The organism is bacterium, assembly GCA_028821235.1.
Taxonomy (GTDB): Bacteria; Actinomycetota; Acidimicrobiia; order Spongiisociales; family Spongiisociaceae; genus Spongiisocius.
The window spans coordinates 1-57,671 of the sequence record JAPPGV010000081.1 but is presented as its reverse complement, the minus strand read 5'-3'; the positions used below and the strand labels follow the sequence as shown (position 1 = coordinate 57,671).

General features: G+C 66.2%; 47 protein-coding genes (1 of these 47 running past the window's edge). 20 read left to right on the top strand and 27 right to left on the bottom strand.

What is annotated here, in order from left to right; translation table 11 throughout:
- Both OXK16_09110 and OXK16_09105 read left to right on the top strand, forming a co-directional pair.
- Nucleotides 1–749, top strand: partial view of a dihydrolipoamide acetyltransferase family protein gene (locus tag OXK16_09110; protein ID MDE0376106.1) — the 3' portion only. Its footprint begins 409 nt before the window's first position; only the last 749 of its 1,158 coding nucleotides appear in the window; the start codon falls outside the window, past its left edge; it ends in the stop codon at nt 747–749.
- A gap of 23 nt (nt 750–772) precedes the next feature.
- Nucleotides 773–2,044, top strand: a complete 1,272-nt coding sequence (locus OXK16_09105) for a M24 family peptidase (GenBank protein ID MDE0376105.1) — start codon at nt 773–775, stop codon at nt 2,042–2,044.
- Here the strand turns inward: OXK16_09105 and OXK16_09100 are convergent.
- From OXK16_09100 to OXK16_09085, 4 genes are all read right to left on the bottom strand, one after another.
- Nucleotides 2,025–2,915: a CoA ester lyase gene (locus OXK16_09100; protein MDE0376104.1), complete on the bottom strand. Its 891-nt coding sequence runs from the start codon at nt 2,913–2,915 to the stop codon at nt 2,025–2,027. The two genes, OXK16_09105 and OXK16_09100, sit on opposite strands and share 20 nt — an antisense overlap.
- A gap of 103 nt (nt 2,916–3,018) precedes the next feature.
- Nucleotides 3,019–4,710, bottom strand: a complete 1,692-nt coding sequence (locus tag OXK16_09095; protein MDE0376103.1) for a PEP-utilizing enzyme — start codon at nt 4,708–4,710, stop codon at nt 3,019–3,021.
- A 2-nt stretch (nt 4,711–4,712) separates the two neighbouring features.
- Nucleotides 4,713–5,951 carry a Xaa-Pro peptidase family protein gene (locus OXK16_09090; protein ID MDE0376102.1) on the bottom strand — a complete coding sequence of 413 codons (1,239 nt, stop codon included), beginning with the start codon at nt 5,949–5,951 and terminating at the stop codon, nt 4,713–4,715.
- A 136-nt stretch (nt 5,952–6,087) separates the two neighbouring features.
- Nucleotides 6,088–7,089 (bottom strand): alcohol dehydrogenase catalytic domain-containing protein, encoded by a 1,002-nt coding sequence (locus OXK16_09085; GenBank protein ID MDE0376101.1) that lies wholly within the window; start codon nt 7,087–7,089, stop codon nt 6,088–6,090.
- A 570-nt stretch (nt 7,090–7,659) separates the two neighbouring features.
- Here OXK16_09085 and OXK16_09080 point away from each other — a divergent pair.
- Nucleotides 7,660–8,976, top strand: a complete 1,317-nt coding sequence (locus OXK16_09080) for a DEAD/DEAH box helicase (GenBank protein ID MDE0376100.1) — start codon at nt 7,660–7,662, stop codon at nt 8,974–8,976.
- Nucleotides 8,977–9,332: 356 nt separating this feature from the next.
- A complete protein-coding gene (locus OXK16_09075; protein MDE0376099.1) occupies nt 9,333–10,346 on the top strand; it encodes an LLM class flavin-dependent oxidoreductase in 1,014 nt (337 codons plus the stop codon).
- 8 nt (nt 10,347–10,354) lie between these two features.
- Here OXK16_09075 and OXK16_09070 read toward each other — a convergent pair whose 3' ends face one another.
- The 5 genes from OXK16_09070 to OXK16_09050 are packed head-to-tail and all read right to left on the bottom strand — an operon-like array spanning nt 10,355 to nt 15,904.
- A complete protein-coding gene (locus OXK16_09070; protein MDE0376098.1) occupies nt 10,355–11,743 on the bottom strand; it encodes a dihydroorotase family protein in 1,389 nt (462 codons plus the stop codon).
- Between the two features lie 39 nt (nt 11,744–11,782).
- On the bottom strand, nt 11,783–14,131 hold the full coding sequence (locus OXK16_09065) for a xanthine dehydrogenase family protein molybdopterin-binding subunit (GenBank protein MDE0376097.1): 2,349 nt from the start codon (nt 14,129–14,131) through the stop codon (nt 11,783–11,785).
- Complete coding sequence (locus OXK16_09060) at nt 14,128–14,613, bottom strand: (2Fe-2S)-binding protein (protein MDE0376096.1); 486 nt, start codon at nt 14,611–14,613, stop codon at nt 14,128–14,130. Before OXK16_09060 ends, OXK16_09065 begins: the two co-directional genes overlap by 4 nt.
- On the bottom strand, nt 14,610–15,482 hold the full coding sequence (locus tag OXK16_09055; GenBank protein ID MDE0376095.1) for a xanthine dehydrogenase family protein subunit M: 873 nt from the start codon (nt 15,480–15,482) through the stop codon (nt 14,610–14,612). Before OXK16_09055 ends, OXK16_09060 begins: the two co-directional genes overlap by 4 nt.
- Before the next feature lie 20 nt (nt 15,483–15,502).
- The gene (locus OXK16_09050) at nt 15,503–15,904 is read right to left on the bottom strand and encodes a Rid family hydrolase (protein MDE0376094.1); all 402 of its coding nucleotides are present in this window, start codon (nt 15,902–15,904) and stop codon (nt 15,503–15,505) included.
- A gap of 317 nt (nt 15,905–16,221) precedes the next feature.
- Between OXK16_09050 and OXK16_09045 the strand changes: the two genes are divergently transcribed.
- Nucleotides 16,222–17,307, top strand: a complete 1,086-nt coding sequence (locus OXK16_09045; GenBank protein ID MDE0376093.1) for an ABC transporter substrate-binding protein — start codon at nt 16,222–16,224, stop codon at nt 17,305–17,307.
- A gap of 107 nt (nt 17,308–17,414) precedes the next feature.
- Here OXK16_09045 and OXK16_09040 read toward each other — a convergent pair whose 3' ends face one another.
- The 3 genes from OXK16_09040 to OXK16_09030 form a co-directional block, all read right to left on the bottom strand.
- The gene (locus tag OXK16_09040) at nt 17,415–18,206 is read right to left on the bottom strand and encodes an ABC transporter permease (GenBank protein MDE0376092.1); all 792 of its coding nucleotides are present in this window, start codon (nt 18,204–18,206) and stop codon (nt 17,415–17,417) included.
- Complete coding sequence (locus tag OXK16_09035; GenBank protein ID MDE0376091.1) at nt 18,203–19,063, bottom strand: ABC transporter ATP-binding protein; 861 nt, start codon at nt 19,061–19,063, stop codon at nt 18,203–18,205. Before OXK16_09035 ends, OXK16_09040 begins: the two co-directional genes overlap by 4 nt.
- A 177-nt stretch (nt 19,064–19,240) precedes the next feature.
- The gene (locus OXK16_09030; protein MDE0376090.1) at nt 19,241–20,437 is read right to left on the bottom strand and encodes a M20 family metallopeptidase; all 1,197 of its coding nucleotides are present in this window, start codon (nt 20,435–20,437) and stop codon (nt 19,241–19,243) included.
- Between the two features lie 69 nt (nt 20,438–20,506).
- Here OXK16_09030 and OXK16_09025 point away from each other — a divergent pair, with 69 nt between their 5' ends.
- Nucleotides 20,507–21,319, top strand: coding sequence for an amidohydrolase family protein (locus tag OXK16_09025; GenBank protein MDE0376089.1), 813 nt, complete (start codon nt 20,507–20,509; stop codon nt 21,317–21,319).
- A 46-nt stretch (nt 21,320–21,365) separates the two neighbouring features.
- On the opposite strand, the gene OXK16_09020 is transcribed toward OXK16_09025, so the two are convergent.
- From OXK16_09020 to OXK16_08975, 10 genes are all read right to left on the bottom strand, one after another.
- The gene (locus OXK16_09020) at nt 21,366–22,133 is read right to left on the bottom strand and encodes a glucose 1-dehydrogenase (GenBank protein ID MDE0376088.1); all 768 of its coding nucleotides are present in this window, start codon (nt 22,131–22,133) and stop codon (nt 21,366–21,368) included.
- The gene (locus tag OXK16_09015; GenBank protein MDE0376087.1) at nt 22,130–22,930 is read right to left on the bottom strand and encodes an SDR family NAD(P)-dependent oxidoreductase; all 801 of its coding nucleotides are present in this window, start codon (nt 22,928–22,930) and stop codon (nt 22,130–22,132) included. The genes OXK16_09020 and OXK16_09015 overlap by 4 nt, the downstream gene beginning before the upstream one ends.
- Before the next feature lie 179 nt (nt 22,931–23,109).
- A complete protein-coding gene (locus tag OXK16_09010) occupies nt 23,110–24,924 on the bottom strand; it encodes an AAA family ATPase (GenBank protein MDE0376086.1) in 1,815 nt (604 codons plus the stop codon).
- 42 nt (nt 24,925–24,966) lie between these two features.
- Entirely contained in the window at nt 24,967–30,069 is a 5,103-nt protein-coding gene (locus tag OXK16_09005) for a RecQ family ATP-dependent DNA helicase (GenBank protein ID MDE0376085.1), read from the bottom strand.
- A gap of 126 nt (nt 30,070–30,195) precedes the next feature.
- Entirely contained in the window at nt 30,196–31,200 is a 1,005-nt protein-coding gene (locus OXK16_09000; GenBank protein MDE0376084.1) for an amidohydrolase family protein, read from the bottom strand.
- Complete coding sequence (locus OXK16_08995) at nt 31,197–31,988, bottom strand: nucleoside phosphorylase (GenBank protein ID MDE0376083.1); 792 nt, start codon at nt 31,986–31,988, stop codon at nt 31,197–31,199. Before OXK16_08995 ends, OXK16_09000 begins: the two co-directional genes overlap by 4 nt.
- Nucleotides 31,985–32,794: an ABC transporter ATP-binding protein gene (locus OXK16_08990; GenBank protein ID MDE0376082.1), complete on the bottom strand. Its 810-nt coding sequence runs from the start codon at nt 32,792–32,794 to the stop codon at nt 31,985–31,987. Before OXK16_08990 ends, OXK16_08995 begins: the two co-directional genes overlap by 4 nt.
- Nucleotides 32,791–33,699 (bottom strand): ABC transporter ATP-binding protein, encoded by a 909-nt coding sequence (locus OXK16_08985; GenBank protein MDE0376081.1) that lies wholly within the window; start codon nt 33,697–33,699, stop codon nt 32,791–32,793. Before OXK16_08985 ends, OXK16_08990 begins: the two co-directional genes overlap by 4 nt.
- The gene (locus tag OXK16_08980; protein ID MDE0376080.1) at nt 33,696–34,487 is read right to left on the bottom strand and encodes an energy-coupling factor transporter transmembrane component T; all 792 of its coding nucleotides are present in this window, start codon (nt 34,485–34,487) and stop codon (nt 33,696–33,698) included. Before OXK16_08980 ends, OXK16_08985 begins: the two co-directional genes overlap by 4 nt.
- Nucleotides 34,488–34,610: 123 nt before the next feature.
- Nucleotides 34,611–35,213, bottom strand: coding sequence for an ECF transporter S component (locus OXK16_08975; protein MDE0376079.1), 603 nt, complete (start codon nt 35,211–35,213; stop codon nt 34,611–34,613).
- Between the two features lie 1,525 nt (nt 35,214–36,738).
- On the opposite strand from OXK16_08975, the gene OXK16_08970 reads away from it, so the two are divergent.
- From OXK16_08970 to OXK16_08960, 3 genes are all read left to right on the top strand, one after another.
- Nucleotides 36,739–38,046, top strand: a complete 1,308-nt coding sequence (locus tag OXK16_08970; protein MDE0376078.1) for an ABC transporter substrate-binding protein — start codon at nt 36,739–36,741, stop codon at nt 38,044–38,046.
- Between the two features lie 301 nt (nt 38,047–38,347).
- Nucleotides 38,348–39,373 carry a hypothetical protein gene (locus tag OXK16_08965; GenBank protein MDE0376077.1) on the top strand — a complete coding sequence of 342 codons (1,026 nt, stop codon included), beginning with the start codon at nt 38,348–38,350 and terminating at the stop codon, nt 39,371–39,373.
- A 451-nt stretch (nt 39,374–39,824) separates the two neighbouring features.
- On the top strand, nt 39,825–40,181 hold the full coding sequence (locus tag OXK16_08960) for a hypothetical protein (protein ID MDE0376076.1): 357 nt from the start codon (nt 39,825–39,827) through the stop codon (nt 40,179–40,181).
- 13 nt (nt 40,182–40,194) lie between these two features.
- Here OXK16_08960 and OXK16_08955 read toward each other — a convergent pair whose 3' ends face one another.
- The 3 genes from OXK16_08955 to OXK16_08945 form a co-directional block, all read right to left on the bottom strand.
- On the bottom strand, nt 40,195–41,022 hold the full coding sequence (locus tag OXK16_08955; protein ID MDE0376075.1) for a cyclase family protein: 828 nt from the start codon (nt 41,020–41,022) through the stop codon (nt 40,195–40,197).
- 77 nt (nt 41,023–41,099) lie between these two features.
- Nucleotides 41,100–41,954 (bottom strand): hypothetical protein, encoded by an 855-nt coding sequence (locus OXK16_08950; GenBank protein ID MDE0376074.1) that lies wholly within the window; start codon nt 41,952–41,954, stop codon nt 41,100–41,102.
- A 4-nt stretch (nt 41,955–41,958) separates the two neighbouring features.
- A complete protein-coding gene (locus OXK16_08945) occupies nt 41,959–42,792 on the bottom strand; it encodes a cupin domain-containing protein (protein MDE0376073.1) in 834 nt (277 codons plus the stop codon).
- Nucleotides 42,793–42,912: 120 nt separating this feature from the next.
- Here OXK16_08945 and OXK16_08940 point away from each other — a divergent pair, with 120 nt between their 5' ends.
- Complete coding sequence (locus OXK16_08940; GenBank protein ID MDE0376072.1) at nt 42,913–43,443, top strand: carboxymuconolactone decarboxylase family protein; 531 nt, start codon at nt 42,913–42,915, stop codon at nt 43,441–43,443.
- A gap of 103 nt (nt 43,444–43,546) precedes the next feature.
- Here OXK16_08940 and OXK16_08935 read toward each other — a convergent pair whose 3' ends face one another.
- Nucleotides 43,547–44,422 (bottom strand): GIY-YIG nuclease family protein, encoded by an 876-nt coding sequence (locus tag OXK16_08935; protein ID MDE0376071.1) that lies wholly within the window; start codon nt 44,420–44,422, stop codon nt 43,547–43,549.
- A gap of 552 nt (nt 44,423–44,974) precedes the next feature.
- Between OXK16_08935 and OXK16_08930 the strand changes: the two genes are divergently transcribed.
- The 9 genes from OXK16_08930 to OXK16_08890 all read left to right on the top strand — a co-directional run bounded on the left by OXK16_08930 (nt 44,975) and on the right by OXK16_08890 (nt 55,708).
- Nucleotides 44,975–46,141, top strand: coding sequence for a M24 family metallopeptidase (locus OXK16_08930; GenBank protein ID MDE0376070.1), 1,167 nt, complete (start codon nt 44,975–44,977; stop codon nt 46,139–46,141).
- A 277-nt stretch (nt 46,142–46,418) separates the two neighbouring features.
- Nucleotides 46,419–47,351: an NAD(P)-dependent oxidoreductase gene (locus OXK16_08925; GenBank protein ID MDE0376069.1), complete on the top strand. Its 933-nt coding sequence runs from the start codon at nt 46,419–46,421 to the stop codon at nt 47,349–47,351.
- A gap of 53 nt (nt 47,352–47,404) precedes the next feature.
- On the top strand, nt 47,405–48,601 hold the full coding sequence (locus tag OXK16_08920) for a pyridoxal phosphate-dependent aminotransferase (GenBank protein ID MDE0376068.1): 1,197 nt from the start codon (nt 47,405–47,407) through the stop codon (nt 48,599–48,601).
- Nucleotides 48,598–49,575: a hypothetical protein gene (locus OXK16_08915; protein ID MDE0376067.1), complete on the top strand. Its 978-nt coding sequence runs from the start codon at nt 48,598–48,600 to the stop codon at nt 49,573–49,575. Before OXK16_08920 ends, OXK16_08915 begins: the two co-directional genes overlap by 4 nt.
- Complete coding sequence (locus OXK16_08910; GenBank protein MDE0376066.1) at nt 49,572–50,954, top strand: hypothetical protein; 1,383 nt, start codon at nt 49,572–49,574, stop codon at nt 50,952–50,954. Before OXK16_08915 ends, OXK16_08910 begins: the two co-directional genes overlap by 4 nt.
- A 25-nt stretch (nt 50,955–50,979) precedes the next feature.
- A complete protein-coding gene (locus OXK16_08905) occupies nt 50,980–52,224 on the top strand; it encodes an amidohydrolase family protein (GenBank protein ID MDE0376065.1) in 1,245 nt (414 codons plus the stop codon).
- A 28-nt stretch (nt 52,225–52,252) separates the two neighbouring features.
- Entirely contained in the window at nt 52,253–53,638 is a 1,386-nt protein-coding gene (locus OXK16_08900) for a dihydroorotase family protein (GenBank protein MDE0376064.1), read from the top strand.
- Nucleotides 53,639–53,710: 72 nt separating this feature from the next.
- Entirely contained in the window at nt 53,711–54,793 is a 1,083-nt protein-coding gene (locus OXK16_08895) for an adenosine deaminase (GenBank protein MDE0376063.1), read from the top strand.
- Nucleotides 54,794–54,958: 165 nt separating this feature from the next.
- Nucleotides 54,959–55,708 carry an aspartate/glutamate racemase family protein gene (locus OXK16_08890; protein ID MDE0376062.1) on the top strand — a complete coding sequence of 250 codons (750 nt, stop codon included), beginning with the start codon at nt 54,959–54,961 and terminating at the stop codon, nt 55,706–55,708.
- Nucleotides 55,709–55,793: 85 nt separating this feature from the next.
- Here OXK16_08890 and OXK16_08885 read toward each other — a convergent pair whose 3' ends face one another.
- Complete coding sequence (locus tag OXK16_08885) at nt 55,794–56,939, bottom strand: Xaa-Pro peptidase family protein (GenBank protein ID MDE0376061.1); 1,146 nt, start codon at nt 56,937–56,939, stop codon at nt 55,794–55,796.
- Nucleotides 56,940–57,023: 84 nt separating this feature from the next.
- On the opposite strand from OXK16_08885, the gene OXK16_08880 reads away from it, so the two are divergent.
- Nucleotides 57,024–57,620 carry a hypothetical protein gene (locus OXK16_08880; protein MDE0376060.1) on the top strand — a complete coding sequence of 199 codons (597 nt, stop codon included), beginning with the start codon at nt 57,024–57,026 and terminating at the stop codon, nt 57,618–57,620.
- The last annotated feature ends 51 nt before the right edge of the window (nt 57,621–57,671 follow it).

Here is a 57,671-nt window from a genome sequence, read left to right as displayed (position 1 = left end):
CCGCCGGTGTGGAAGGGACAGGACCCGGTGGGAGGGTCACCGAAGCCGATGTGATGAAGGCGCACGAGGCAGCGCAGGCTCAGGCCGGGGAGCCCGGTCCGCTGTCTGCAATGCGCCGGTCGATTGCCGCGCGTATGACCAGATCAGCGGCGATTCCGCAGTTCAGGCTCGTGCGCGAGGTTGTCATCGAGATGCCGGATCAGGCCGCCGGAAGGCCGAAGGCGACCTATACGGACCTATTGCTGTGGGCGACCGCCCAGGCCCTGACCGAGGTTCCATCCGTAAACGCCGGCTGGGTCGAGGCCGATCCACCCTCGGTCCGGGTTCACCCTGTCGTCAATCTCGGGTTAGCCGTCGCGGTCGATGACGGACTGCTGGTGCCTGTCATCGCGGACGCCGCCGCGTTGTCGCTGGAGCGGACAGCAGTCGAACGCCGCCGCGTCGAGCAGGCGGCCCGTCAGGGACGGCTGCGCCCCGGGGACCTCGAGGGGGGCACCTTCACGGTGTCGAATCTGGGCGCCGCCGGGATTGACGAGTTCGCGGCTCTCATCAACCCCCCGGAGGCCGGCATCCTGGCCGTGGGCGCCGTGAAGCCCAGACCGGTAGTGGTTGAGGGGATGCTGGTGGCGGCGCCGACGGTGCGGCTCACGCTGACCGGGGATCACCGGGTCTTCGACGGGATGGAGGGCGCCAAGTTCCTTGCCGCCCTCGTCGCGCACCTCGGGCCTCCGGACCGAACCGGAAACTGACCGACCTGCAAGGAGGGGACACGATGAGCCTGTACGAGCCGACATACATGGAAGGCACCCTCGGGACCATGGCGGTCGATTGGGAGGAGCGGATCAACATGGCCCGCATGCGCGATGAGCGCAAGGCACGGGCACAGCAGCATATCGCCGAGGCAGGGTTGGGTTCTGTGCTGCTGCTGGACGACCCCAACATCCGCTACGTGACAGGGTTGGCCATGCTGGGAGGTTCGGGGGCCGATCACTACAGCTTCCTGACCGCCGGCGGGGATGTGGTGCACTGGGACACCGCCGACCACGCCAGCAACGAGCGGGCCAACTGTCCATGGCTGCCGGACATCCGCTATGCCGCACCCGGTCTGGGCAACGTTCCGCGCGCCAGCGGGTCTCCCTCGGCTCGGGAGTTCCTGGCCGACACGATGGCGGACCTCATCGTCGAGGCGGCCCACGATTACGGCGTCCATCGGGATCCGGTCGGGATCGACTCCACCCAGCCGGGGTTGGCGGCCAAGCTGAGCGAGCGGGGGCTCGACATCCGCGCAGGCGCGGCGGACGCTCTCCATACCGCCCGCCAGACCAAGACCCGTGACGAGGTCGAGTGCCTTCGGGTGCTATCGGCGATCTGCGAGGCCGGGTTCATGGCCATCAAGAAGGCGGCCGAGCCCGGCGTTCCGGAGCAGGAGGTCTGGGGCGCAGCCGTGGAGGCCATCCTGCGGAGGGGCGGCACCGTGGAGGGCGGATACCTGACCAGTGGTCCCAACACCTGGCCCAAGCATCAGGCGAACACCACCGACCGGATCCTTCGCCCCGGCGACATCATGTACGCCGACTTCTACAGCGCCACCTTCCAGGGCTACCGGTCGTGCTACTACCGCACCTTCTCCATCGGGAAGCCGAAGCAGCGTTCCCATGATGCGTACCGGCGGGCGCGGGATTGGATGTATGACGTGATCGAGGCCATCCGCCCCGGCGTGACCACCGGTGAGGTGGCGATGCACTTCCCTGACCGTGAGGGCGAGCGCATGGACTGGTACGGGGCCGAGCACTATTGGCAGATGACCACGAACCAGTGGGCGCATGGTCTGGGGCTCCAACTCTACGAACGTCCCCTGATCTGGAGGGGGATCTCGGTGGATCACCCGATCGAGATCCTGGAGGGGATGACGATGGCCGTCGAGACCCAGGAGCCCGACGGCCGTTACGGGATGCGGGTGGAGGAGATGATCGTGGTCCGGGAGAAGGGCGCCGAAGTCCTCACCCGCTGGCCGGTGGACGATATCACGGTAATCGACTACTAGAGCGCGCCCGGGCTAGGACTGCTCGGGCTGTCCTGGCCACTGCGCGATCCACCATCCGGCCGTCGACGGCCACCGAGCCCGTCCCCTCTGCTTCGGCCCGGTCGAACGCCTCCAGGGCCGCACGATGGCGGGCTACCTCGTCGGGAGTGGGCGTGAAGACCTCGTTGATCACCTCCACCTGAGCGGGATGGATGGCGAGTTTGGCTACGTACCCCGAGCGGCGGGCCAGCCGACTCTCGGTGCGTAGCGCCTCCTGATCGCGGTAGTCCATGAACACGCCGTCTATCGGATGCGGGATGCCGGCTGCTCTCGCGGCGAGGAGCACGCGGGATCGGGCATAGGCCAGGCCCGTTCCCGCCGGTTCCCACTCCACTCCGAGATCGGCCACCAGGTCGCCCTGCTCGCCGCTACCGAACATGACCGCCTGGACGCGCCGGCAGCCATCCAGGATCTCGACCGCGTTCAGCACTCCCTGCGCGGTCTCGATCATCGGTATGAGGGTGATCGAGCCCTCAGGCCGTCCGGCTGCTGCCTCCAGCCCGCTCAGGGCGCCGCACGCCTTGAGCATGACCTCCCTGTTGGCGGCCTTTGGAATGATCACGCCTTCGGCTCCTGCCTCTACGGCGGCCACCAGGTCCTTCCACATCGCCTCCGAGCCGAAGCCGTTGATGCGAACGAAGTGGGGGAGGGCGCTGTCGGGCCCGGGCCAGGCGGCGAGGTTGGCGCGGGCGGCGTCCTTGGCGCCGGCGGCCACAGCATCCTCCAGGTCGACGATCACCGCGTCAGCGTCCGACCTCGCGGCCTTGATGATCAGATCCGGGCGGTCCCCAGGGGCGAAGAGCATGGAACGGACCGCATCGATAGCCGGCATCCTTCTCCCGTCGTCGGGTCGGTGTGGTGAGCTAGCCGGCGCGATTGCCGGCTCGGGTTTCCAGCCTACCGGTTGGTGGTCACGCTCGAACGGCGGCGTCTGCTCAAGAGGCCGGAAGTGCGTGCACGCGACCGCGGCTTCCGTCCACAGCCACGACCAGATCCTCTTCCCGACCCGAACATCGGGATCCAGCCTCGGCCCACGCTTCGATGTCCGCCCCGCACACGGCAGGGACCCCGAGCCACTCAGCGACTTCGAAGAGATGGGCGCCGGGACCGCCGTCGGAGGTGATGAGACCCGCCGCATTCCATAGCAGGGGCGCCAGATTGCCGATGGGTTGGCGTGCCGCGATCACGCTCCTTGGGCTGAGCCGGGCGGCATCGTCTGCGGTTCGGACGGATATGAGGCGCCCCGCGCCCCATCCCGATGCCGCAGGACGGCCGGAGATGCTGTTGCCCTGGGAAACGGCGACGCCGTAGATGAACGGGTCCCATCGGGAGAGACCGATCCGCCCGCTCAGTCCTTCCGGCCCGCGTTCCGGTTCGTCAAGGGTGCCGGGGTCCACATACCACATCCACCCCGGAGACGGGATCACTCCCGTGCCGGTGAGGGACACTGCCAGTTCCGCCAGCCTCCGGACCTGTGACGCCGCCTCGGCAGGATCGACCGGTCCGGAGCGCTGGATGAGGTCTAGGAGCGACGACGGATCACCCCGGCCGAGGGCTGACCAGGCTCGTTCCATGGGAGCGTCGCTCCCGATCCCACTCCAGCGTTGTGCTGTGAGTGCGGCCGCACCCCGGCGTAGGTCGGCGGCAATCTCCGCAGGGGCTCTGGACGCGCCCTCATCAGCGATGGGATCAGGGAGATCGATGCCGATCGCCCATGGCCAGACCCAGCGTTCGCCCACCGGGCCCGGATAGCGGACCATCATCCGGACCAGGCGGCGGAGGTACGGGTCTCCTCCTCCCAACGGTCGGGGCGCCGGCGGCGTAACGGCCCCCTCTCGGACGCGAGCCGCCGGCTGTGCCTGGAGCAGGTAGATGTCGCCGTTCCAGCCCTTCGCCCACTCGATGTGGCGACAACCCAGTCGCTCGCTCGCCTGCCGCGCCAGGAGGGCGACGCGGCCCAGGTCGGAGTTCCACCGGGAGCCGTCCCCGGCTTGGACCGTGCCGTCTCCGGCTACCACCGCCACCTCGCCCGGCTGCCGGCCGGCGCGGATGGCTCCCGGGTGTCCCGGCGTCACCACCACCGTGACCTTGCCCGTCTCTCCCGCCGTGGCGGTCCCGCCGCAGGCGGGCGCCAGTTCAGGCTGTACGAGGACCCCCATCCCGATGTCGCCCGGCTCCATGCCGGCGATCTCCGCCCTCCTCAAGGCCTCCGGGTTGAAGATGGATGCCCAGCACCCGATCACCCCGACGGCCACCTCGTCGGGTCGGAGGCCCACATAGGTTGCGAAGGCGCCAGCCCAGATCCCCTCGGCCTCGGCGCGGCTGGAGGATCGCACCACCAGGCTCTCTCCCACCTTCCCGGCGGCCGAGGCAAGTTCCGAGGCGAGGCTTGCGGCCCCGTGGCCGAAGACGGCGGTTCGGGCTGCTCCGGAGTTGCGCCGGGACCCGAGCACGGCAACCCCTTTTCCGACGGCGGCGGCGGACGCAGCCACCGGCACCACGAAACCGTCGAGAACCGGCAAGCCCTGCCTCCGAGCCTCTGCAAGCCGGGCTGCCTTGGCGCCGACCAGAGCGGCGTTCCTTGCCTCGGCGTCGTCGAGCCACACCAACCGGGCTGCCCGGGGCATGGTCAGTCCACGACGATGATCTCGTGAGACTTGTAGGTGGAGACCATCTCGATTCCGGTCTCCGTCACGTAGAGCATCTCCTCCAGACGAACGCCGAACTCGTGGAGCTTTCCGTGCTGGGTTTCCAGGGCGAAGGTCATGCCCGGTTGGATCTCGACGGGATGGTCCAGCGACCAGATGCGTGAGATCACCGGTGGGTCGTACTGGGCCAGGCCCAGCCCGTGCCCCCAGAGGTTGGCGGCAGCCTGGTCTTCCTCCTCGTATCCCCAGGCCTCCTGCGCGCTCGGCCACTTGGAGGCGACGTCTGCGGTGGTGACACCCGGTCCCGTGGCCTCGATGGAATCCCAGAGCCATCCGTGAGCCTCGTCGTAGACCCGCTGCATCTCGGCGGTCGGCCTGCCCCCCACGCAGTAGGTCCGGTACACGCAACTCTTGAACCCGTTCCAGGTGAGGGCGGCGAGGTCGACGATGACCAGTTCTCCGGGACGGATCATCCGGTCCGAGAAGTTCCGCCAGTTGGGCCAGGCATTGGGACCGGACGACACGATCACGTCTTCCACGTCCTCCATGCCCGGAATGGAGTACAGCTTCTCGAACCCGAATGCCGCCACCTGGTTCTCGGTCATTCCCGGCTTGATGAAGTTGGTGATCTCGTAGTGGATGTAGTCGCAGATCGAACCCACCATGGAGAACGCCTTGACCTCGTCGGGGCTCTTGATGGCGCGGGCCTCCATCATCGGGCTCATTCCGTCGGTCCATTCGATCCCGTGCCGCTCGAAGGCCTGTACCAGGTTGATGTCGATGAAGTCGACTCCCAGAGGCTCGTCCTTGACTCCGGCCGCCTCGAGATCGCTGATGAGGGACCGAGTGAACTTGTCGACCTGCTGGGTGGAGGCAGGGCCCACCGCGCCCTTTATCCAGGCGTAGGAGTACCGGATGTTCTCCTTGGGGATCCACGGACTGTGTACTTCCAGATGGAATCCGATGTCACCCTGCTCGTAGACGATCGGAGGCCGGTCCCTTATCAGCACCACGTAACGGAGTCCGGGCTTGAGGCGGTTCCACCCCGGGGTGAGCGTGGACGACACGTAGCGCATGTTCTCGTCGTAGAAGAGGAGCATGGCGCCCAGGCCGTGGCGCTTCATGGCCTCGTGGGCCCGCGCCAACCGCCACTTGCGGACCGCGTCCCAGTTGATGCCTTCCTTCCAGTCCGTGCTCAGGACCCCGAAAGCCTCCCGCATATCCTCTTCTCTGGTCGATTGGTCGGGATCATACCGATCACCTCCCGGCAGACCGCCTGGCAGGGGCGGGACAGCTTGACCCGCGGTGTCATGACATGGGAGTTCCTGGTCGACAAGCGGCCCGGCCGTGAGGGAGCTAGCGCGTCAGGAGGACCTTGAGGTGGTTCCCGCTCCTGGCTGCGGCGAAGGCGGCGGAGGCTTGCTCCAAGGGGAAGCGGGCGGTGATCAGCGGGGCGAGTTCCATCCGGCCCTGCTCCGCCATGCGGATGGAGGTGTTGTAGTCGGCAGGCCGGGCGGCTCTCGGGAAATGCAAGGTGAGCTCCTTGAGGTACAGCTGGTAGAACGGCAGCTTTCCCCCTCTACCGGTCACCGTGCCATAGACGACCACATGGCCGCCGTACCCGCATAGCTCGATCGCCTGGAGAACCGTGGCCTCGGTTCCCACAGCCTCCACCACCAGATCGGCGCCCCTGCCATCTGATATCTCGGTCACCGCCGCGACCGCCTCGTCCGGGGTGGCCACGGCATGAGCGCCCAGACTTCTGGCCAGATCCAGCTTCCGTCGCGACCGGGTGACTCCGATGACACGGCCCGCACCTCTTGCTCTCAGCAACTGGAGGTGCAGGAGACCGGACACTCCCAGGCCGACCACCACCGCCAGCGTCTCTGACGAGACCGGGACGCTCTCCTGGGAGTGGACGACCGTGCCCAGGACCTGCAGGAGTCCGGTGTCGTCCAGGGCGATTTCTTCGGGCACCGCATGGAGGAATCGTTCCGGGACCCCGATGGTCTCCGCGAACACACCGTCGAAATCCCGCCCCAGCAGCCCACCGCGGCGGCAGAGATGCGTCTGGCCGTTCTCGCACAGGTAGCAGGCGTCGCAGTTCACGCTCGGATTCACGAGCACCCTGGTTCCAGCAGAGAGCCGCGCTCCGGATGGGGTCCGCTCTACGGTTCCCACCACCTCATGGCCGAGGATCCGGGGATAGCGGGTGGGCATGGCGCCATCCAGGATCTTCAGGTCGGTCCCGCAAATCCCCGCCCGCTCGAGCCGGACCGCCACCGTATCCTTCTCGCTCCGGCAGGGAACATCCACTGTATCGAGCGTTCCGGGCCCCGTGGCAACGACCGCCCTCACGCCTTACCCCTCACGACCAAGCACTCGATGGTCTACCTACCGGCCGTAGGGCCATTCCAGCACCATCTGACGCGCCACGGCGAAGCCTTCGGCGCAGGTCGACCAGGTCCGGGTACAGGTGCTGGACGGCTGCTCGGAGGTCGCGCACGGTGCCGCATGCTACCCGCTGCGCGATCCGGGGGGCCGGAGCCGTAACATGGCGGGCAGGCCGGCGAGGAACGGATGGAGTTCACTCTCTCCCACGTTCGTCAGGCGTTGCGCAGGGCGCGCTGCCGAGGACCGGGCGAGGGTGACGTCGCCACAACATTCACTTCCGCCAATAGCGAGGCAACTCGATGCTCCCGCGTCCGGTGGTCATCGCGGTCGGGACGGCGCTCCCAGATGTGGTATCCTCGTCCGCGATCCGGCTACTAGGCCGGTTGGTGGGTTCGCAGACGGGTCTTGGTTCTTCCAGTCATCGTGAACCAATCCTGAGAAGACCGCTCTTCTTTACCGCCCCATCGAGGCATCGCCGCATCGAGGCGCCACCGAACCCATGAGAAGCCCGCGTCACGCGGGTCAAGGAGACCAATGCCCCCCACATTCGCCCAACTGGGCGTACCCAAACCCATAGGCCAGGCTCTTGCCCGGCGCGGTATCACCCGACCGTTCGAGATCCAGACAGCCACTCTGGCCGACGCAATTAGGGGCCGCGACGTGTGCGGTCGCGCTCCCACCGGCTCGGGCAAGACTCTGGCCTTCGGGATTCCCCTCGTGGCCAGAGTAGGCCGTGCCGAACCGCGCAGGCCCAAAGGGCTCGTGCTGGCCCCTACCCGCGAACTCGCCGATCAGATAGCAACCGAGCTTCGTTCCTTCTCTGGGAAGGTCCGCGTGGCAGTCGTCTATGGCGGCGTGGGTTACGGCCCCCAGGTCAGGGCCCTCCGCAGCGGCGTAGACATACTGGTGGCGTGCCCCGGGCGCCTCGAAGACCTGATCCATCAAGGTGTGGCCGAGCTCTCCGCGGTCGAGATCATCGTCATAGACGAGGCCGACCGCATGGCCGATATGGGGTTCATCCCCGCTGTCCGGCGCTTGCTCGACCAGACCGCGGCCAAGCGGCAGACGATGTTGTTCTCCGCCACGCTGGACCGCGAAGTCGCCTCACTAACCCGCGACTACCAGCACCGCCCTGTACGGCACGAAATAGGACAGGGGACGCCCGACGTCGTCGATGCGGACCATGTGTTCTGGCATGTGGACAGGACGAACCGTATCGAGGTCAGTGCCCGCACGATCGATGCCGCGGGACCCACGATCGTCTTCTGCCGAACCCGCCGCGGCTCTGATCGGGTAGCCCGTCAACTCAGTCGGACAGGCATCCTGACCGCGGCGATCCACGGCGGGCGGAACCAGAACCAGCGCACCAGAGCGCTGAAGGATTTCGCTTCCGGAAGGGTGCAGGCGCTGGTCGCTACCGATGTCGTCGCACGAGGCATCCATGTCGAGGATGTCAGCGCCATCATCCACTACGACCTTCCCGCCGATCACAAGGCCTACCTCCACAGGTCAGGCCGCACCGCCCGAGCCGGCAAGGACGGCATCGTGGTCTCGCTCGTCCCACCCGATCAGGTCGGAGATCTCCGACACATGCAACGCCGGCTGGGACTGCGGCAGCCGGTCACCGATGTGGACCTCACCGCCATCCAGCCGCTCGATGGGAGGGTCCGCCGTCGCAAACCCCGCAGGGCTCCCGTCGATCCGAGCCGGCAACCCGCGGCCCGCAGGAGGCAAAACGGAGGTCCGGGACGTCCGACCAGCAGGAGCCGGTCTCGTCACCCGCGCAGCAACCGCCAACGGCCGGCATCCAAGAATCGCAACAGGCGGGCACCGGCCCGGGCGAGAAGCTGACCTGAATCCCGCCGGCGCGCCTGACTCTCAGCGGGTCGCCTCGAGGCGGCGCCCGACCGCGCGTCCGGCGCGGGCGCCCATGGGTGGGGTGTTGACCTGTTCGTTCCTGTAACGGTTAACTCTGGACCGTCTCTCCGGTTGTCCGAGTCGGGGGTCCTGTTTGATCGAAGGCGGGCCGGCCCGCGTCGGGGTGTCACCGACTAACGGATCAGGACACCATGGCTAATCTCATGGTGAGGGTGGCCGGGCCGTGGCCGCCTCTCACGTCCACACCAGAGAATCGAGATCGGAGAACCATGGCGTCCAAGCAGCCGCATTTCGGTGTGCGAGTCACATGCGCAGGTCCCTTGTCAGGGGTGGACGCTCTCCACCGTTCGTCGGTGGAGGCCGACCGCCTCGGTTTCGAAACCCTCTGGGTCCATGACTATTACGTGTGGAACCAACTGCTCGACTCGGTGCATATCTCGTGCGGTTCCCGGGAGACCTTCTGGGAAGCCGCTGCTCGTGACGACTACCAGCCTCTGTTCATGGAGTCGTTGACCAACCTGGCCTACATCGCCGGGATCACGGAGAACATCCGCCTCGGCCTGGCGGTCCTGTGCCTGCCGTACCGGGAGGCGCTGGGAACGGCCAAGCAGATCGCCAACATCGATGTCCTGAGCAACGGCCGGCTCGAGTTGGGGATCGGCCAGGGGGCCCCGAAGAGCACCCACAACGTCGAGTTCGAGGTGATGGGCATCTGGCGGGGCAGCAAGGTTCGTCACACCCGAGAGGTATTCGAGGCCATGCGCGAGGTCTGGACGCAGGACAAGGCCACCTTCCGCGGCGAGTTCGCCAACTTCGAGGATGCCGAGGTTTATCCCAAGCCGGTTCAGAAGCCGTACCCGCCCATCTGGATCGGCGGATCGGCGGAGAAGTCGCTGGAGATGATCGCCGACTATGCCGACGGGTGGCTGTCATTCTGGATCACCCCGCCCCAGTTCCCGGCGGCCATCGCCGACATCCATCGGCGCATGGAGGCTCGAGGTCGTGATCCCGAGAAGTTCACCGCCGGCACCGAGATTCAGGTGTACCTGGCCGACACCATGGAGCAGGCCAGGGCCGAGGCGGAGCCCACCATGCTGGCCTTCGAAGAGGGCTACGCAGGAACCACCGGCCATCACCTGTCGCCGGAGGAGCGCACCGACACACTCGACGCCATCTGGGCGGCATCCCTGATCGGGTCACCTGATGACGTGAGTGAGGAGATCGGCCGCTACATCGAGTCGGGTTGCACCGCCTTCGAGATGAAGTTCATCTACCACACGCTGGATCATCTGATCGAGCAATGGACGCGGTTCCAGGAAGAGGTGGCCCCCAACTTCGCGTAGGCGGAGCCTCAGGACGCGACCGGACCTACGAACTGCCCGTATCCGGGTTTCCCGGTCACCACTCCGTCGCGGGCCACGATGGCGCCCCGCACGGTGGTCAGGATCGGAACTCCCTTGAGCGTCTGGCCTTCGTACCCGGAGTATCCGGCTTTCGAGAGCACCTCGTCCCGGGTGACCGTGTGCTCGGCGTGGTAGTCGATCACCACCAGGTCGGCGTCCGATCCCACCTCGATGGTGCCCTTGCGCGGGTACAGGCCGAAGCGTCGAGCCGGATTGTGCGAACCGATCCGCACCACGTTGTCGAGGGAGATGAGGCCCCGGTGCGAGGAGTCCAGCAGCTTCATCAGGTAGTGCTGGAGCTGCGGGGTGCCGGTGGGAGTGGCCCACATGTTGTCCCAGCCGGTGGATTTCTCCTCCAGGGTATGGGGGGCATGGTCGGTTCCGAGCACGTCGATGGTGCCGTCGGCGATCCCCTCCCATAGCGATGCCCGCCACTCCGGCTTGAGGCACCGCCCGATCGCCAGGGGACCCATGGGAGCGATCTCGTCCCAGTCGCTGTGGAACAGCCCGAATGCGTTGACCTCGGAGGTCACGTCCTGCCCGTCGGCCTTGGCTCGGCGGATGAGCTCCACGGTCCGATCCGACATCATGTGGAGCACGTGCAGCGGTCCACCCACCCCGCGGTTGAGCTCGATCAGCGTCGCCACCCCGCTGTTCCAGACCATCCCGTCATACATCCACTCGGCCTTGGAGTACGACTCGGGATCCATCTTGCCGGCCTCGAAGTGGGCGTGTTCGATGATCCCCAGCACGGCCTGGTCGTTGGGATGGACCATCAGTGGTCGGCCGGTCGCTCCCACCGCTTCCATGATGCGAACCAGATCGTCGTGCTTGTGAACGCCCAGGCCGGGCATGTGCGGGTAGCTGCGGGCGGCGTCGACCACCATGAAGACCTTGAAACCGAGCGCTCCCATCGCCGCCATCTCGGCCACCGCCTCCACGTTGGTGGGGGAGGGGTTGTGGTTGAAGTCGACCACGGCCCGCCGGGACTGGTCCTCGATCAGGGCCCCGTAGAGCTCCGGAGTGGTGGTGGGCGGGTTGACGTTGGGCATCCCGACCGTGGTGGTCACGCCGCCCGCCGCCGCTCCCCGGGTGGCGCTGGTGATGTCTTCCTTGTGGGTGAAGCCGGGATCCCGTTGGTGGGTGTGGGTGTCGATAAAGCCCGGTATCACCAGCCGGTCAGTAGCGTCTACGACCTCCGTCGCGTCTACCGGGGATGCCCCTGCCGGCCGTAGCTCGGCGATCTGCTCGCCCCGGACCAGGATGTCCGTCCGGTCGGTGAATCCCTGGGCGGTCCAAACGGAACCACCGACGATGGCAAGATCGAATGCGGGCATGCAGGGCTCCTTGACGGTCCGGCGGGATGTGCTCCCACCTTAATTTCCGGCCGGGCCGGCCACCTGCCCGGCCTCTGCTGCCCGGATCAGCTCCACCAGGCGCTGGGGGGTGATCGGTAGCTCGTTGATCTCGATCCGCACCGGTCGGAGTGCGTCCACGATCGCGTTGGCGATGGCGCCGGGTGCGGAGGCGGTCGAGCCCTCCCCGGCCCCCTTCACGCCCAGAATGTTGAGCGGGGTGGGATGGGGCCGGTGGATCACCTCGATGTCGGGGACGTCCGCGGCGGTGGGGAGCAGGTAGTCGATGAAGGTTCCCGACAGGAGTTGTCCATCCCCGTCGTACACCGCTTCCTCCAGGAGGGCGTTTCCGATCCCATGGGCCACCCCGCCGTGTTGCTGGCCGTCCACCACCATCGGGTTCAGCACGGTGCCGCAGTCGTCCACCACCACGTAACCGGTCAGGCTGACGACACCGGTCTCCCGGTCCACGGTCACCGATGCGACGTGGGTTCCCGATCCGAAGGTGACCGTGGGGGGCACGAACTCGTCACGCGCACTCAGCCTGGATCCGTCACCGTCGTTGCGGTCGCGGGCGGCGGCCAACTCGGGGAACCCCAGCGCGATGCCGGGCACGCCCCGGGGACTCACGAGGCCGTCCCGGATGTCGAGGTCGGCCGGGTCGCATTCGAGAAGTTCGCCCGCCAGCTCGAGGATCTGTCGCCGCAGCTCGATAGCCGCGCTGTGGACGACCGAGCCTGCCGTGACGGCGCTCCGGCTTCCGAACGTGCCGCCCCCTCGCTCCAGGAGCCCGGTGTCCCCGAAACGGGTCTCGATGCGGTCATAGGGAACACCGAGGGCGTCGCCTGCCACCTGGGCCAGGGTGGTGGCATGGCTCTGGCCGTGCGGGTTGGACCCGCAGGTGAGTACCACTCTGCCCGAGTCGTCGATCTCAAGGCGGGCGGTCTCGTGGGGACCCAGTCCGGTGGCCTCCACATGCGACGAGATACCGATGCCGCGGGCGCGGTTGCCCTCACCGGCTCCGCCGATCGACCTGCGCTTCTCCCAGTATCCGGAGGCTTCGAGCGCGGTGCGGAGCTGGTCCGGGAAGTCGCCCGAGTCGTACACCATGGGCGCTCCGTCCCGATACAGCATGCCCATGTCCCGCGGCATCTCACCGGCGGGGATCAGGTTGCGCCGCCGCAATTCCGCCGGGTCGACACCCAGGTCGTCGGCGGCCATGTCCACCAGCCGATCGAGCACGAAGGTGGCCTCCGGGCGCCCGGCGCCCCTTACCGGCGTGTTCCGGGTCTTGTTGGTGAGGACGCACAGCCCTTCCGCATCGAAGTGGTCGATGGCGAACTGGCCCCGGGCGTGGGAGGCGATGTTGAACGGCAGGGTCAGGCCGAAGAGGTTGGCCGAGCCGCAGTCCTGGACGATGCGCAGGCGGAGGGCCCGGAACCCCCCCGAGAGGTCGTAGGCCAGCCGGGCGTCGATGATCTGGTCGCGGGAGTGGCGGGCGTTGCCCAGGTTCTCGCGGCGGTCCTCCAGCCACCGGACCGGCCCCTCCAGCGCTCGGGCGGCGAACGCCACCAGTAGCTCCTCCGCATATATGCCCCCGCCGAAACTCCCGCCCATGGCGGGCGCCACCACCCGTAGATCCTCCTCGCCGCACCGGAGGAAGTCGGCCAGGTAGGAGCGGAGGAGATGGGGTATCTGGGTGGTGGACCAGACCGTCAGCGGCTCGGAACCGGTGGCCGGTACGCCCACCGCGCCCCGGTTCTCGATGGGTGATCCCACCGAGCGGCCGATCCGGAATCGGCCGCTCACCGTTCGATCGGCCGCTGCTGCGGCGCGACCGGGATCACCGGCCCTGATCCGGAACGACGCCTGGACGTTGCCGGGCACGTCGGACGCTACCGGATCGGCGCCGGGTGCCATGGCTTCGAGCGGGTCGACGATCGGGTCCATCGGCTCGTAGTCCACCTCCACCAGTTCTGCGGCGTCCTCGGCGGTCGCGCGATCGGTGGCTACGAGGAGGGCCACCGGCTCACCCACCCGTGACACCCGTCCGGAGGCGAGGATCGGCTCCCGGTATGGCCCCAGGAACACGTCGTGACGCTCCACGAAGGCGGGCGTTAGCGAGTAGAACTGGCGGGTCAGAGCAGGCTCGACGTCCACGAGATCCTCGGCGGTGAACACCGCAACCACGCCGTCGGCGGCGAGCGCGGCGGTCGGGTCGATCGACAGGATACGGGCCCTGGCGAACGGACTCCTGATGACGATCGCCTCGAGCAGGTCCCCGAACGCCAGGTCGGCCAGGTACCTGCTCTGCCCTCGGAGGAGCCGTTCGTCCTCGCGCCGGGCCAGTGGCTTCCCGACCTGCCTCATGGCGCGGCCTGGCGGCGGACGAGGTCCTTCACGGCGGCGACGATGTTGTGGTAGCCGGTACATCGGCACAGGTTCCCTGACAACCGTTGCCGGATGGCTTCGGAGTCGTTCGCGGGCGCCTCGTCGAGGTACTCGATCGTGGTCAGCAGGAAGCCCGGCGTGCAGAACCCGCACTGGAGCGCATGGTGCTCGGCGAAGGCCTGCTGGACGGGATGCAGACGCTCGCCCTCTGCGGCCAGACCTTCCACCGTGGTGACCGACCGGCCCTGAGCCTGGACCGCCAGCAACGTACATGAGCGGGCCGTCCGGCCGTCAAGGAGCACCGTGCACGCTCCGCACACTCCGTGCTCGCACCCGAGATTGGTCCCGGTGAGGCCCAACTGGTCCCGCAGTGCCCCGGCGAGAGTCTGGCGCGACTCCACCTGAACCGACACAGCGGCACCATTGACGGTCAGGCGGATCGTGTGCAGCTCGAAGGTCATGGCCGCTCCAGCGCCCGGCGATAGGCACGCTCCACGGCGCGGCGGGTCAACACCCGGGCCAGGTGCCGCTTGTAGTCCTCGCTCCCGTGCAGATCGGCTACCGGATCGGTATCGGAGGCGGCCGCCTCGCCGGCTGCTTCCAGGTCCTTGGCCGACGGGACGCTGCCGGCCAGGAGGGCTTCGGCCCGCGCGGTGCGGATAGGCGTGGACGCGGCGCCGGCCAGGGCAATCCGGACGCTCTCGATCGCCTCGTCCGCCACCGTGACCGCGGCCGCCGCGCCGACCACGGCGAAGTCTCCGTGGCGCCTGGCTACCTCCTCGAATGCGGAACCGGTGCCCGGTCCGGGCATGTCCAGGCGCACTTCGGTCAGTATCTCGTCGGGAGCCAGGCAGCTGGCCATCCATCCGGTGGCGAAGTTCTCCGCCGCCACGCTGCGAGTGCCGCGGGGTCCGGCGACCATTACTCGCGCTTCCAGTGCCAGCGCGACGGCGAGCCACTCCGCCGCGGGATCGGCGTGGGCAAGGCTCCCGCCGACCGTGCCGACGTTGCGGATGGCGGCGTGGCCCAAGACGTCGAGGGCCTCCGCCAGCATGTCACACCTGGATGTCAGCCGCTCGTCGAATTCGATGGCCCGATGGGTGACCATGGATCCGATTGTCAGCCGGTTGCCGTCAAGGCGGTAGCGGCCGAGTTCCGCGATGTTACGTAGATCGATCAGGACCGCCGGTCTGACCAGGCGGAACGCCATCAGCGGCAACAGGCTCTGACCACCGGCCAGTATCTTGGCCTCCTCCCCGTACCCGCGCAGGAGCGAGAGTGCCTCCTCCAGAGAGTCCGGGGCGAAGTATCTGAAAGGCGCCGGCCTCACCGGCTACTCCGGGGCACGGATCACGAACCCCCGATTCGGGCGATCGCCTCCATCTCGATCATCTGCCTGGGGTCGAACAGGCGCTCGATCTGCACCAGCGTGGAGGCCGGCCACACGTCGCCCCAGCGCTCGCGCCACACGGGCTCGATCACGCCCCATAGCGTGATGTCCGTGACGTAGGTCCGGATCTGGACCACGTCGTCCATGGTGGCGCCGGCGGAATCCAGTACGTTGGCCATGTTCACCAGCACCTGGCGCGCCTGGGCCGCCATGTCGTCGACGCCCACGATCGTTCCGTCAGCGGTCCGGGAGGTCAGCCCGCTCACGTACAGGGTCGAACTGTCCGGCTCCGCGGCGATGATCTGGGCGAAGCCGTCGATAGGAACGTGGTAATTAGGGCTGTTGATCGCCTTCCGGCCCACTTAGACCTCCTCTTTCGCATCCGGCCACCGTTCGGGGGGCGAGGATTCGCCGACCGGGCGGCGCCCGCGATCGAGGAGGGTACTGAAAAGTGTCCAGTTGGCCCGCAGGTCGGCGACGAACCCCCGGATCACAAGATCGCGGGCCAACCAATCCCCGTCTTTTTCAGCACCCTCCTAGCGGCGACCCTTCGCAGGTTAGCCCCGATCCTCATTCCCGAAGATCGTCCGGGTGGATCAAACCCGGGACGTCCCGTTCCGTTGAGCGGTGTACGCTTCGGGGACCGATACACCGATCGCCGACCCAGGGAGGGTGGTATATGACAAGGATTTCGAGACGGACGGGTCTGGTGGCAGCGCTTCTGAGCCTCGCACTCGTAGCGGCCGCCTGCCAAGGGGACGATGCCGAATCGTCCGGCGCCGGTTGCGCGGTCGACGGCGAGTTGCGTGAGACAACGTTCCTCCTTCCCTTCCCGTTCGCCGTACCCTTCTACTCGATCTTCGTAGCGGAGTCGCTCGGCTACTACGAGGAAGAGGGCATCTCGGTCAACATCGAGTTCGCCGACGGCAGCGCGTCGGTGGTTCAGCAGGTGGTGGCCAACAATGTGGAGTTCGGTCTGGCCGACCCCGGCCCGATCGTGGACGCCGTCGCTCTGGGCGAAGACCTCAAGGTGGTCTTCGTACTCCAGAACCGGCTCATCTACGCACTGGTGACGCCCGCAGGATCGTCCTTCACCACTATCGAGTCTTTCGCCGGTCAAACCCTCGGTGTGTCGGAGGCCACCGCCGGCGAGGTCCCGTTCTTCGAGAGCATGCTGGCGGCCGCCGGCATCGACCCGGAGGCGGATGTGGAGATCATCGAGACCGGGGCCGGCGGGACAACGGCCGCCGCCTTCGACAGCGACCGGATCGTGGCCTACTTCTCCGACTACTTCAACGTGATCGAGTTGGGCTTCGAAGTTGACCTGAACGAGTTCGATCTGGGCGAGTTCGGGTTGCTCAACGGCGCCAGCATCGTGGTCCAGCAAGAGCTCATCGATAGCGATCCCGGCCTTGTCGAGTGCTTGCTGCGGCCGATCGCCCGGGCGGCGGAGTACACCCACGCCGATCCGAGAGCCGGCCTGGACGCGATCGCCGCCTCCCGCCCCGATCAGGTGGGCGATCCCGAAGGGTTCGACAAGCTGGCCATCGAGGAGAGCATCAAGCGGCAGCTGCCGTACGAGGACTCCGGCAACCGGCTGGGTTGGAACCGTCCGGATTCGTGGACGGCCTACATCGACCTGCTGGCATCACGGGGCACCCTCGGCGATGGCTTCGATCCCACGTCGGTGTACACCAACGAGTTCATCGACACCATCAACGACTTCGACAAGCAGGCGGAGCGGGACGCCGCCACGTCGGCCTGATCGGCCGTCAAGCCGAAGCACACGGAAGGGCCGCCATCCGGCGGCCCTTCCGCTTACCCAGGTCGGAACCGTGGAGGAATTCGTGGACGGTTCGGCCGGCCGGACCGCTACTGGAGGCGCTGCATCCTGGTGGTCGCCGACCAGAAGATGACCTTGCGCTCCGTGTAGGCGATCAGCGAGTAGAGCAGGTAGGCGAGGACGGACACGACGAACAGGAAGGCGAACAGCCGGGCGGTCTCGAGCCGTGCCGCCGCGAACTCGATCTGGAACCCCAGCCCGTCCTGGGCGCCGGCGAACTCGCCGATGACCGCCCCGATCGCGGCGAAGGCCATGGCGGTGCGGAGCGAGGCGAACACGAACGGGGCGGAGCGGGGGAGCTTGAGCCGCAGGAACGTCTGCCAGCGGGAGGCCCGGATCGACGCCATCAACTCCAGTTCCTCCTCCTCGGTGGATTGCAGGCCGGTGACCGTGTTGACGAACACCGGGAAGAAGCAGATGACCGCCGCGATGAGGATCTTCGGCATCGCCCCGAATCCGAACCAGATCACGAACAGGGGGGCGATGGCGATCTTGGGCGTCGAGTTGAGGGCGATGGTGTAAGGGATCACGATCCGGCGCGCGGTGGCGAACTCGGCGACCAGAGAGCCGATCACGATGGCCGTTCCCGAACCCAGCAGGAACCCGAACACGATCTCGTACAGCGTGATCCAGGTGTCCTTCCAGTAGGCCAGGTTGCTGAACAGGTTGGTTATCACGAACCAGATGGCCGCCATGATCGAGGAGGGCGCCGGCACCACGATCGGGTTGACCCCGCCGCTCCGCGACACGTACTCCCAGACACCCAGGATCACCACCAGGGAGGCCAGGAACGTCAACGCCGACTTGGCCCGCTCGCTCACAGGGGGCGTCCCATGCTGTCCTTGGCCAGCTCGAGCAGGGAACGGGCTTCCCGGATGTACACGTTCAGCTCGTCAGAAGCCAGCAGGTCCTCCGAGCGGTCCTTGCCCAGCGGGACGGCCACCTCCCCGGCGATCTTGCCCGGGCGCGGTGTCATCACCACCACCCGGTCGCCGATGAATGCGGCCTCGAGCGGGTTGTGGGTGACCAGCAGGGCGCTCCGATTCTGCTGGATGATGATGCGCCTGAGCTCCAGGTCCATGTACTCGCGCGTCATCTCGTCCAGCGCCCCGAACGGCTCGTCGAGCAGGAGCACCTTCGGTTCGCCCATCAGCATCCGGCAGATCGCGACCCGCTGCTGCATGCCACCCGACAGTTCCCACGGATAGCGTTGCTCGAAGCCCTGGAGTCCTGCCAGGGCGATCAGGTCGTTGGCCCGGTCGAGGAACTCCGACCGCTTGGCGCCGTGGGTGCGCACGGGCAACAGCACGTTGTCGACCACCTTGAGCCACGGGAACAGGACGGGCTTCTGGAACATCATGCCGGTGAGTTCGCCCGGCTCGGTCACCGGAACACCGTCGACGAGGATCCGCCCGCCGGTGGCCGGGTAGAGGCCGCCGATCATCTTCAGCAGGGTGCTCTTGCCGCAACCGCTCGGCCCCAGGAGGGCCACCACCTCGCCTTGGTCGACGCGCATGCTGATGTCATCCAGCGCCAGGAGCGCCTGAGGCGTATCCTCGTTGTAGATCTTGGTGACGCCGTCTACGAGCACGGCCGGATGCCCTGCCCGACCGTCACCGGACGGGTCGGTGCCGTCCGTTGCGGGCTTCGGAGCTCTCTTCGGACGGAAGCGAACCATCAATCCCGTTCTCTACTGGTCGGCTTCAAGACTCTTTCCGACGTCCGGTAGCGCAATGTGTACGTGGGGCTGTTCACCCGCGAGAGTGTAGAGCCGGGAGGGAAACGTCCTGCCACTTGAAGCCGTCCCGACCGCGGCATGTACTGCTACGCCGCGCCGGTTCAGCGGCGTTGTCTCCTACTCCTCGCTCATCGCGCGCGAGAGGGCCACTGCGGCGTGCAGAGCCGTGCCGCTGATCATCGCCTCCTCGTCGAACACGGCCCGGTTGGAGTGGAGGCCGGCTGCCCGGCCCGGTTCCAGCTGGGGAGGGCACGCCCCGAGGAACGACATGGTCCCGGGTACCTCCTGCAGCACGAATCCCCAGTCCTCGGCGCCCATGAACGGCGAATCCATCCATACCACGTGGTCGTCGCCCAACGTGTTCCGGGCCACGGTGTCCACCCAGGTGGTGTGGTCGGGGTCGTTGACGGTTACGGGATATCCCAGGTCGATCTCGACCTCGGCCTCCACGCCGTGGGCCGCGGCGATGTTCGGGGCCACCCGTTCGATCAGGGCGTGAAGTTGGAGGCGGGTGCTGTCGGAGACGGCTCGGATCGTTCCGACCAGCAGGGCGGTCTCGGGGATCACGTTGTGGGTGGTCCCGGCGTCGACGGTGGCAAAGGTGATCACGCCCGGATCGAAGACGTTGATCCGGCGGGTGATGGCGGTCTGCGTGGCGAGGACGATCTCCGCGGCCACCGGAATCGGATCGTAGGAGAGGTGGGGGGCGGAGGCGTGGCCTCCCTTGCCCCGGATCGTGACCCGGACCTCGTCGTCCGAAGCGAGTTGCGGGCCCTTGCGGTGGAGCACCATGCCGGTGCGGGTCCAGGTGTTGACGTGGATGGCGAAGGCGCCCGAGGGCCGGTCTTCCGCCGTGTCGAGCAGACCCTCCTCGAGCATGAACCGCGCCCCGGCGAAGCCTTCCTCGCCGGGCTGGAACATGAACAGCACCGTGCCTGCCAGGTCGGACTTCATGGAGGACAGCACCCGGGCCGCCCCGACCAGCATGGCGGTGTGCAGATCGTGCCCGCAGGCGTGCATGAACCCGTCGTGGAGGCTGGCGAACTCCAGGCCGGTCTCTTCCGTCACCGGGAGGGCGTCCATGTCGGCCCGGAGCAGGGTGACCGGGCCGGGGTGGTCACCCTCCAGTACCGCCACGATCCCGCTGGTGGTCTGGTGCGCCACGATGTCGAGGGGTAGGCCTTCGAGTGCTTCGAGCACGATCCGGCGGGTCTCGGGGAGGTGGTTGCCTCGCTCGGGGAATCGGTGGAGCATTCGGCGCAGGTCGACCAGGTCCGGGTACAGGTGCTGGGCGGCTGCTCGGAGGTCGGGCACGGTGCCGCATGCTACCCGCTGAGCGATCCGCGGGGCCGGAGCCGTAACATGGCGCGCCGGAGGTGACGGTTGATCGTAGACGGACATGTGCATCTCAGTGACGATCCGGATCCGACCAGAGGCTGGCCTCCGTTCACAGCCGACGACCTGATCTCCATCATGGACGAGAAGCTCCCGATACCGGGTGGCTCCCGGGTGATCGACCGGGCGGCGGTCATGCCGATGTTGGGTCCCACCCAGCGGGCCGATCTCAGCTTCCGTGAGCAGCACAGGCCGGTGATCGAAGCGGTTCGCAAGTACCCCGACCGGCTCGTGGGGACATTCATGCTCAATCCTCATCTGGGTGTGGACGCCGGCCTGGCCGAACTGAGGCGGCTGGTGGCCGAGGACGGGTTTCGCATGGTGAAGCTGCACCCGACCGCTCACGCCTACTGGCCCAAGGCCCGCGAATTCACCGATCCGGTTCTGGAGGAGGCCGCTCTGCTGGACATTCCGGTCCTGATACACACGGGCGATCCACCGTTCGCGGTCCCGGCACTGATGGAGCCCTTGGCCGCCGACCATCCGGGCACGACGGTGATCCTGGCTCATCTCGGGACCCAGAAGATCGGGTACGCGGACGACGCCATCAATGTGGCTCGCCACTGCGACAACGTGTACCTGGAGACCGGGTGGGGCCATCAGCCGAGGGTTGCCGAAGCGGTCCTCGCGATCGGCGCCGGCCGCATGGTGTTCGGCAGCGACTGCCCGGTGCAGGATCCATACAGCCAGCTACGCATAATCGAGACCCTCACCAGGGACGGTCCGCTCGGGATCAACCTGAGCGAATCGGACATGGAAGCCATCATGGGGAACAATCTGGCCCGGCTCTTGCATCTCTGAGCATTCGACGGATGACTCCTCGGTCCCGGACGGACGGGAGGAGGCGTCAATGGAGGACGGATCCTCCGTTCACGGCGATCAACTGGCCGGTCACGAAGTCCGAGTCCGCAGACGCCAGGTAGAGCATCGTGCCGGTGAGGTCGTCAGGTGTCTCGGCCCTGGGAAGCGCCCGCCGGGCGATGCTCCGCACCGGCGCATCCCCACCGAGGCGGAGAGCTGATTCGGTCTCGGTGAAGCCGGGCGCCACCGCGTTCACCCTGATCCCGTCGGGTCCCAGCTCGTGCGCAAGGGTTCTGGTCAGCGCCCAGATCGCGCCCTTAGAACCCACGTAATGCGCCATTCCGGGCACTCCCGACAACACCAGATCGGAGGACATGTTGATGATCTTTCCGTATCCGGCCTCCCGCATACCCCCGGCCACGGCTCGGACCATCAGCCACAGGCCCTTTACGTTGACGGCCATCGTCCGATCCCACTCCGCTTCGGTGATCCTGTCGAATGGCTGCCGGCGAAGCCCTGCCATATCGGCGGCGTTGTTCACCAGGATGTCGACCGTGCCGACTGTCCTCCGGGTGCGTTCGGCCATGCGGGCCACGCTCTCCGCATCCGCCACGTCGGTCCGGATGGCCAGCGCCCTGCCTCCGTTACCGAGGATGGAGTCGGCCACCTCATGGGCCAGGTCACCCTGGATGTCGGCGATGACCACCCAGGCCCCTTCGTCGGCGAACCGCTCGGCCACCCTCCTGCCGATTCCCTGGGCCGCTCCGGTCACGATCGCCGTCCGGCCCTCCAGGGCGCCGCCTGCGGTCGTCATATGGCCGTCCAGCCGCCGTCGTGGGTCATGACCGCCCCGCTCACGAACCGGGAGGCGTCACTGGCCAGGTAGAGGACCAGGGGAGCGAGCTCCTCGGCGGTGGAGGCTCGCTGGAGCGGTATCCGCTCGTGGATGGTGCGCCGGAGGCTCGCCTCCTGTTCGGGGGTGGCGAAGTTACCGGCCCGCTTGCTCAGGTTGGTGCCGAGGTGCCAGCCGGGGGCTACGGCGTTGGCGCGCAGCCCGAACTCCCCGTAGTCGGCCGCGGTCTGGAGGGTGAGTCCGATCATGCCTGCCTTGGAGGCGGCGTATCCGGCCTGGGAGATGACGTCCGGATGGAAGCCCCGCATCCCGAGCACCGAGGCGATGTTCACGATGGACGGGCTCTCGGTGGCCAGCATCATCGGTATCAGCGCTCGGGTGCACAGGAACGCGCTCCGCAGGTTGACCGCGATCACGTCGTCCCACTCCTGGACGGGGATGTCGGCCACCCGCCTGGACGGAGGGGAGTTGCCGGCGTTGTTGATCAGCACGTCCAAGCCCGGGCCGGCCTCCGCCAGCCGTTCGGACATCGCCTCGACAGCGGTCGCATCCGCCACGTCACATTCGATCGCCCAGGCCCGGCCACCGCCCCCTGATACGAGCGAGGCGGTCTCCTCGGCGGCGGACCGATCAATGTCGACCGGGATGACCTCGGCGCCGGCCTCGGCCAGGATCCGGCAGAAGGCCCTACCGAACCCCCCACCGCCACCGGTCACCAATGCACGCCGCCCGGCCATCGAGAACCGCTCTTCAATCACGTCAGACGCCCTCCTGCCACAGCCGGCCCGACGATCCTAGGAGATGGGGCGTGATCTCCAAGATCGAATCGATTCGATCTACCAAATCCGATCACTCCGCACATCGGCGTCACACGAAACTGCAACCTACTTGACAGGATTGGCCGACGAGCTAACTGTTCCCGAGTGGCGAGTTCGTCCTACGTTCGCGCGGCGTTACGGAGGGCGGGCCCGATCTTGCCATGGCCCGAGTAGGTGATCACCAACTCGTCCATTGCCCTCGTCATGCCCACGTAGACGAGCCGCTTGGCGGCGTCCGTCTGCTCCCCCTCCGGTACATCATGGGCGTAGACCTGGTTGACGCCGCCGATCACGATCCGGCTGAACTCGAGCCCCTTGAGGCCGTGGATGGTCGACACCCGGACTCTGTCGTGGACGCTCATGGCCAGGTCCCTGCGGTCCTCGGAAGGCTTGCGGTCCTTGTGCTGGATGTGGAAATAGGGAAGGTTCTGTCTCCGGCACTCGTCCCACAGCTCGTCCTGGAGGTCCCGGTGTCCGTACATGACGGCGATGTCCTTGGCATCGACCCCTTCGGAGAAGAGGCGCACCACTTCGGAAGCCATGGCCCGGGCTTCGTCCCGAAGGTTCCCGCACTCGAGAACTCTGGGAGCGGGTCCTTGCCGGTAACTCGCCTCGGGTCGGATCAACCACTCCTCCTCGGGTCTCCCGGTTGATCGCCCGGTTGCGGATCCATCCAGGAAGTCCCAGGCGAGATCCAGGATCTGTCGCGTGTTGCGGTAGTTGCGCCGGAAGATCGTGGTGCGTCCGCGGGCGGTCATCTCGGGCGGGTTCCACGTCATGCTCCGCCTGTAGACGTTCTGGGCGCTGTCCAGCGCCAGGACGAGGTGCCCGGCCTGGTAGGAGCGTAGATCGAGACTGGTGGGCTGGAGGTTCCGCCGCGACGCCTTGAGCATCGCGTATGCCAGGTCGAGGCCGGCATGATCGAAGTCCTGGGCCTCATCGACCATGACGATGTCGTACCGGCGGGAGTCGGGCAGCCGGTTGGCGGCTCCGACCGCCCGCCGCCTTTGCTCCTCGAAGTCGAGCCTGCCCGGCCTGCCGGGCCTTCCTGCCAGGCGGTACGCCAGCCGGTCTACGTTCCTCACGGTGATGCGGTCGCTCCGGCCGACCATCAATTCGAGGGCGTTGGCCAGCAGCCGGTTGTAGCACAGCACCAAGATGCGGTAGTTCGGGGAGGTGTCATGCAGGAAGCGGGCCCGGTGGGTCAGCACCAGCGTCTTACCGCTCCCGGCCACACCGCGCAGCATCCGGTACCCCCAGCCCATATGCTCGGCCAGCCTTTCCTGCCGGCGGTCCATGACCCGGATGATGTCCTCCGGAGCCACGTCGGGTTCCTGGAACAGGGGCAGGGTTTGGCCGCGCTCCGGTTCCGACCCGAGCACCTGCGGATCGATGACCACGCGAGGGTTTATCTCGGCGCGTACCCGGTTCTCCTCCTGCTCGCTCAAAGGAGAGGCGACCTCGGCCCCCAGCATCCGCCTGATAGACGCACGCATGCGGGTCTCGTTCATATCGGATCCCAGCAGGACGGCCTGGTTGTCGGAAGGCTCGAATCCATCGACCGGCCGGTCGTGGTCGGGAAACGCCACCACATGGCAGACCGGCAACGAACGGACCAATGACCGGTCGATCCGGGATCGCAACTCTCCGGCGCGCTCGGCGATGTCCTCCCTTATGGAGACGATCGTCTCCTCTCTCAGGACTTGGCGCATCCAACGGGGCCTCCGGCCCGGTCTGGGCGTCCGTGGCGCTTCCAGGAGAACGATCCCGGCGCCCGGGTCCAGCACCAAGAGGTACGGCGGTTTGTCATCCTTCGCCTCGAGCCAGACAGTGGTCTCGTCGGGCAGGAAGTCGCGCGCCGCCCGCGCCACATGCCGGAGCCGATCGGGCACGCTGGACCGGCTGGGAATGTTCTCGGGGATCAGGAACGCCATGGGTCGGACATCTTACGAGGATGCCTGCTCCGGACCGGCGCGTTACCTGGCGTAGCGCCCTCGTACCACCTGGCGACCCCGGTCGGTCAGCCGCAACGTCTCGTAGTTACGATCCCGCGGCTTGGCCGTTTCCAGTATGCCCTCGTCGATCAGTTCATCGATCCGGTCTTGTATCTGCTGGGTGGTCAGCATCGCTAGTTGCGCGAAACAGCTGTTCAGTGTCAGGTTTCGATGGAGCGGGTGCGGTCCTCCGCCGTCACCCCGCAGCGTCCGGACGAGGTTGGTCCGGGACCACTGCCCTCGCGAGACGCTGTCGACCAGGATCAGGATGCTGAGGGTGGCGGTTTCCTGGACGGCCTCCTGTACCTGATCGGTATGTATCTCGATCCTCTCCCACGGGCGGGGGAGGCTGGGCGTGCAAGCGTCGCATCCGCCGCAGGTGTCGAAGCCCGGCTCGCGCTCGCCCAGGTAGGCCAGCATCTCGCGCCGCCGGCAATCGGGAGCACCGCGGGCCAGTTCTCGGGCTCTGATCGCCCGCTGTTCCACCGACTCGCGCTGGCTGACCAACAGCTCGCGGAGGCGGGGCCGGTCGGGTTCCACGCCGTCCGGGCGATCGAAGACCCATCCGAACCTCCAACCCGTGAAGTCACAGACATCCGCCTTCTGCAGCTCCAGGAGCACCGTTTCGATCTCCCGGGGCGTCATGCCGAGGCGGTCCTGCCACGACTGCCACTGGTACTCGCCTCCCACCCGCTCGGCGATCCGCAGCACCTTTCCGGCCCTTCCGGCCCGTTCCGGAATACGGCGTCGGTACTCGTCGAATCGCGGCCACGTGTCCTCGACAAGGGTCACCCGGCCCCGGAGCACGAAGTCCCGGTGCCTCCGGACGGCGCCGATCCCGTCGAGATAGTGCAGGGCCAGCGCCTTGGTCTGATCCCTCTCCCCGTCCCGGCCATCCGGCCGCTCGGTCGGCGGTGCCGGATCGATGAAGTTCAGACCGGGGCGCAGGCCCTGGAACACCTCGTAGACGGTGTCGAGTTCCGGGACGGACGAACGGATGAAATACTCATGGATACGGCAGTCCCGGGGGGTGACCAGAAGCACGGCCGTGCCGGTCTCCGGTCCGGTGCCGTCACGGGCGCCTCGGGCCACCCGGCCGGTCTCCTGTACGTACTCCTCGATGGAGGCCGGCATCTCGAGATGCACGATCAGGGCAATGTCCGGCTTGTCGATCCCCAGCCCGAAGGCCTTGGTGGCCACCACCACGTCGATCTCACCGTGGCGAAAGGCGTCCTCGGTGTGTTCCCGTTCGGTGTATTCCATCGCGCCGCTGTACGGGCGCACCCGGTGCCCGAAGATGCGCAGGAGGGCGGACAGCCGGGTGGCGTCCTTGGGGGTCGGGACGTAGACGATGGCGCTCTTCCGGCGGAACGCCTCGACCACCTCGGCGATGCGGAGATCGCGATCCCGCGTGTTCACGCATCGCTCCACGAAGTAGCGGATCTCGGGCCGGTTCGCGGAACCGGACAGACGGGCGGGGTCAGGGAGTTCCAGGAGGTTGGATATGTCGTCGAGGACCTTCGGTGTGGCGGTGGCGGTCACCGCCAGCACGGGCAGCCGTTCATTGCTGATAGCGGAGAGCGCGCGCGGGATAACGGCGTACTCGGGCCGGAAGGAGTGGCCCCACAGGGAGATGCAGTGGGCCTCGTCCACGGCGATCCTCCTGATGTCCACCTTCTCCAGCCAGGATCGGAACATCGGCGACCACAGCCGTTCCGGACTGACGTAGAGCAGCTTGACATAGCCGGCTGCCGCGGCGCGGAGGATGTCGCGCTGCTCGGCCTGGCCGATCCCGCCGTATATGGCAGCCGCCTCGGTAATCCCTCTCGCTCGCAGGTTGTCGACTTGGTCCCTCATGAGGGCGATCAGCGGGGAGACGATCAGCGTCACGCCAGGAGAGAGGAGAGCGGGTATCTGGTAGGTGACCGACTTGCCCGATCCGGTGGGAAGCACCGCCACCACGTCCTCACCCTCGATGAACCGGGTCATGATCTCGTGCTGTCCGGGCCGCCAGGCCTCGAAGCCCAGCCACTGGCGTGCAGCTTCCAAGCGATCCTCCACGGCCTCCCGGTCGAGTGGTGCACCGGCTGAGACCTCGAGAGCGCTCTGGGAGAGGGTGCGGACACCGGGAATGGTGTCGATTCGTTCTCGCCTCCGGTCATCGAGATTGATCCGAAGGTGGTCGGTGATCGCCCGGTAGGCCTGTTCGGGAGTGTTGATGTCTCTCCTCGTAGGAGGTCCGGAGAGGCTCCCGAGCAGCACATCCCGGTAGCTGACCGGGCGCCGGAGCCGGTTGTCGAGCACCACGGTGACCCCCTCGTCGTCAATGGTGCGGATCAGCCTCCCCACTCCTTGGGCGAACGCGATGGCGGCCCTCGGGACTATGTACCGGGCGAACGGGTCCTCGCCCTGCCGCTCGAGTAGGTCCGTCCGGGCGGCCACCACGGGATCGCCGATCGAGTCGAACGGGATCTTCTCGATGATCAGTAGGCGCAATGCCTCTCCGGGAACGTCCACCCCCTCCCAGAACGATCTCAGACCCAGCAACGAGGCGGACCGATCGGTTCTCATGCGCTCCACCAAGGCGGGGGAGGACTCGTCTCCCTGGGCGAGGAGTTCAAGTCCCAGGGGCGCCAGGTGGGTCCGGGCGTGGTCCCGGACGTAATGGAGCCGAGCCCGGGCTGTCATCAGGGCCATGGCGCCCCCGCCGCTGGCCACGCACAACCGCGGGATCTCGCGCGCCTCCGTCTCGGTGAAGCGGTCCATCAGGCTGCCCCTGGGAGCGGGCAGGTAGTCCGTGAGCAGCAGCAGATGCTGTTCGGGGAGCCTCTCGAAGGGGGAGTCGAGCACCTCGGTGCGGGCCGAGCCGATGCCGAGGCGCCTGATCAAGTAGTCGAAGCTGTTCCCGCTCCGCAGCGTTGCCGAGGTGAGCACGGTCGAGTGGCTGCGCTTCCAGAGATCCGACAGCATGCCGGCCACGGAGAGCGGGACTCTCCGGAGAGCCCACAGCCAACTGCCATCCTCGGGTTCGTCCTCTTCTCCGGTTTCCTCCGTCGCCGATGCCGGGCTGGCGAACGAGACCTCGGCGATGTTGATCCACTCCGTCGTGCCGGGATCCGTTTCATCATCGAAGAGGCGCAGGTCGGTCGAGGCCCACAGCACGGCGCCGACCAGCTTCTCCGCCTCGAGTAGCTCCCGGCCCAGCCGGGCGATCTCGTCCTCAAGCGCGTACCGCCGGTAGCGGCCGCGCAGCTCCTTCGGGACCACGAAGTCGTCGAGGCTGTCGACCAGCCTCCGGAGACCGTTGCGCATGGCCCGCTCCCGCTGGATGACCGTTCTGTAGGAAGGGTGGCGGGTGTCGACACCCCGACGGATCCGGTAGGAGGCGCCGTAGCGAGCGGCCTCCTCACGGGTGACGCCGGTCCGATCTCTCAGGTATTCGGTGAGAGGAAGCCCGAACGCCTCGACCGCGGCGCGGGCATGGTCGGCCGCTCGCCGTATCGCCGCGATCTTGCGGTCTCCGAGGCCGGCTCCGGTGGCGGACGCCAGCCTGGCCGCCAGCCCGCGGCGCTGCTCTCGGTCCCAGACGGCCACGCACAAGCGCTCGAGCTCTTCGCCGGTCACGATCCGGCTGGCGGCGGCAGTTACCGAGTCCTCCAGGTCGTGGGCCTCGTCGATGATGAGGTTGAAGCCATCCCCGAGACCCGGGTCGGAGGCGAGCAGGGCGTGGTTGAGGATCGCCACGTGGCAAAGCCGGAGCGCATCGCGGGCGCGGCGGCAGAAATCCAGCGCGTCGACAGGGTCGCGCACCGGGCCGGGCGGGTCGGCGACGCGCAGTTTCCAGCGGAGGAGTCGCAGCGACGCCAGCCGGCCCTTGATGGCCGCGGTGCGAAGGTCAGCCCAGTCCCCGCTCGGCGTCTGCGCCACCCAGCCGCAGATGATCGCCAATGCCAGGCCGGTCTCCTGGTGGATGGGAATCTGATCGGTCTCCTCCTCCAGGCCGGTCAACTCGGCGTCCAGAGCCTTGAGGCTGATGTAGTTCTCCCGACCCTTCATGATCACCTTGGAGAACGGCCCGATCTGGGTTTCGAGCTCCTCCAAGGTGGCCAGAATCTGGTCCTGCAGCACCCGCGAATGGGGGGTGATCACCGCCTTCAGGCCGGAGGCCCGAGCCATCTCGATGGCGGGGACCAGATAGGCGAGGGTCTTACCGGTTCCGGTTGGCGCCTCGATCATCGCTCGCGATCCCGAGCGCGAGACCGCCCTGGATACCATGCCGGCCATCACCGCCTGCTGGGGACGCGGCGTTCTTCCGGCGGTCATGAGGACGCCTCCCTCCAGGAACGCCGCCACGACCTTCTTGATGTCGAACTCGCGGGTGGGTTCGATGGGCACTAGCGGAGTTGGTCGGGGGACCGCTTCGTGGAGGGCAACGGTCTGTCCGGGTACGGTGACGAAGCCGGCCCAGGGATGCCCGACCAGACCGAGGACCCGGCGCTGCAACCGGCGGCCGGGCGTGGGCCGGCCGAGTTCCTCCAGAAGGCCCAGCACTATCCCGTGGGCCATGCGTGCATCCACCAGGGCATCGTGGTTGTCCCGGCCCGGGATCCGGTAGAGAGCCGCGAGGTCGTCCAATCCCCGTCCGGCCGGGGGATAGCTCCCGTCCGATCCCCGGATGCCCGCACCCGCCCGCGGGTGGACCAGATGGGCGAGGTCCAGGGAGTCGAGCCGGCGCCCGGACGGCGCCTTGAGGCCGGCTGCTTGTGCGGAGGCGTCGAGCACCACGAAGTCGTAGCCCAGCCCGTTGTGGGCGATCATCGGGCGGTCGCCCACCCAGGTGAAGAATTGCCGTAGGGCCTCCTCGGGCGCAGGAGCGCCGGCCAGGTCGGCGTATACGAGGCCGGTCAACCGGGTGATCCGCTCCGGCAACTTCCGATCCGGCCGCACCAGAGTTTCGAAGCTGTCTATCTCGCCCGCGGGCCCGGCGCGAACCGCACCTATCTGGATGATCTCGTGTTCTGCCGAATCCGGTCGATCGGCGTTAGTCTCCAGATCGAAGACCACGAACTCCGGCATTGAAGGCATAGCCCGGCGATGCTAACGGCAGCAGCCCACCGTTAACCGAGCTGCTGTTTGAGCCTCGAGCGGACCGCATCCGTCGTATACAGCTCTGAGTAGGTTTGGCGGGCGGTTAGAGCGTCGGTTCGATCCCTAGGTCAGGTCGAAGAGAGCCGACGCGTTGCCGGCGAAGATCGAGTCTCGGGTCGTCTCGTCTACCGTCTCCATGGCGTCCATCGTGGCTCCGGCATCCTCGATCGAGAAGGGATGGTCGGTGCCGAACATGACCCGGTCGCTCCCGACCATGGCAATCGAGGCTTGGAACGGGCCGGCGGCGTACGTGATGGCGTCGATGTATAGCCGGGCGATTGACTTGGACGGGAGTTCCGGAAGTCTGGTCCGGCCGATCTCGTCCGATCGCCAGGCGGCGTCGAGTCGCCCTACCAGGGCCGACAGCGTTCCACCACCATGGGAGACGATGATCTTGAGATCGGGGTGGTTGTAGAGGACGCCGCCGAAAACGAGCCGGCTCACCACCGCGGTGGTCTCCATCGGGAATCCCACCCCCACGGGTAGCACGTGTCCGTATCCTTCCAGGAGGTCGAGGGCGATGCCGTCCTGGGGGTGCAACAGCAAGGGGAGTTGCCGGGACTCGAGTGCCGCCCAGACCGGTTCCAGTTCCGGGTCGTCAAGCCGGAAGTGGGCGATCCTCGGGCCGGTCACGATCCCGCGCAGGCTGGGGTGGGCGTCTATGGCCTCGATCTCGTTCAACACGTCCGGGACGCCGGTGGCGGGAAGGGCGCCCAGGCCGACCAGCCGGCCCTCCGTCCTCTCCTCCAGCGTGCCCAACTCGTCGTTGACCACCCTCGTGAGCTCGACTCCGTGCTGTCCCTCGAAGGGCTCCATCCAGGGGTTGCCGAGCGAGATGACCGATCGTGAGATGGCGTTCTCGTCCATGAAGCCGACTTTGCCGGGGATCGTCCACCAGCCGTCCTCGATGGGGCGACCGATGCGCGGGTCGGCTTCCTCCTCCGGGAAGATCACGAAACGCCGGATCTCGCCGTCCCGGTAGACGCGCGGCATCTCGCGTCGCTTCTCCAGGCCGGCCAGGTAGGACGTGGGGTAGAAGTGGGTGTGGACATCGATTCGTGTGGTCATCGAGTGCTGCCTCCCGTGGCGTTCGATTCGTCGAGGACCAGGGCGTCGAGCGCGGCTGTCACCACCTTCTCGACCAAGCGTTCCGATTCTTCGGGGGTCAGCCGGGTGGACGCGTCCTGCGAGCTGGCCACCAGGCAGATGGATCCGGTCCTGACCCGGAGCATGGATCCGAGAACGAAGAGCGTGGACGTCTCCATCTCCGAAGCCAGGGCGCCTCCCGCCGTCCAGGCCGCCCGCTTGCCCCTCATCTCCTGGGCCACCGGGAGCCGGTCCGGGTCACGGTGGGAGTAGAAGGAGTCCTTCGAGTGGAGCACCCCCACCCGAACCGGAAGCCCGAGCGCCTCGGCCGCCGCCCGCAGGCAGTAGGTCAGATCGAGGTCGGCCACGGCCGGGAACTCGATCGGGAGGTAGGACGTTCCGGTTCCTTCCTCCCGGATCGCGGCCGTACCGACGATCACCTCACCCGGCCCCACGTCGGGACTCATCGACCCGCTGGTCCCGGTTCGTATGAGGGTCTTGGCGCCCACGCTGGTGAGTTCTTCGATCGCGATGGCCGCAGACGGGCAGCCGATACCGGTAGACGTGACGGACACCGGCATGCCCCCGTACGTCCCCGTATAGGTGGTGTACTCGCGATTGGTGGCGACGTGGCGGGCATCGTCGAGAAGGCCCGCGATCAACTCGGCTCGCTTGGGATCGCCCGGCAGGAGCACCCGTTCGGCGACGTCACCGGGCAGGCAACGGATGTGGTGCTGAGGCCTGTCGGTGCTCAGCGGATCATGCTTCATGGGGTCCGACCTCCTGCGCCTTCGAGATATTCTTCCAGCTCATCAACCCCGCGCGCCGGCGGGTCCAACCCGATGCCACCGGAGATCTGATGCATGGTGGAGGGTTCTACCCCCGCCAAGTGGAGGAGCGGGTCTCCGAGCACCGACATCGGACTGCCTTCCAGATGGATCTTGCCGTCGCGGAGCACGACGACCCGGTCGGCGCAGTCGAAGGCCAGATCAACGTCATGGGTGACCACGACGCAGCCGTGGCCGCGGCGGCGCGTGTCGGAGATGAGGTCGGTGAGGACACGGGTCCCGTCTGCGTCCTGCCCGCCGGTTGGTTCGTCGAGCACCAGGACGGGAGTCCCCATGGCCACCACTGACGCGATGGCAACCCGCTTTCGCCACGAGAGCGTCAGGTCGTAGGGATTGTGGTCCGCGACCGACTCGAGGTCGAGCAGGGCCATCGCTCGCTCGTGGCGCTCGGTGGCGTCGTCGTCTCCCGAGCCGTTCTCGGCGCCGAAGGACACCTCTTCGGAGACCCGGTCCCGGAACAGCTGCGCGTCAGGATTCTGGAACACCAGCCCCACGGTTCGCGAGAGTTGGGCGGGCCTCACCTCCCTCGTGTCGGTCCCGTCTACGGTGACCGTCCCCGAACCGGGCTTGAGCAGCCCGTTGAACAAGCGGAGCATCGTCGACTTGCCGGCCCCGTTATGGCCCAGGACGAACAGGGTCTCGCCCATGGACACGTCCAGGCTGATTCCCCGGATCGCCTCTGCTCCTCCCTTCGGGTACGTGTACCGGATTTCGCTCAGGTGGATCACGGAGTCGGCTCCCGCTCCCTACCAAGGTTCCGAAGGGAGCTGACCAGCTGGTCGGTGGTCAGCGGGGGAGTGTCGCCCAGGGCGATCCCGCGCCGGCGCAGGTCGGCCCAGACGGCGACGCAGCGGGGAACCAGGATCGTTCCCGCGAGGAGGCGAGGGTCGGCCAGCAGCGTTGCCGGATGGCCGTCGGCGGTCACCCGACCTTCATCCAGGATGACCAGCCGATCCGCCATCTCGAGCCAGTGGCCCAGGTCCTGCGCCACCAGGACGACTGTGGTGCCCGCATCCCGGAGCGTCCTGACCAACGAGACGACCTCCTCCCTACCGGTGGGATCGAGTTGGGAAGTCGGGTCGTCAAGAACCAGGATCGGCTTCCTCTGGGCCAGAGCACAGGCAATGGCCAGCCGCTGTGATTGGCCACCCGACAGGCGGCGGGGGTGCCGACCGGTCATCTCGGCCAGTCCCACGCTCTCCAGGGCCTCCAGTGCTCTTGCCGCGATCTCGTCCGGCGGGAGGCCCTCGTTCTCCAAGGCGTAGGCGACCTCGTCGAACGCCGTGCTCGTGGCGGCCGTGAGCTGATCGAACGGGTTGTCGAACACGACACCGACCGACTCGGTGAGCGCGTGTGGTGGAGCGCTCTCCACATCATGCCCCAGCACCCGTGCCGTACCCTCGAAACTTCCCCCGAGCGGTCGCGGGATGAACCCGGCCACCACCCGGGCCAGCGTCGACTTGCCACCTCCGGACGGCCCGGAGATCAGCGTGAGCTGATCAGCACGCAGTCCGAGAGTCAACCTCGTCAGTGTTGGCTCGGAGGCGGTGTCGTAGGTGAATGTGAACTCCTCGAAGGAGGCGAAGGTGGAGGCGGTCAGGCTCGCGGATTCCGGTAGGCCGGCGCCGCTCACCAGATGACCGCCAGGACGAGCAGAGGGATCGAGGCCAGGAGCAGGCTCCTCTGGAGCAGCCTTCCCCTCTCCCGGACCGCGACTGCGGCGGTCCGCCGGCCGGGCAGGGAGAACCCGCGGGACTCCAGGGCGAGCGTCCTCATCTCGACCCCGATCAGCGAACTCACCAGCAGCGGTTTGAGCAATGCGAACAGAGTCCTGAGGCGCCTTGGCAGGCTCCCCTTCGTGTCGAAGCCGCGGGACTGCTGAGCCTCGAGAATCTGTGTGGCCCGGAGCCTCATCTCCGGGATCAACTCAGCTCCCGCCAGGTAGGCGTAGGCCAGCTTGTGCGACACGCCCCGCTGGATGAGAGCGGTGGCGAAGATCTTGGGGTGGACGGTCGTCATCGCGGCGGTCACCGCGATGACGAACACTGCTATCCGCGCCGCGGTCGTCCCGGCAAGGGCCAAGCCGCCGGCGTTGACCGAGATGGGGCCCCAAGCCACCAGAGGCTCCGCGTCGTACGGGCGGACTATCCCATGGATCACGACCAGGGCGAATGTCATAGGTGCCATCAGCCGGAGGGACTTGAGGGCGATGATGCCGAGGCGGGACACGACCAGGGTCAGCACCGCCGCTGCCAGGAGGATGGCCGGTACCAGTACGGTGTCACCGGCAAATCCTGCCACCGATAGTGGAAGCACCGCGGCCAGCTTGGTCAGGGGATGGGCCCGGTGAAGCCAGGTGTTCCCGATCTCGTATAGCTCGGCGACCCGAGCCGGGGACCAGGTGGCCGTGTCGGTTTCCACTACACCAGTATGGCCGTGTTGGTCTGTCTGCGGAACAACTCGGCGTGCTCTGCTAGCCATCGGCGCCCCTCATGGCGTTCCGCCCCGAGGGACGCCGATGTTCACAGGCAGACCACTAGCGGGTCAGAACGGTATGACCTCTCGGCCGAACGGAGGCCGGTAACGCTGCGGGACGCCCTTGATCAGAGCGAATGCCAGGAGCACTGTCAGCACCTTGTCGCCCGGTGTCGTGAGCAACTGCTGACCGAGCACCGACTCGACCATGTTCCTCCCGGAAGCCGCGAAGAAGCCGGTAACGGCATCGACGCCGGATCCTGAAACGCCTTCGAACACGAGAACCACGAGGGGCATGGCGGTGATGATGGTGATCGCGGTCAGGCAGAGCATCATCACGATGATCTTGCCCGTAGAGCGAAGGAAGCCGTGTGCCGCCATGACGCCGGCCACGATTCCGATGGCCGCGTTCACGATCCCGAAGGGGATCGACGTCGCCTCGAGCGTGAGTCCGATCACCAGGTTCGTGAGCACTCCGGCGACCGCCGCTACCCACGGCCCCGCCAGGAAGGCCGCCATGGTGGTGCCGATGGTGTCGAGGAACAGGGGCAGGTTCAAGGTCTGGGTGAAGAACCTCCCGATGAGGTTGATCCCGATAGCCACCGGGATGAGTACCCATGCCGTTGTCGTGAAAGCTGTCTTGAATCGGAGACCGTCTTTGATCGCGCTCATGCTCTATCGCCTCCCGTCTAGCGCTTCCCGTGGAAGCTTATTTGAAGGAGGCACCCGCCGTCGGAGAAACCGGGGGTTTTATACATTCTTCACGTCCATTCACCTGGCCCTCAGCGACCACGACATGTGATGGGGCTGGTGCGACGGCGCCTGGAACCGGACCAAGACCAGGCGGACGCTGTGGACCTGTTGGGTGTGGTCACGGGACAAGACGTGGAAGCCGACCCGGACCGGCCAGGCCGCCGGCGGATAACACAGCAGGTAGCCCGGGACCGCACCCTATCGACAGTAGACCACCCCGGCGACAACCCGACCCAATACCACCCAAGACACCCAACCCACCAAGCCGCCAAAACCCCGCATTGGCCCAGCACACTATTCGGCGCCGTAGGAGTGTCCGTGATACTCTGGTCCCTGACCCGGCATCGATAGGGGGAGGGCGAATTGAGTCGCGTGGCATCCAGGTCTACGGTAGTTATTGCTATTATGGTTGTACTAGCCATTGTTAATGGGGCAGGCCAACCCGGTCGGCGCCCATACGACTCTGCCGGCACATGTTAACTTTTCGGTAGTCGACGGAGATGAACCCGGGGAGGCTCTCATAACATGGGACGCAGTGCCGGGGGCCACCGGCTACAGCGTTCGCTGGATGAATGTGAACGCCGCGACGCTCCTCCAGCGCCTCGGAGGACCATGGCAGGATTATATTGAGTCCATCGACATCGCCGAACGCGGCGAGGATGATTACACGCTAACGCTTAAGAACCTTGCGCCTGGAACCGTCTATGCGTTTGGCGTCGGCAGCAAGTTTGGCCAATCGACTAGTCCTAGTTGGTCTGGTTGGGCTACGTTGAAGTTGGCGGGTTCCGATGGCACCATGGATGTGTACGACATCGTCCAATTGCAGTCCGCTGCATTGTCTATAGCGAACCATGCCCACTCGTTGAGTAGTGTAGGGACTGTACCGACTAATGCCGGTATGACACGGGAATCACTCACTCAAGACGGGACGCTCATCTTCCGACACAAGGCCGCTATAACTCAACAACTGGGGATCCTCAACAAGAAGAGTAATAGTGACCGAGTTGATCACATCAAGTCCCTGGCCAATAGGCTCATCACCAATGTCGAGTCTATTCAAGGTGGAAGGGGCCAGTTGTTACTCAGATTGCAGGCGGAGCAAAAGAGCCGAGCCGAGTTGACTCGTGCTAACTCTATTGCCCTATTCCCAGCTGTCACCGCCAGTACGGACAGACAATTCTATGGCCTAGTGACCAACCTTCCTGAGGATAGACATACCGGTTCAACGGTACTCACTAGGCAGAATCTGCTGGATTACAGCGCCACCGATAGCCTGGCGAACAACACGGTCTTGGGGCATACGCTTCTGCTGGTGGCAAGCCTTATGCAAGATCCCACACACGTAGCACGGCTTCAGGAGTCATTTGACTCGGTAGCCCACAGAATTGATCTTGACATCAACCACCTTCGAGCGTCTTCTTTCGCTGGACTGAACAATGTCGTCTTGAATCTGGCCGAGAACCTGCGTGATGCCGGAACCGAAGGGGATGACTATTTCGAACGGCTGGAGGAGCGTCTTGAGCTGGTGGAGCAGGAACGTGCTCTGATAGAGGACAGCGAGAACGTTCTGAGGCAGCTCTTGACTCAGGTTGACGCGTTGGGTAAGGAAGCCCAGGGTTTGCGTGTGCCACCCATCCCAACGGCTCCAACGGTGAGCCCGGATGATCCCGGCATCTCCGACAGCGAGATACTGTTCGGTCAGTCAGCGGCCCTCACCGGACCTTCCGCAGCGTTGGGCTTGGGTATGCAGCTGGGCATCCAGGCGGCGTTCAAAGAGGCGAACGACGCAGGAGGAGTGCACGGACGCCAGCTGAGGCTTGTGACCAGAGATGACCGATACGAGAGCGATGCTGCGTTCGGGCAAACCCTTCGTCTGATCGAGAACGATCAGGTCTTCGGGTTGATCGGAGCGGTGGGAACACCAACCTCTCGGGCAGCCTCCCCGCTGGCACGCGCATCGGGCGTGCCGTTCGTAGCACCCTTCACCGGTGCGCAGCTGCTGCGCGTCGGCGAGCTGAGCAATGTTCTCAACATCCGTGCCTCATACCACCAGGAAACTCAGAAGATGGCGGAGCTACTGGCCGCTGCCGGGAAGACGAGGGTGGCGGTGCTCTACCAGAACGACTCTGATGGTGTTGACGGTCTGACAGGGGTAGAGCAGGCGGTGGAGGCTCATGGCCTGGAGTTGGTGGCTTCCTGGTACTACCGGCGGAACACGGAGGCTGTCACGTCCGCGGCGTTCCGGATCGCCGACAAGCAGCCGGACGCGGTCATCATCATCGGCGCTTACCGCCCGGCGGCGCGGCTCATCGAGAAGCTGCGCGAGGACCTGGGACCCGAAACGATCTTCATGGCCGTGTCGTTCGTCGGCAGTGAAGCTCTCGCGACCGAACTGGGTGCTGCCGGCGAGGGGATCTACGTGACGCAGGTGGTGCCGTTGCCCGGCGGGGACGACGTCTCGGTCCTGGCCGAGTACCGCGCCGCACTGTCCGGCGTCGATCCGGATGCCGACCCGGGATTCGTCTCCCTCGAGGGCTATCTAGCCGGACGGCTCGCCATCGAACGTCTGAGGGCTTGCGGCGCCGACCTCAGCCGGGCGTGCTTCCTGGATGTCACAGGTGCGTCCGGGTCCATAGACATAGGCGGAGTCTCGCTCCAATTCGGACCAGGTGACAACCAGGGTTCTGATGCGGTCTACCTGACCGTGATCAACTCGGAGGGCGAGTACGAGTTGGTTGACAGCATCCGCTGACAAGATCCCGGACCGCGGGGCGTCCCGGAGCGTTCTAACGACGGGACGCCCCCTGCGGGCCTCGCTACCTGCAGAGGTGCGGGGTTAGCGGCTCACTACGGCGCGGGGGAAGAGCGGCATCGCACAGCCGGAGGCGTCCTCCCCTCGGCAATCGACGAGGTTCCCGGTTCCGTCCGAGTAACTTCCAAACGGAGATGACCCTGCTCTTTATTCCAACGCCGCATTGCCGGTATCCGCATCGACGGGAGGCTCCTCTATGACGTCGGGTGGGCTAGCCGCCGGTGGACCGCAGCGAACGGTCATGACGGTGACGGGCCCGGTCGCCACCGACGATCTCGGGACAGTGCTCGTTCACGAGCACATCTTCCTCGACATGCGGCAGTCGTATACGGAGCACCATCCCGACGCCCGGCACGGCCCACCGGAGATTCACATGCTCGGTGAATGGCGCCGGGACTACTCGAAGTTCCCGGACTTCATGGTCCTGGACGACGTGGAGCTGGCCATCTCCGAGATCTCGGCATTCGCCGAGTACGGCGGTAAGACCGTTGTGGATGCAACTCCGATCGGCGCCCGCCCACCGTCCCGTTTGCTGTACCCGGAGGGGCTCAGGACGGTTTCGGTGGAGGCCGGCGTCAACGTGGTCGCCGGGTGCGGGTTCTACATCCAAGCCTCCCATCCGGAGCACGTGAGAACGTCGAGCTCAGGGTTCCTCGCCGAGACGATCCTCTCCGAGATAGACGAAGGCATCGACGGAACCGGTATCCGGCCCGGTGTTATCGGCGAGATCGGGCTCAGCCAGCCGGTTCAGGAAGACGAGTGGAAGGTCCTCGAGGCGGCATGCGAGGCTCAGAGGCAGACGGGCCTCCCGCTCTACATCCATCCCTATTTCGGGGCGAGGGCCAGGATCGCTCCCGATGCTGCCGAGTTCGTGCTGCGGAAGGGAGTCGATCCGCAGAGGATCAACATGTGCCACATGGACGGCTACATGAACCTCGACTACCAGAGAAGCGTGGCGGACCTGGGCGTGTTCATCTCGTTCGACAACTTCGGACTGGAGAACTACTACGACTCCATCGACTTCAGCTACAACAGCCACGACTCCCAGCGCCACGAAGGCCTGCTCAAGCTGCTGGACCTCGGTTACCGCGACCAGATCCTCGTGTCCCAGGACACCTGCTACAAGACCCAACTCACCCGGTACGGGGGCTACGGATACGCACACATCCTGCGCAACATCGTGCCCGCGCTAGCCCACGCCGGAGTGGACGACACCACGCTGGAGCGCATCCTGGTCGAGAACCCGCGGCGGCTGCTCGGCCTGTAGGAGGGTGGAGAAACCGGGGATGGGCCTCGATTTGTTGTGCCCGCGACACGTTGACCAGGGGTTTGCGGCTGCTGTGAGGTCCACGGGGCGTTTTCAGCACCCCTCCTAGCCCCGGCAGGTTGGTGTCCGATGGCATCGACACCGTCCCGTCGGATGGCAGCATCGCCCTCCGGGCCGCGGAGTTGGAGAGCGAGGGTTCTCGTAGCGCTCCGGCTGATCGTGTCATCGCGGCGAAGGCGGTTGTCAACGGCTATCGTTTTTGCCACATCGGGCCGGTTGATAACGGCGTGGGCCGAGCGATTCGGCGCGGTTGCCATACTCGACCCGAGTCGATAGGTGGGCCGATGCGCCACAGGCAAGCCTGAATACCGTTTGCAGGGGTCTTCCCGGCCAATCCTCTGGCGGGCGTCAGAACAGGAAGTGGGTACGTATGAAAGGATTCCGCATAGCGATGACCATCCTGGCCTCGCTGCATCTCGCTTGGTCGGTCCTGATCGCACTGGTGGCTAACTTCGCCGATGGGGGGTCCGTACCGGAGCGCCTCCTCCTGGGCGCGGTACACCCGCTGGCGGCCGTCCTGCTCCTCTACGTGGTGGTGTCCTCCGAGCGGCTCAGCCCGCTCATACGGCGCATAACCCTGGCGATGCTGTTGGTGAGCATCGCGGGTGACATCGTGGTGGCCGTCCTGATAAGCCAGGGGACGTTGCGGGGAGACTGGCCGCTCCCGCTCACGTTCGCGGTGGTTCCGGCGATCGGCCTCGTCTACATCGTCCGGCGGCGCTATGTCCGCCCCGCCGGCGCGAAGTAGAGCGAGATCCCACTCAGACGGTCTGGTACATCTCCTCAACTGACAGGTCGCCTACGTCGAAGAAGGCGATGATGCGGCACGGGCATGACTCGCCACCCTCGAACTTCCACGGGAAGGCGCCGATGATGCATCGCTGGTTGAGCACCTTCTCGATGTCGCCGCCCACGTTCTCGGCGTGGATACAGCCCTTGGGGAAGGCGAGATAGTGGAGGGGGAACAGGTCCTCGGTGATCTCCCGCCCGCTCCGGTGGTGCGTGTAGGTGTACTCGCCGAAGTAGTCCCTCACCGGCATGCCCACCTTCTGCTCGAAGCGCCTGGTCAGGTCGGGTCGCATGTGGCGGATGGTGGTGTTCATGGGGTGATCTCCCGAGCCGGCGTCGATTCCCCACCACGCCAGCTCCCTCTCCAGCATCCATTCGGCCAGATCCCTGGTCCCGCCGGGATGCATGCAGAAATAGCGGGTCAGGTCCTGCTCGGGCTTCCCCTCGTAGTAGCGGTGGTAGCCGGTGTGGATGATCAGGATGTCGCCCTTCTTGACCTCCACCTTGGAGGTGATCATCTCGGGGGTGATGATGCTCCAGTCGCTCACCTCGTCGGAGACGTCGACGATGACCCCTTCGTGGATGAGCTTGGTGAGCGGGAGGGAGGCCATGTCGCCGCCCCCGTCGGCCATGTGCATCGGACCGTCGAGGTGGGTGCCCACATGCAGCGAAGACTCGATCCTCTGTGACACCACCCGGTTGGTCTGCAGGGTCTGGGTGTAATAGATCTTGGATCCGGGATACCCGACCCAACCCGGAGTGTGAATGTTTATCGGGTGGGAGAGATCGACGAGCTTCATTTCGGTTTACCTCCGATATCGGTTGCTGACGGATGGTAGGGAGCAGGAATACGGGCCCTGTACAAGACCTAGTTCGCCTAGTACCTCAGACCGTTCTCCCAGATCCCGTAGAGATCGGTGCGGCGGTCAGCGCGGGGAGCGATCAACTCGCCCCGCACCTGCGCTCGCTTGGCTGCGCCCAGGTCGACCTCGGTGACGCTGATGGCGTCCTCCGAGCCGGGTAACGGCCCGGACGCCAGCTTGCCGTAGGGATCGACCAGGATCGACGAGCCGAGAAAGTCGAACTCCCCGTGACGGCCGGCCTGGGAGGCGCAGGCAATGTACACCTGGGAGAGGTTGGCCTGGAGGACCGCCCCCTTGCCCTGGGGACACATCCCGTCCTGGTCCCAGCGTTCCTTGTCGTAGCCGGGTAACCAGGCGGTCGGGACGCAGATCAGATCGGCTCCCTTCAGGGCCATCAGCCGCACCACCTCGACGAACCGTAGGTCGTAGCAGACGCACAACCCGATCGTTCCGAACCGGGTGTGGGCCACCGGGAAGCCGAGGTCGCCGTCGTGGAACGCGATCTTCTCGTTGGCGAACAGGTGGGTCTTGCGGTAGTGGAGGATCGTTCCGTCCGGGCCGACCGCCACCGCCGTGTTGTAGATCGATTCGCCGTCCCGCTCGCAGAACCCGCCCACCACGTATCCGTTTGCTTCGGCCGCCAGGGCGGTCCATTGCTTGACGGTCGGCCCGTCCACCGGTTCGGCGGTCTCGGCCAGCGCCCGCCAGTCGAACGCGTATCCGTGGATGATCATCTCGGGCAGCACCACGATGTCCGCCCCCGCATTGAAGGCGCGCTCCGTCCATCGGACGGTGAGATCGCGGTTCTCCTCGACTGCCAGGGGTTCGCCCCCGATCTGTACCAGACCTATCGAGACCTTGTTGACCATTGTGCTACTCCCGTCCCAGTGGACCGTCCGGCATGAGCCCGGCTACTCGCAGCATGTTCCAGTCGGCCGGACACGGACCTCCCACGCTCTCGACGTGATCGTCCCGGTCTCCCGATACGGCGTGCCAGATCCCGACCGGCACATGAACCACGTCCCCGGCCTCGAACTCCAGCCGGAGGTCGTTGGTCAGGTCCTCGATGCTGCCCTTGCCGTCGAGGATATAGATCGTGTCCTCGGACTCGGCATGTACATGCTCCTTGTTCCGCTCCCCGGCCTGCATGTCCACGTAGTTCATGTTGGCCGTGTATGCGCCGACTCCGGCCCACACGATCAGGCGGGCATCCCTGGCGATCATCGGGACGATGGCGGTCGGCTGGTCGCGATGGAAGACGCGGACACCCCGAGCCGCGAGGCGGCCACCGCCGGCAGGCGGCGGTGGGGTGGAGCCCCGCTCGTACTCGAGATGGGCATAGAGCCGTTCGTCGGCCGGGCAGGGACCCCCGATCAGTTCGGCGCCGTCCGGGCCCGCCTCGAACGCGTACTTCGTGTCGGCTCCGATGTGTGCCATCGCTCCGGTCGGGACGTCGAGGCGCCGGTCGAAGGAGTTGTCCGCCGCCGCCACGCTTCCCGACATGGTGTAGTAGACGGATTCCATCGGGTGCTCGAGTTGGACGGTTCGCCCGCCCGGCTCCAGTGAGATGTGGTGTATGGATCGCAGATGGGCGTCCAGGCCCGGCCAGACCACCACCCAAGCCCGGCCTCCGTGCTCGACGATGGGAAGTTCAGGAGCATCCTCCTCATCCCGGAGGATGCGGACGCGGTCGGTTTCAGCGACCATCTTGGGGGTTCGGTCCGTTCATCGGCGGCGAGTCTACCCGCCGGTTGCCCTCCGTGAGGCTGCCGGCCAAGAGGCGCTACGGTCGGTCCGGCAATCGCTTGACCGAGGCGCGGAGGGAAGATGGCGCGCATAGAGCTGATCGACCGCAAGGACGGCCTCGATCCGGACCAGGCTCGGCTGTTCGACTGGATCGTGGGGAGCAGGGGCGAGCTGGTGAGGCCCTTCCAGGTGCTGCTGCATGCCCCCGAACAGGCGGAGCACATCGCCCGGCTCGGCCATGTGGTCCGCTTCGAATCGGGCCTGGACGGCGCCGACCGGGAGCTGGCCATCCTGGCCACCGGTCGGGCTCACGGCTGCGACTACGTCTGGGACACTCACCTGGAGTTGGCGCGCCGCGAAGGGACCAGTTCCGAGGCGATCGCCCACCTCGACGGTGACGCGGGGGACCTGGCGCCGAGAGAGGCCGCCATCCTGGACATGGTCGGCGAGCTTTGCTCGGCATCATCCGTGTCCGCATCGACCTTCACCCGGATCGAATCCCACCTAGGCACCGATGGCGTGGTCGAGCTCAGCGTCCTGGTCGGCTACTACACCATGCTGGGCTACGCCATGGCATCGTTCGACGCATGCCGTACCCCGGGTGAGGAATAGGCGCCCCGGTACCCGAAGTGGATCTTTGCTAGGCGTTCTTGTCAGGCTGCTCGGTTCACTTTGCTGAAGTGATTCTCACGATGCTGTGAGCATGCGCGAAGGCTCAGCCGCTCAGCTCCTCGGCGCTTTCCTCTTGGAGATCCTTCAGCGTTCGTCCCTCCTTATCCTTCCACTCCGACGGGCCGCTGGCCGATCTTCCGAGCAGGACGCCCGCCGCGCTGGACGGTGAGCTAAATGTGTAGTCCTGTGTAATCGTATAGTAGTTGTCGCTGTCTTCGGTGGTGCTCAGTACGCCACGTTCGATCAGCGCGGTCCGTTCAACCGACAGAAACTTGTGAATAGACCGGACTTCTTTCTTGACTGCCTGAGAACCAGACCTGACCACAAAGCCACTTGAGTCCACGTAGCCTTGGGCCTTTATGCCCTTGGCATGCAGGAACAGAGGGTGGATGGTTTGAGCTTGTGTACCTGGCTTCTGAAGAAACCTGACCCCGACCACCGGTAGGCAGAGCAGCAAATCGTCCAAGAACAGGTCGGAATCCGCTCTGTCTACGTCCGATAGCACCGGTAGTTGGGGCACGTTTCCATTGTCTAATTCGCAGCGCTTCTCCTCGTCAGCGCGACGCAGCAGACGAGCTTCGAGATACTGGATATGTGCCTTGTTGAGGTTTGCATCCTTGCTGGCGAAGACCGCAGCGTTGGTCCAGAATTCTTTCTTCTTGGCATGTGTCGACAGCCTGGCGCCCGTCTCCGCTCCTTCGCCGATGTAGACGAGGGGCATCTCTGGAGACTTACCGGGTCCCCAGATGATGTAAACACCCGGCCTGGCGAGTTCGGCCCGGTCAAGTGCCTCTTGCATGACTGACCTTGGGAAGACTACGCCGACCCCGGTCCAGTTCGACTTCTCAACAACGCGGAGACCCGCTGGATCGCCAGAGGGGATGAATATCCTCACCGAAAACCCCCTCGTTCTATCCATCGGACTCCTTCCTGTCAGCACTCCGTACGAACTGGCGCGAAAGCCAAACGGAGGAGTTGATGCTAATCGAGGCCCCTCATCGGCCGCGAGGCCTACACCCATCTTCACGATCCGATTCGTTATGTACTCTGGAAGTGCCGTCCTCTGGCGTCGGTCGTATGACTCCGGCAGGCCCGGTAGCACATCACCCGGGCGGTCAGAGATATCGGAGCGGATTCCCACCGGTCAGTAGCTCTCGGCGCACCGATTGCCGTGATCCTCTCCGCGAGCGGGAAGCGATGCTGGCCGGCATGGACCACCACCAGATGTTCGAGGTTCAGATCCGCAGATACGATACGCATCGATTTCAAGGTGGACGGCATGCGTGTCGGTACGTCGTTTGACCAGGCCCAAATTCCGTACTTCCTGGAATATCGTTCGCGTCGCGTACGATATTCCAGAATCATCTCTCGTATGGACGGAGCGTCGGCCGAGCGTAGGACCGGCGCGAGGGGGTCCCAGCACAACTAGAGTCTGACCGTCAGTCCGTCAGGAGTAAGGAGACCCGTCAGCATGACCCACGTACCAGTAACCCATATCACCTCGGATGCCGAGCGCGCGCGCCGCTACGCAGTGCTCCGGGAGGCCATGGCCGGCGCCGGCATGGATGCGTTCGTCATCTGTAGCAGGGGCGACGAGTTCGTGCGGGGACGGGTCCAGTACGTGAGCGACATCTTCCAGTGGGCCGGGCGCGGCTTCGTGGTCCTGCCGATGAGGGGCGAGGCCACCTTCGTGGTGGATCCGTTGTGGGGCACGGGCTACGCCATGCAGGGCATGTGGCTGAACGACTACCGCCAGCCGGACGACGCCGGGACCGAGATCGGCGCGATCCTCTCCGACCATGGGCTCGCCACCGGCACGATCGGGATCGTCGGTCTGGCCGACATCACCTCGGTGGCCGACTACAACAGCATGAAGAACGCCCTTCCCAACGCCAACTGGGTGGACGCTACCGACCTCTTCGACGACGTGCGGGCGATCAAGAGCCAGGAGGAGATCGACTCGACCATCGAGACCGGCAATATCATGCGCCGGGTCTTCAACGCGCTCGAGGCGGAGATCCGTCCGGGCGTCCAGGAGGTGGACGTCCTCTCCGAGGCCCACCGTCTGGCCCGCCAGCTGGGCTGCATGGAGGGAATCGCCCTCATGGGACGTGCGCCCTTCAGTTGCTTCAGCCCAGGCACCCGGGGCGTGATCGAGAAGGACGATGTGATGGTCATCGACCTCGAGTGGGGCGGGCCGCTCGGCTACTGGGTGGAAGTCCGCCGGGTGTACAGCTTCAGGCCGCCCAATGACGAGCAGAAGGCCTTCTGGGAAATGCGGGTCGAGAGCTTCGAGGCGTGCGTGCAGGCCATGAAGGCGGGCGAGGACTCCGACACCGTCCTCGACGCCCGCGATCGGGTCTACGACAAGTACGGGTACGACGCCAGGGACTCCAACTCCTACACCGCTCACGGGATCGGCATCGACTCGCTGGAGCCCCCGTGGGTGCCCGGCAAGCGCCGCATCATGGAAGAGAACATGATGATCAACCTCCACCCCGCCATCGGCGGCTTCTCGGATCCCGAGACAGGTGCCCGGTTGGGTGGCATCAGCATCGCCGACAACGTTCTGGTCGGTCCCGACGGGGGTACCCGGATGGTCGATCAGACTGATGAGTGGATCGTCCTCGACGCCTAGACCACTCGGTGCGATCTGGTAGGGAACCCTGTTCGGAGCAGGTCGGGTGCATCGTCCGGCCTGCTTCCTACGTGGTGGCCGGCTTGGCAGGCCGCTTCTCGCCGGCGCCACATGCCTTGAGGCGTATCCCCGGATCGCCGCGGTGGGTCCAACCAGTGATCACTAATATCGACAGGCCGCCCGAGTTCACTGGCATTGACACCCGAGCCTGGGGGCAGACCGACAGCAACTGGATGAGCCTGCGCGCGGGCGCGGGGGAAGGGAACAGCAAGTCGAGATGAGAGTATTGATCACCGGCGCAGCCGGGTTCTTCGGACGGGCACTGGTCCGAGCGTTCGCCCTGGGCGGAGAGCACGTGGTGGCAGCGGACATCCTCCCGGCTGACGAGTTCGTCCCCCGGTCGGACACGCCGAGCGACCGGCTCGAGTACGTGGTGCTGGACGTGGCCGATCCGGCCGCCTGGTCCACGGAGGTCACCGGGGAAGTTGACGCCATCGTCCACGCCGCCGCCCTCACGCCGAGCATCCAGGAGGCCAAGGAGGACCCTTCCAAGCTGGTGAACGTCAACCTCATCGGCACCCTCAACGCGTTTGAGTTCGCCCGTAAGCAGAACATGGGCAAGTTCCTCTTCATCTCCTCCGCGGGTGTCTATAACCAGTTCGACGAGGAGACGCTCACCGAGGCGGATGCGGACGGGGGTTTCTCTCTCTACGGGTCGGCCAAGCTGGCCGCCGAGATCATGCTGTTCCGGTATGCCGACATGTTCGGCTTCGATGCGGGTGCGATCCGTCCCACGTCCATGTACGGCCCTGCGGAGGAGTTCCGCGACACCCGCCCGTTCGTCACCCAAGCCAAGCAGTTGGCCGACGCCGCCCTAGACGGGGTGCCGGTGCGGGTCATCGGCGCCGAAGACCGCTGCGACTGGGTCTTCGTGGACGACGTGGCCGAGGGCGCCCATCGCTTCTTCTCCGGCGGCATGAACAGCCGCGCCTTCGCCTTCTCCTCGGGTGACCCGATCCCGTTCCAGGACGTGCTGGACGCGGCCGTGGCCTCGTTCGGAGTGGTGGTGGATCCCAGCGCCGACATGCTGGTCGATGCCACGCCCGACCGGGCCACCACCATCTCCTGCGACAAGGCCCGTGCCGAGCTGGGATGGAATCCGATGGGGATCGAGGAAGGCATGCGCCGCTACGCCGAGTTGGGCGGCTGAGGACCGCCCACCCGTTTCCCGAACGAACCGATAGCCTCAGATATGGAGTCCCTATGAGCCAGAGCACACTGAGACAACGGCTGGCGGAGCGCACCCTGCGGATCCGGGGTGGCCACGAGTCGCCCTACTTCCAGATCATGCGGAGGGTGGAAGGCCGCGATGACATAATCCGCCTGGTGCGGGGGGAGCCGGACATTCCGACCCCTGCCCACATAATCGAGGCCGCCAAGCGATGTCTGGACACCGGGCATGTCGGCTACACCCCTCCGGGCGGGATGATCGAGCTACGCGAGGCCATCGCCCGCAAGTTCAAGGAGGACAACAACCTCGAGTACGACGCCGCTTCCGAGATCCTGGTTACCGCCGGTGCGCAGGAATCGATGGCGGTGAGCCTCCAGACGTTGCTCGACCCCGGCGACGAGGTGCTCCTCGCCACCCCCCACTACATGGCCTATCCGGCCAACATCATCATGGCGGGCGGGCACATCGTCTACGTCGATACGGTCGAGGAGGAGGACTTCGAGCTCAAGCCCGAGGCTATCGAGGCGGCCATCACCGACCGCACCAAGCTCCTGGTGCTGGTGACCCCCAACAATCCGACCGCCGGGGTGATCACCGCCGAGACGCTGTCGGCGATCGCCGACGTGGTGCGGGCCCATCCCGGCCTGGTGGTGATCTCCGACGAGCTGTACGAGAAGGTGGTCTACGACGGCTTCGAGCACATCTCCTTCGCCACCCTGCCCGACATGTGGGATCGGACCATCACGATCAACGGCTTCTCGAAGGCCTACAGCATGACCGGCTTCCGGGTCGGCTACATGGCGGGCCCGGCCGACTACATCCTGGCCGCCACGGAGCCGCGCCACTCGCTCAGTATCTCCACCTCCCTGCCTTCCCAGCATGGCGCCCTCGCCGCGCTGGAAGGGCCGCAGGACTTCATGGCCGAGATGATGGAGGAGTACCACCTGCGCCGGGCGATGATGCGGGACGCCTTCGACGAGCTGGGCGTCACGTACGGCGAGCCCAAGGGCGGCTTCTACTTCTTCGCCAACATCTCCGGGTCCGGGTTGGACGCGGTCGAATTCGCCGACAAGGCGGTGGACTACGGGATCCTGTTCTCACCGGGCAACGTGTTCGCCGAGGGAGCCCGCAAGTACATCCGGATCTCCTACCTGGCGCCCAGGGACCAGTTGGCCGAGGCTCTCGAGCGCTTCGGGCGTCTGTGGAACGACTGCCGGAGCGGCCGATGAGCGGCCCGAAGGTAGCCCTGGTCGAGGAGTTCACTCCCGCCCAGGTGGAGGCCCTACGGAGGGCCCTCCCCGACGGCGCCACGGTGCTCACCGACGCCCTCGGAGCCGGGACCATCGGCCAGGCCGACTACCTGGTGCTCCGGGAAGAGGGCGTTGACGGCAGCCGGCTCGCCTCCCTGTCCTCACTCCGGGGAGTGGTGACCATCGAGTCGGGGGGCGCTGGCGTCTCCGGAGAGGTCTGTGAGTCCATGGGAGCCTGGACCGAGGCCGTCACGTCTCCCGGGCCCACCAGCGTGGCGGAGCACGCCGTGATGCTCATACTGGCGCTCTTCAAGCGGCTTCCTACGGCCCACAGTCGCCTCATGGACGGGGTGGTCGTGGACGGGATGGAACCGTTCGTCACCGACCAGCTCAACTACTCGTACAACTGGGTGGGTCTGGACCTGTTCGAGGCGGTGCTGGGCAAGACGGTGGGTCTGGTCGGGATCGGCCAGATCGGACGGGTCGCGGCCAAGCTCCTGGTCGCGTTCGGCGTGGATGTCGTCTACTACAAGCGCAACCGGTTCTCACCCGAGGAGGAGCAGGAGTTGGGCGTCCGCTACCTCCCCTTCGACGAGCTGCTGGCCGAGTCGCACTGCGTCTCGCTCCACAACAAGTTCACGCCCGAGACCGAGAAGATGATGGGCGCCCGCGAGTTCGCCCTCATGCCCGAGGGGTCGTTCTTCGTGAACACCGCTCGGGGCCGGTTGGTCGATGAGGACGCCCTGATAGCAGCCTTGCACAGCGGCCATCTGGCCGGCGCCGCGCTGGATGTCTTCTGGTGGGAGCCGATCCTGCCCGACAGTCCTCTGCGTGACACGCCCAACCTGTTGATGACCCCCCACACCGCCGGAACACCCGCCGGCGACAACGTGGCCCTGGAGCTGGGTTCTGCCGGAAGGGTCATCCGCCGCAGGAATGGAGGTGTGACATGAGCGACCGTACCTTCGTCGGCATGCAGGTGGGTGGGATCAGCTTCATCGACGAGGGCATCGAGGAGACGCTCGACATCTTCGTGGAGAAGGCCGGGGTGAACGCCATCTTCATCTCCGCCCTGTCCTGGGCCCGGGGAAACGCGGGGCGTTCCGGCAGCAACGACTTCCCCGATCACGGCGGGCAGGAGCCCGACCACCTGCAGGGCGGCGCCTTCTTCCCTCCCGATCCCAGGTACTACCACGGCACCTCGATCAAGGACTTCACCGCTCCGGACCCCCTCTACGAGGGGTTGGACATCCTGGGTGACGTGATCCCCGCCGCCCGGGAGCGTGGTATGGAAGTGTTCCCGTACTACTGCGAGACGTCCCACAAGAACCCCAAGCCGCTCTGGCAGCCGGGGTTCGCCCAGGTCATCGAGGTGGACGCGTGGGGACGGCGGGCCAGCCGCCCCTGCCTGTACAACCCGAACTACCGGAACTGGTGGTTCGGGGTGGTCGACAACTGGCTCAACGAGTACGACCTGGACGGCATCATGTGGGGCATCGAGCGGGAGGACCCGCTCTCCTCCATGATCGTCAGCAACGAGGTCCCCACCTGCTTCTGTGTCCACTGCCGGGCCGAAGGCCACCGGCGGAACATCGATGCCGGACGGGCGGCCGAGGGTTACCGGAGGATCTCCGACTACCTGACCTCGGTGCGGGGCGGGTACCAGCCTCCCGACGGCAAGCTGATCACCTTCCTCCGCCACCTCTTCGAGTACCCGGAGGTCTCCCAGTGGCAGAAGCTGTGGTGGGACGGCCACAAGGACCTCTACCGGGAGATATCGGGGACGGTGCGCTACTTCGGCGACCGCTACCAGGTGGGCCTGGGGATCTGGCAGATGATCAACACCTTCAACCCCTTGCTACGGGCCGCGCACGATCCCGCCGAGTACAAGCTGTACGCCGACTGGCTCAAGCCGGTGTTCTACAACGCCCCGGGCGGGGCGCGGTTCGCCAAGTTCGTGACCAACCTGTGCCAGACCATCCTCGGCGACGCGTCGCCGTCGGAGTGGACCCCCATCCTCTACAAGATTCTCGGCCTGGACGAGGCGGCCTTCGAGGACCTCCCTCCGGCCGGCTTCAGCCCGCAGTACGTGGCCGACTTCACCCGCCGCTACGTGGATGCGGTAGGTCCCGAAGTGGCCGTCTACCCCGGCATAGGCCTCGGTGTGGAGACGGTGGCCCGGGACATCTCTCCCGCAGACTGCGAAGCGATGGTGGAAGCCTCGTTCGACGGGGGAGCGGGCGGTGTGATGATCTCCCGCAACTACTCGGAATTGACCCTCACCAACCTGGCCGCGGTGGGCAACGCCCTGCGCCGGCTCGGAAAGATCTGATCGGACCCAGGAAAGGAAACCAACCGTGCGCACAATTCTCAAAGGCGGAGTGGTAGTCAACCTCGACGGAGGGCCCTCCACGCAACAGGATCTGGTCATCGAAGGCGAGCAGATCGCCTCGGTGGGCGCCGCCGCGGCCGCGAACGGCGACAACGTGGTGGATGTCTCCGGCATGCACCTGCTGCCCGGCATGGTGAACTGTCATGTTCACCTGGGGTGGGACGGCACCCACGACCTCGAGATGCAGGCCAACGAGTCGCCCGCTGTCAACGCCATGAAGGCGGTGATGAACATCCATCGACATCTGTCCGCCGGGGTGACCACCATCCGCGACCTGGGCATGAACCACGCCAACATCGACGCCAAGACGGCCATCGACAACGGCTGGGCGCCATGGATCCGCCTGTTCCCCAACGGCCGGGCCATCTGCACCACCGGTGGCCACACCTGGTGGTGTTGCCGCGAAGCCGACGGAATCTACGGGGTCCGCAAGGCCATCCGCGAGCAGTTCAAGGCGGGTGCCACCTGGATCAAGATCATGGGCTCCCACGAAGAGGTGCAGTTCACGATGGACGAACTCCGGGCGATGGTCGAGGAGGCGCACCAAAACGGCATGATGGTCACCGCCCACGCCACCTTCGACGAGGCCATCTCCCGGGTGGTGGACGCCGGTGTGGACTGCGTGGAGCACGGCGGGTCGATGACCCCGGAGACCATCGACAAGATGGTCGAGAAGGGCGTCCCCATCGTCACCACCTTCTCCCCGCTCGTGCAGCAGGTGAAGTTCGGCCGGGACTTCGGCATGACCGAATCCGATGTGGAGCGCCGCAAGGATCAGATGGCCGACAAGAGCCGCTTCGCGGGAAACGTGGCCGCGGCCAAGGCGGGGATCCCGATCGTTTTCGGAACCGATGCCGGGAGCCCGGTGGTCCCTCACTACGCCATTGCCGAGGAGCTCAAGTTCATGGTCGAGATCGGGGTCTGCCCCGACAATCTGGACGCGCTGAACTCGATCACCCGCCGGGGTATCAAGCTGCTCGGTCTCGAGGACGAGTTGGGCAGTCTCGAAGCCGGGAAGACGGCTGACGTGGTGGCCGTGGGCGGTGATCCGCTGGACTCGCTGGACCACATGAAGGACGTCAGGCGGGTCTTCGTGCGAGGGCAGATGGCCTTCTCGTCCGAGGGTGGTTACACCCAGGTGGGGCGGGATATCGAGGGCATGGGCACCCGCTGGGGTCCCGGACCCGAGATCGGATACCGGCGGGCATAAGCAACCAGAGCCGACGGCAGCGCACAACATGCTCGACCTGAGGATCGTCGGGGGGACGGTGGTCAGCGATGGCCGTTCTCGTCCAGCCGATGTTGGCCTGGAGGGCGATCGCATCGTCGAGGTCGCCCCTCGGGGTGGTCTCGGCCCGGCTCGTGGCGAGATTGACGCCTCTGGCCTGCTGGTCATTCCCGGCGCGGTGGACGCCCACTTCCACTGCCGGGCGCCCAGCCATCCCGAGCGAGCCACTTTCGCCTCCGAATCCCGGGCGGCGGCATCCTCTGGGGTGACCACCCTGTTCGAGATGCCGATCTCCAACCCGCCGTGCAGTACTCCGGAGGCTTTCGAGACCCGCCGCGAGATCGGGGAGGCCGAGAGCTTGATCGACTTCGCCCTCTACTCGGGCGCCGGATTCAGCGATCCGGCCCGGGCGGAGGCGATGGCCGAATGCGGGGCGATCGCGTTCAAGCTGTTCACCCACCACCCGCCGCCGGAGCGAGTCGACGAGTTCGAGGGTCTCTGCGCAGGAGCTCCCGAGCGCATCTTCGAGTGTATCCGCGCGGTGGCGGCCACCGGATTGAGGTGTGCCGTTCACTCCGAGAGCCAGCAGATGATCGAACTCTTCCGGGAGGAGTTGGACCGGTTCGGACACCCGGCCCGCCCGCCGCTGGTCGAGGCGGTGGCGGTGGGCCTGGTGGCGACCATCGTCCGGGATCTGGGTGCGCCCGCCCATATCGTCCACATCACCTCCCGCCTCGCCATGGAAGAGGTCCAGGCGGCCCAGGGTCTCGGCGTGGATCTCTCCGCCGAGTCGTGCCCCCACTACCTGCTTCTCGACGAGTCGGCAATTCCCGAGTTCGGCAACTTCGTCAAGGTGGCGCCCCCTCTGCGCCCGAGGGAGGATCCCGCCTACCTGTGGGATGCGCTGGCGGACGGCTCGCTATCGGTGGTGGCGTCCGACCACGCTCCCTTCACTCCGGAGGAGAAGGCGGCCGCCGCCTATGCCGAGTCCGGGCAGGGGATTCCCTCCCTGGAGATGCTGGTCCCGGCGATGCTGGATGCGGGCCTGAGCGGGCGACTCCCGCTCGCCCGGGCGGTGGAGGTGATGACCGCCAACCCGGCCAAGCTGTACGGCATCTACCCCCGCAAGGGCACCGTCTCGCCGGGATCAGAGGCCGACCTGGTACTGGTGGATCCCGAGGCAACCCGCACGGTCCGTTCATCAGAGTTCCTGGCCCGCTCGGGCGGGAGCGGCCTGGCCTACGACGGGATGGAACTCAGGGGCAAGGTGCTCACCACCATCTCACGGGGACGCACCGTGTTCGAGGCCGGCCGGGTGATAGGGGAAAGCGGGGGGCGGTTGGTCAGGCCGGACGGCCCTCCCCAACACGTCCGCGAAACCCAAGGCGCCGGCTAGCCCCTGACTGCGTCCGGGCGGGATGGTGCCCTGGACGCCTGGGCAGAACCTCTCCACCGGTATCCTCGCCGGATGCCCGTAGAGACCCCCCTACCCGGCGGTATCCCGAGCTTCGAGCGGCTGCGGCAGGCGCCCAAGGTGGTGCTCCATGACCACCTCGACGGCGGTCTGCGCGCCTCCACGATCGTCGATCTCGCCAGGGAGACCGGTTACCGGGGCCTCCCCACCCAGGACCCGGAGGAGCTGGCGGCCCGGATCCAGGAGGGCGCTCGCCGCCGCAGCCTCGATCTCTACCTGGAGATGTTCCGCCACACCCTCGGCGTCATGCAGACGAAAGGGGCCGTGTACCGGGTGGCGGCCGAATGCGCCCAGGACCTGGCGGCCGACGGCGTGGTCTACGCCGAGGTCAGGTTCGCCCCCGAGTTGAACACCGAGGGCGGCATGTCGCTCGACCGGGTGGTCGAGGCCGCGCTGGCCGGTCTCCGGGACGGGAGCGACGGTCGCGGCATCCGGATGGGCCTGCTGGTGTGCGCTATGAGGACCGGTCCCCACAGTCTCGAGGCGGCCGAGCTGACGCTGAGGTATCGGGATAGGGGGGTGGCGGGTTTCGACATCGCCGGTGCCGAGGCCGGTCACCCGCCTTCCGATCACCTGGCGGCGTTCGATCTGCTGCGACGGGCGGGAATGCCCTACACCATCCACGCCGGCGAGGCGGACGGCCTCGACTCGATACGGGAAGCCCTACACACCTGCGGAGCCCGGCGGATCGGCCACGGGATCAGGATCGTCGACGACCTCGGGGAGGACGGCGCGCTCGGTTCGCTCGCCGCCGAGCTGCGCGACCGGAACATCCCTCTTGAGCAATGCCCGACCTCCAACGTCCACATCGGCGCCGTCCCCTCGATCTCTGCCCATCCGATCGGCCGGCTCTTCGACCTGGGCTTTCACGTGACTGTCAACACCGACAACCGGCTCATGAGCGGGGTCTCGCTGCCGGGCGAGTTCGACCGTTGCTGCCAGGCCTTCGGCTGGTCCTGGCCCGAGGTGCACCGGCTGACCACCAACGCCATGGAGGGCGCCTTCCTCCCGGCTGACCAGCGCCGGGAGATCATCAGTCAAGCCATCGACCCCTGGTACGCCGCCCGCCCTGGCTAGTCGGCACCGCCCTGATGTAGGTGATTCCGCCACCGACACACGATGCGGGCCCGCTGTGTGCCCTGCGGGTACGCCTTCGTCGGCGAGTCTTGCCACAGGCGATGGTCGACCCTCGCGTCTTGCCCAGGTATGGCACTTCGGATAGCGTGACCGATCGTGGGAGAAGTGGCAGAAGCAGCACGCGAGGCATCCGCCTTCCCACGGCGTCTGGGCCTCATCGTCCCCTCGTCCAACACTGTTGCGGAGCCTGACTTCACGCGGTCTGTACCAGGCGGTGTAACCGTCCATACTGCGCGCGCCTACCTAGAAGAAACAACGGCATCCGCCGAGAGGGCAATGTTGGAATCGTTCGTGCCTCAAGCGGCCGCCGACCTGGCGACAGCGAACATGCACGCAATCGTCTTCTCCTGCACCAGCGCGGCAGCCCTTCTCGGGAAGGCAGGTGAGGAGCGCTTTGTGGAGGAACTTCAGGAGTCCGGCGGTGCGCCCGTCATCAGCACGAATGAAGCCGTTGGCCGCGTTCTCGGTCGGTACGGCGACGCCCGCGTCGCGGTTGTTACCCCCTACATAGACGAACTGAACGTGGCTATAGCGGGGACCCTGACGGAGCGTGGTGTTTCCGTGAGATCCATCGTCGGGATGTCTCTTGTCGACAATATCTCCATTGGTCGGCTTCGGCCTGACGAGATCGTGGCATTCGTCGAGCGGCATGCGGACCCGCGCGAGTTCGATGTGTTGTTCGTGTCCTGCACAAACCTCCGAGGGATGGAGAGCAGGGAAACGCTGGAGGATCGTTTGGAACGACCCGTTGTCACGAGCAACTCCGCCGCGTTGACCATTGCCCTAGAGGTGCTCGAGGGATCTGCCGATGTTCGTCCCTCTGCGGACCTGCTGAGACCCGCCACGTTGCGGTAATCACGCCGGGTACGGGGCATGCAGGATCTATGAGAGCATCCTCCCGGAGCCGATTCCGGACCGGCTCGGGATGGCACCGACCGGGTTAGTCGCGGACGGACATGGTGGTGGGATGCTCGTTGAGCTTGACGCCGCCTTCCTCAGTGCAGAGGATGATGTCCTCGACGCGGACTCCAACCCGGCCCGGCCAGAAGACCGACGGCTCGATGGTGAAGGTCATGCCGGCTTCGAGGGGGGTGTCGTCCTCCGGTGAGATGAACGGCTCCTCGTGGACGTCGAGGCCGATGCAGTGGCCGGTCCGGTGGCGGAACCAGTCCCCGTATCCCGCGTCCACGATCACCTGCCGGGTAGCCCGGTGGACCTCGGAGGCCTTGACGCCCGGCCGGGCGGCCTTCATGCCGGCCTGCTGGGCGGCCATGACCACCTCGTACACGCGGCGGTACTCGTCGTCCGGATCGCCGATCCGGATGGTCCGGCCGAAGTCCGAGCAGTAGCCCTGGACCACCGCGCCGAAGTCGAAGGACAGGCCCACGCCCGGGCGCACCTCCTGCTGGGAGAGCCGGACGTTGGCGTCCCGGTCGTCGCCGGGACCCATTCCCCACACCGCGGTGTCGAACGACCAGGTACGGGATCCGAGGCGGAGCAGGTGGTAGTTGACCTCCTCGGCCAGTTCCAACTCGGTGACTCCGCTCGAGATACGGGCCTTGGTCTCCTCCATCGCTCCGTCCGCCACGTAGCAGGCACGGCGCAGCAGTTCCAGTTCCTCGGGGCTCTTGATCCGCCGCAGACGGTTGACCAGGCGGCTGGCGTTGGCCAACTGCGGACTCTGCAACTCCTCGAGGAGGTTCATCGTTGCGGAAGCCCAGGTGCGGGCGCCGACAGCCAGCGTTCGCGGTGAAGGGAAGGACCGGGCTACCCGCGAGAACAGGGCGTGCCCATCGTCCATCTCGCTCACGCTCACCACCTCGCCCGGAACCCCTTCCGGCAGGTCGAACTCGACGTAGTTGCGAGGCAGGATGAAGGCAGGATCCCGACCGGGCGCAAGAAACGCTCCGGCCACCCAGCCGTGGGCGTAGTTGACGTCACCGAAGGTGGGTACCCGCCGCTGGATACCCGTCAGGTACTCGAGGTCGGCGCCGATCGGGAGCCACACCAGATCGACTCCCGCCTCTTCGAGCACGACGTCAAGGGCGAGACGCCGGGCGCGGTGGTCGAATGCGATGGTGCTCATGTCCGGGCGCCAGTCTAGGCGGGCGCCGCGACTGGTCCGGTTCGATAAGCTCCCGCAGGGAGGCCAAAGAGGTGAGTCATCCAGATGTGGAGCGACCGATCCTTTCACGAGTTCGTTACCCAGCGCCAGATCACCGATCTGGTCATGCGAAGGGTGGCGGAACATGTCTACGACCGGCCGCTGATCAACAACGTCGAGCGGGCCGACTACGTGGAATGCCTCGTGGAACTGATTATGCAGAGCGCCGACCCGCGCTGGCGTCTCACCGAGACGTGGGACGCCTGGGACGTCGAGCACCCCGAGACGGGTGCTCGGGTCGAGGTCAAGCAGTCGAGCGCTCTCCAGAGTTGGTCCGGACCGTCATCTGCGAAAACGGAGGCGAGCCCGCGGTTCGACATCTCCGTTCGTGAGTGGGACTGGTTGAGGTGTGCCCGAGGTGAGTATCACAGCTTCCCCTCCGAGGGCGGACGATCTGCCGATGCATACGTCTTCGCCTGGCACGGCGAGTCGGACGAGGCTTTCGCGGATCACCGCACGGCTTCCCAGTGGGAGTTCCTCGTGGTGCCCGAGAGCGAACTTCCCGCACAGAAATCGATCGGTCTCAACCCACTGCGGAAGCTCGCGCGACCGTGTACGTACCGATCACTTGCGAGAGAGGTCAAAGCGGCAATCCCCGATTGATGGCGATCAGCGAAATTCCCCAGAGTTGGTCAGCGAATTTCCCCACCCTGG

Bases quoted from the DNA above. Each gene is read 5' to 3' on its own strand.
- OXK16_09105 (MDE0376105.1), top strand. From the start codon at position 773: ATGAGCCTGTACGAGCCGACATACATGGAAGGCACCCTCGGGACCATG.
- OXK16_09100 (MDE0376104.1), bottom strand. From the start codon at position 2,915: ATGCCGGCTATCGATGCGGTCCGTTCCATGCTCTTCGCCCCTGGGGAC.
- OXK16_09095 (MDE0376103.1), bottom strand. From the start codon at position 4,710: ATGCCCCGGGCAGCCCGGTTGGTGTGGCTCGACGACGCCGAGGCAAGG.
- OXK16_09090 (MDE0376102.1), bottom strand. From the start codon at position 5,951: ATGCGGGAGGCTTTCGGGGTCCTGAGCACGGACTGGAAGGAAGGCATC.
- OXK16_09080 (MDE0376100.1), top strand. From the start codon at position 7,660: ATGCCCCCCACATTCGCCCAACTGGGCGTACCCAAACCCATAGGCCAG.
- OXK16_09070 (MDE0376098.1), bottom strand. From the start codon at position 11,743: ATGCCCGCATTCGATCTTGCCATCGTCGGTGGTTCCGTTTGGACCGCC.
- OXK16_09065 (MDE0376097.1), bottom strand. From the start codon at position 14,131: ATGAGGCAGGTCGGGAAGCCACTGGCCCGGCGCGAGGACGAACGGCTC.
- OXK16_09060 (MDE0376096.1), bottom strand. From the start codon at position 14,613: ATGACCTTCGAGCTGCACACGATCCGCCTGACCGTCAATGGTGCCGCT.
- OXK16_09045 (MDE0376093.1), top strand. From the start codon at position 16,222: ATGACAAGGATTTCGAGACGGACGGGTCTGGTGGCAGCGCTTCTGAGC.
- OXK16_09035 (MDE0376091.1), bottom strand. From the start codon at position 19,063: ATGGTTCGCTTCCGTCCGAAGAGAGCTCCGAAGCCCGCAACGGACGGC.
- OXK16_09020 (MDE0376088.1), bottom strand. From the start codon at position 22,133: ATGACGACCGCAGGCGGCGCCCTGGAGGGCCGGACGGCGATCGTGACC.
- OXK16_09010 (MDE0376086.1), bottom strand. From the start codon at position 24,924: ATGGCGTTCCTGATCCCCGAGAACATTCCCAGCCGGTCCAGCGTGCCC.
- OXK16_09005 (MDE0376085.1), bottom strand. From the start codon at position 30,069: ATGCCTTCAATGCCGGAGTTCGTGGTCTTCGATCTGGAGACTAACGCC.
- OXK16_09000 (MDE0376084.1), bottom strand. From the start codon at position 31,200: ATGACCACACGAATCGATGTCCACACCCACTTCTACCCCACGTCCTAC.
- OXK16_08995 (MDE0376083.1), bottom strand. From the start codon at position 31,988: ATGAAGCATGATCCGCTGAGCACCGACAGGCCTCAGCACCACATCCGT.
- OXK16_08975 (MDE0376079.1), bottom strand. From the start codon at position 35,213: ATGAGCGCGATCAAAGACGGTCTCCGATTCAAGACAGCTTTCACGACA.
- OXK16_08965 (MDE0376077.1), top strand. From the start codon at position 38,348: ATGACGGTGACGGGCCCGGTCGCCACCGACGATCTCGGGACAGTGCTC.
- OXK16_08960 (MDE0376076.1), top strand. From the start codon at position 39,825: ATGACCATCCTGGCCTCGCTGCATCTCGCTTGGTCGGTCCTGATCGCA.
- OXK16_08955 (MDE0376075.1), bottom strand. From the start codon at position 41,022: ATGAAGCTCGTCGATCTCTCCCACCCGATAAACATTCACACTCCGGGT.
- OXK16_08950 (MDE0376074.1), bottom strand. From the start codon at position 41,954: ATGGTCAACAAGGTCTCGATAGGTCTGGTACAGATCGGGGGCGAACCC.
- OXK16_08945 (MDE0376073.1), bottom strand. From the start codon at position 42,792: ATGGTCGCTGAAACCGACCGCGTCCGCATCCTCCGGGATGAGGAGGAT.
- OXK16_08940 (MDE0376072.1), top strand. From the start codon at position 42,913: ATGGCGCGCATAGAGCTGATCGACCGCAAGGACGGCCTCGATCCGGAC.
- OXK16_08935 (MDE0376071.1), bottom strand. From the start codon at position 44,422: ATGGATAGAACGAGGGGGTTTTCGGTGAGGATATTCATCCCCTCTGGC.
- OXK16_08930 (MDE0376070.1), top strand. From the start codon at position 44,975: ATGACCCACGTACCAGTAACCCATATCACCTCGGATGCCGAGCGCGCG.
- OXK16_08925 (MDE0376069.1), top strand. From the start codon at position 46,419: ATGAGAGTATTGATCACCGGCGCAGCCGGGTTCTTCGGACGGGCACTG.
- OXK16_08920 (MDE0376068.1), top strand. From the start codon at position 47,405: ATGAGCCAGAGCACACTGAGACAACGGCTGGCGGAGCGCACCCTGCGG.
- OXK16_08915 (MDE0376067.1), top strand. From the start codon at position 48,598: ATGAGCGGCCCGAAGGTAGCCCTGGTCGAGGAGTTCACTCCCGCCCAG.
- OXK16_08910 (MDE0376066.1), top strand. From the start codon at position 49,572: ATGAGCGACCGTACCTTCGTCGGCATGCAGGTGGGTGGGATCAGCTTC.
- OXK16_08900 (MDE0376064.1), top strand. From the start codon at position 52,253: ATGCTCGACCTGAGGATCGTCGGGGGGACGGTGGTCAGCGATGGCCGT.
- OXK16_08895 (MDE0376063.1), top strand. From the start codon at position 53,711: ATGCCCGTAGAGACCCCCCTACCCGGCGGTATCCCGAGCTTCGAGCGG.
- OXK16_08885 (MDE0376061.1), bottom strand. From the start codon at position 56,939: ATGAGCACCATCGCATTCGACCACCGCGCCCGGCGTCTCGCCCTTGAC.
- OXK16_08880 (MDE0376060.1), top strand. From the start codon at position 57,024: ATGTGGAGCGACCGATCCTTTCACGAGTTCGTTACCCAGCGCCAGATC.